This window comes from Nocardioides sp. InS609-2 (genome assembly GCF_023208195.1).
In the GTDB taxonomy this organism is placed as follows: domain Bacteria; phylum Actinomycetota; class Actinomycetes; order Propionibacteriales; family Nocardioidaceae; genus Nocardioides.
Genome location: NZ_CP060034.1, coordinates 1,453,605 through 1,510,479, shown reverse-complemented (window position 1 = coordinate 1,510,479; position 56,875 = coordinate 1,453,605). Strand labels below are relative to the sequence as shown.

55 protein-coding genes and 3 pseudogenes (2 of these 58 only partly in view) are annotated in these 56,875 nt (G+C 68.3%); 36 read left to right on the top strand and 22 right to left on the bottom strand.

Translation table 11 applies throughout. The annotated features are described in order from the left end of the window. The 5 genes in view from H4Q84_RS08005 to H4Q84_RS07985 are tightly spaced (at most 9 nt apart) and all read left to right on the top strand, a layout consistent with a single transcriptional unit that may run on beyond the window. On the top strand, positions 1-1,435 hold the 3' portion of the coding sequence (locus H4Q84_RS08005) for a GMC family oxidoreductase (protein WP_248582860.1). 248 nt of this gene lie to the left of the window's left edge; only the last 1,435 of its 1,683 coding nucleotides appear in the window; its start codon lies off the left edge, out of view; it ends in the stop codon at positions 1,433-1,435. A 9-nt stretch (positions 1,436-1,444) separates the two neighbouring features. Further along, positions 1,445-2,782 carry a molybdopterin-dependent oxidoreductase gene (locus tag H4Q84_RS08000; RefSeq protein ID WP_248582859.1) on the top strand — a complete coding sequence of 446 codons (1,338 nt, stop codon included), beginning with the start codon at positions 1,445-1,447 and terminating at the stop codon, positions 2,780-2,782. A 1-nt stretch (position 2,783) separates the two neighbouring features. Continuing rightward, positions 2,784-3,278, top strand: coding sequence for a hypothetical protein (locus H4Q84_RS07995; RefSeq protein WP_248582858.1), 495 nt, complete (start codon positions 2,784-2,786; stop codon positions 3,276-3,278). Further along, positions 3,275-3,802 (top strand): redoxin domain-containing protein, encoded by a 528-nt coding sequence (locus H4Q84_RS07990; protein ID WP_248582857.1) that lies wholly within the window; start codon positions 3,275-3,277, stop codon positions 3,800-3,802. Before H4Q84_RS07995 ends, H4Q84_RS07990 begins: the two co-directional genes overlap by 4 nt. Then, positions 3,799-4,281: a hypothetical protein gene (locus H4Q84_RS07985; RefSeq protein ID WP_248582856.1), complete on the top strand. Its 483-nt coding sequence runs from the start codon at positions 3,799-3,801 to the stop codon at positions 4,279-4,281. Before H4Q84_RS07990 ends, H4Q84_RS07985 begins: the two co-directional genes overlap by 4 nt. A gap of 166 nt (positions 4,282-4,447) precedes the next feature. Here H4Q84_RS07985 and H4Q84_RS07980 read toward each other — a convergent pair whose 3' ends face one another. Beyond that, positions 4,448-5,866 (bottom strand): IS1380 family transposase, encoded by a 1,419-nt coding sequence (locus tag H4Q84_RS07980; protein WP_248583584.1) that lies wholly within the window; start codon positions 5,864-5,866, stop codon positions 4,448-4,450. 207 nt (positions 5,867-6,073) lie between these two features. Then, the gene (locus H4Q84_RS07975) at positions 6,074-6,457 is read right to left on the bottom strand and encodes a DUF4383 domain-containing protein (protein ID WP_248582855.1); all 384 of its coding nucleotides are present in this window, start codon (positions 6,455-6,457) and stop codon (positions 6,074-6,076) included. 160 nt (positions 6,458-6,617) lie between these two features. Between H4Q84_RS07975 and H4Q84_RS07970 the strand changes: the two are divergent. After that, positions 6,618-6,767, top strand: a pseudogene (locus H4Q84_RS07970) (IS3 family transposase); the annotation flags it as partial. 108 nt (positions 6,768-6,875) lie between these two features. Here the strand turns inward: H4Q84_RS07970 and istA are convergent. Further along, a pseudogene (gene istA, locus H4Q84_RS07965) lies at positions 6,876-8,111 on the bottom strand (IS21 family transposase). 223 nt (positions 8,112-8,334) lie between these two features. Between istA and H4Q84_RS07960 the strand changes: the two are divergent. After that, a complete protein-coding gene (locus H4Q84_RS07960) occupies positions 8,335-10,059 on the top strand; it encodes a thiamine pyrophosphate-dependent enzyme (protein WP_248582854.1) in 1,725 nt (574 codons plus the stop codon). A gap of 278 nt (positions 10,060-10,337) precedes the next feature. Here H4Q84_RS07960 and H4Q84_RS07955 read toward each other — a convergent pair whose 3' ends face one another. From H4Q84_RS07955 to H4Q84_RS07935, 5 genes are all read right to left on the bottom strand, one after another. Beyond that, a complete protein-coding gene (locus H4Q84_RS07955) occupies positions 10,338-10,733 on the bottom strand; it encodes a hypothetical protein (protein ID WP_248582853.1) in 396 nt (131 codons plus the stop codon). Positions 10,734-10,879: 146 nt separating this feature from the next. Further along, the gene (locus H4Q84_RS07950) at positions 10,880-11,053 is read right to left on the bottom strand and encodes a DUF427 domain-containing protein (RefSeq protein ID WP_248582852.1); all 174 of its coding nucleotides are present in this window, start codon (positions 11,051-11,053) and stop codon (positions 10,880-10,882) included. 29 nt (positions 11,054-11,082) lie between these two features. Then, positions 11,083-11,466, bottom strand: coding sequence for a DUF4383 domain-containing protein (locus H4Q84_RS07945; RefSeq protein ID WP_248582851.1), 384 nt, complete (start codon positions 11,464-11,466; stop codon positions 11,083-11,085). Positions 11,467-11,553: 87 nt separating this feature from the next. After that, positions 11,554-12,024 carry a hypothetical protein gene (locus H4Q84_RS07940; RefSeq protein ID WP_248582850.1) on the bottom strand — a complete coding sequence of 157 codons (471 nt, stop codon included), beginning with the start codon at positions 12,022-12,024 and terminating at the stop codon, positions 11,554-11,556. Further along, positions 12,021-12,440, bottom strand: a complete 420-nt coding sequence (locus H4Q84_RS07935) for an ester cyclase (RefSeq protein ID WP_248582849.1) — start codon at positions 12,438-12,440, stop codon at positions 12,021-12,023. Before H4Q84_RS07935 ends, H4Q84_RS07940 begins: the two co-directional genes overlap by 4 nt. A 715-nt stretch (positions 12,441-13,155) precedes the next feature. Here H4Q84_RS07935 and H4Q84_RS07930 point away from each other — a divergent pair. Continuing rightward, complete coding sequence (locus H4Q84_RS07930; RefSeq protein WP_248582848.1) at positions 13,156-14,253, top strand: IS630 family transposase; 1,098 nt, start codon at positions 13,156-13,158, stop codon at positions 14,251-14,253. Positions 14,254-14,433: 180 nt separating this feature from the next. On the opposite strand, the pseudogene H4Q84_RS07925 reads toward H4Q84_RS07930, so the two are convergent. Continuing rightward, positions 14,434-14,841 (bottom strand): annotated as a pseudogene (locus H4Q84_RS07925) (hypothetical protein); the annotation flags it as partial. 215 nt (positions 14,842-15,056) lie between these two features. Between H4Q84_RS07925 and H4Q84_RS07920 the strand changes: the two are divergent. After that, the gene (locus H4Q84_RS07920; protein ID WP_248582847.1) at positions 15,057-17,207 is read left to right on the top strand and encodes an MMPL family transporter; all 2,151 of its coding nucleotides are present in this window, start codon (positions 15,057-15,059) and stop codon (positions 17,205-17,207) included. 239 nt (positions 17,208-17,446) lie between these two features. Beyond that, entirely contained in the window at positions 17,447-18,544 is a 1,098-nt protein-coding gene (locus H4Q84_RS07915) for an IS630 family transposase (RefSeq protein ID WP_248580407.1), read from the top strand. Positions 18,545-18,635: 91 nt separating this feature from the next. Here the strand turns inward: H4Q84_RS07915 and H4Q84_RS07910 are convergent, their stop codons facing one another. Together H4Q84_RS07910 and H4Q84_RS07905 are read right to left on the bottom strand one after the other, a co-directional pair. After that, the gene (locus tag H4Q84_RS07910; RefSeq protein WP_248582846.1) at positions 18,636-18,980 is read right to left on the bottom strand and encodes an integrase core domain-containing protein; all 345 of its coding nucleotides are present in this window, start codon (positions 18,978-18,980) and stop codon (positions 18,636-18,638) included. A 53-nt stretch (positions 18,981-19,033) separates the two neighbouring features. Then, positions 19,034-19,228, bottom strand: a complete 195-nt coding sequence (locus tag H4Q84_RS07905) for a hypothetical protein (RefSeq protein ID WP_248582845.1) — start codon at positions 19,226-19,228, stop codon at positions 19,034-19,036. A gap of 662 nt (positions 19,229-19,890) precedes the next feature. Between H4Q84_RS07905 and ahcY the strand changes: the two genes are divergently transcribed. The 9 genes from ahcY (at position 19,891) to secA (ending at position 32,386) form a co-directional block, all read left to right on the top strand. Continuing rightward, positions 19,891-21,321: an adenosylhomocysteinase gene (gene ahcY / locus H4Q84_RS07900; protein WP_248582844.1), complete on the top strand. Its 1,431-nt coding sequence runs from the start codon at positions 19,891-19,893 to the stop codon at positions 21,319-21,321. Positions 21,322-21,356: 35 nt separating this feature from the next. Continuing rightward, the gene (mtrA, locus tag H4Q84_RS07895; RefSeq protein WP_248582843.1) at positions 21,357-22,076 is read left to right on the top strand and encodes an MtrAB system response regulator MtrA; all 720 of its coding nucleotides are present in this window, start codon (positions 21,357-21,359) and stop codon (positions 22,074-22,076) included. A gap of 5 nt (positions 22,077-22,081) precedes the next feature. Then, positions 22,082-23,683, top strand: coding sequence for an MtrAB system histidine kinase MtrB (gene mtrB / locus H4Q84_RS07890; protein WP_248582842.1), 1,602 nt, complete (start codon positions 22,082-22,084; stop codon positions 23,681-23,683). Between the two features lie 32 nt (positions 23,684-23,715). Beyond that, positions 23,716-25,437 (top strand): LpqB family beta-propeller domain-containing protein, encoded by a 1,722-nt coding sequence (locus tag H4Q84_RS07885; protein ID WP_248582841.1) that lies wholly within the window; start codon positions 23,716-23,718, stop codon positions 25,435-25,437. A 61-nt stretch (positions 25,438-25,498) separates the two neighbouring features. After that, the gene (locus H4Q84_RS07880; RefSeq protein ID WP_248582840.1) at positions 25,499-26,260 is read left to right on the top strand and encodes a ComF family protein; all 762 of its coding nucleotides are present in this window, start codon (positions 25,499-25,501) and stop codon (positions 26,258-26,260) included. A 366-nt stretch (positions 26,261-26,626) separates the two neighbouring features. Further along, entirely contained in the window at positions 26,627-27,262 is a 636-nt protein-coding gene (gene raiA / locus H4Q84_RS07875; protein ID WP_248582839.1) for a ribosome-associated translation inhibitor RaiA, read from the top strand. Between the two features lie 53 nt (positions 27,263-27,315). After that, the gene (locus H4Q84_RS07870; protein ID WP_248582838.1) at positions 27,316-27,993 is read left to right on the top strand and encodes a response regulator transcription factor; all 678 of its coding nucleotides are present in this window, start codon (positions 27,316-27,318) and stop codon (positions 27,991-27,993) included. Between the two features lie 280 nt (positions 27,994-28,273). Next, positions 28,274-29,494 (top strand): crosslink repair DNA glycosylase YcaQ family protein, encoded by a 1,221-nt coding sequence (locus H4Q84_RS07865; RefSeq protein WP_248582837.1) that lies wholly within the window; start codon positions 28,274-28,276, stop codon positions 29,492-29,494. Between the two features lie 63 nt (positions 29,495-29,557). After that, a complete protein-coding gene (secA, locus tag H4Q84_RS07860) occupies positions 29,558-32,386 on the top strand; it encodes a preprotein translocase subunit SecA (RefSeq protein ID WP_248582836.1) in 2,829 nt (942 codons plus the stop codon). Between the two features lie 300 nt (positions 32,387-32,686). On the opposite strand, the gene H4Q84_RS07855 is transcribed toward secA, so the two are convergent. Both H4Q84_RS07855 and H4Q84_RS07850 read right to left on the bottom strand, forming a co-directional pair. Beyond that, positions 32,687-33,202 (bottom strand): Rv3235 family protein, encoded by a 516-nt coding sequence (locus tag H4Q84_RS07855; protein ID WP_248582835.1) that lies wholly within the window; start codon positions 33,200-33,202, stop codon positions 32,687-32,689. 38 nt (positions 33,203-33,240) lie between these two features. Further along, positions 33,241-33,966 (bottom strand): LysM domain-containing protein, encoded by a 726-nt coding sequence (locus H4Q84_RS07850; protein WP_248582834.1) that lies wholly within the window; start codon positions 33,964-33,966, stop codon positions 33,241-33,243. 138 nt (positions 33,967-34,104) lie between these two features. On the opposite strand from H4Q84_RS07850, the gene H4Q84_RS07845 reads away from it, so the two are divergent. Continuing rightward, complete coding sequence (locus H4Q84_RS07845; RefSeq protein ID WP_248582833.1) at positions 34,105-34,644, top strand: hypothetical protein; 540 nt, start codon at positions 34,105-34,107, stop codon at positions 34,642-34,644. Positions 34,645-34,649: 5 nt separating this feature from the next. On the opposite strand, the gene H4Q84_RS07840 is transcribed toward H4Q84_RS07845, so the two are convergent. The 5 genes from H4Q84_RS07840 to H4Q84_RS07820 are packed head-to-tail and all read right to left on the bottom strand — an operon-like array spanning position 34,650 to position 39,616. Then, positions 34,650-34,976 carry a sec-independent translocase gene (locus H4Q84_RS07840; RefSeq protein WP_248582832.1) on the bottom strand — a complete coding sequence of 109 codons (327 nt, stop codon included), beginning with the start codon at positions 34,974-34,976 and terminating at the stop codon, positions 34,650-34,652. A 3-nt stretch (positions 34,977-34,979) separates the two neighbouring features. Further along, entirely contained in the window at positions 34,980-36,143 is a 1,164-nt protein-coding gene (locus tag H4Q84_RS07835) for an Mrp/NBP35 family ATP-binding protein (RefSeq protein ID WP_248582831.1), read from the bottom strand. 49 nt (positions 36,144-36,192) lie between these two features. Then, positions 36,193-36,717: a DUF1003 domain-containing protein gene (locus H4Q84_RS07830; RefSeq protein WP_248582830.1), complete on the bottom strand. Its 525-nt coding sequence runs from the start codon at positions 36,715-36,717 to the stop codon at positions 36,193-36,195. Continuing rightward, positions 36,717-37,979, bottom strand: coding sequence for a CBS domain-containing protein (locus H4Q84_RS07825; protein ID WP_248582829.1), 1,263 nt, complete (start codon positions 37,977-37,979; stop codon positions 36,717-36,719). The genes H4Q84_RS07830 and H4Q84_RS07825 overlap by 1 nt, the downstream gene beginning before the upstream one ends. Positions 37,980-38,014: 35 nt before the next feature. After that, entirely contained in the window at positions 38,015-39,616 is a 1,602-nt protein-coding gene (locus tag H4Q84_RS07820) for a sulfatase (RefSeq protein WP_248582828.1), read from the bottom strand. A gap of 155 nt (positions 39,617-39,771) precedes the next feature. Between H4Q84_RS07820 and H4Q84_RS07815 the strand changes: the two genes are divergently transcribed. From H4Q84_RS07815 to H4Q84_RS07755, 13 genes are all read left to right on the top strand, one after another. After that, positions 39,772-40,866: a hypothetical protein gene (locus tag H4Q84_RS07815; RefSeq protein ID WP_248582827.1), complete on the top strand. Its 1,095-nt coding sequence runs from the start codon at positions 39,772-39,774 to the stop codon at positions 40,864-40,866. Next, entirely contained in the window at positions 40,863-42,392 is a 1,530-nt protein-coding gene (locus H4Q84_RS07810) for a class I SAM-dependent methyltransferase (RefSeq protein WP_248582826.1), read from the top strand. The genes H4Q84_RS07815 and H4Q84_RS07810 overlap by 4 nt, the downstream gene beginning before the upstream one ends. Before the next feature lie 5 nt (positions 42,393-42,397). After that, positions 42,398-42,631, top strand: coding sequence for a DUF6752 domain-containing protein (locus H4Q84_RS07805; protein WP_248582825.1), 234 nt, complete (start codon positions 42,398-42,400; stop codon positions 42,629-42,631). After that, entirely contained in the window at positions 42,631-43,785 is a 1,155-nt protein-coding gene (locus H4Q84_RS07800) for a hypothetical protein (RefSeq protein WP_248582824.1), read from the top strand. The genes H4Q84_RS07805 and H4Q84_RS07800 overlap by 1 nt, the downstream gene beginning before the upstream one ends. 26 nt (positions 43,786-43,811) lie before the next feature. Then, positions 43,812-45,059, top strand: coding sequence for a phospholipase D-like domain-containing protein (locus tag H4Q84_RS07795; protein WP_248582823.1), 1,248 nt, complete (start codon positions 43,812-43,814; stop codon positions 45,057-45,059). Between the two features lie 115 nt (positions 45,060-45,174). Then, on the top strand, positions 45,175-46,368 hold the full coding sequence (locus H4Q84_RS07790) for an acyl-CoA dehydrogenase family protein (protein ID WP_248582822.1): 1,194 nt from the start codon (positions 45,175-45,177) through the stop codon (positions 46,366-46,368). Positions 46,369-46,508: 140 nt separating this feature from the next. Further along, on the top strand, positions 46,509-47,705 hold the full coding sequence (locus H4Q84_RS07785) for an endonuclease/exonuclease/phosphatase family protein (RefSeq protein WP_248582821.1): 1,197 nt from the start codon (positions 46,509-46,511) through the stop codon (positions 47,703-47,705). 2 nt (positions 47,706-47,707) lie between these two features. Then, positions 47,708-47,893 carry a DUF5302 domain-containing protein gene (locus H4Q84_RS07780; RefSeq protein ID WP_248582820.1) on the top strand — a complete coding sequence of 62 codons (186 nt, stop codon included), beginning with the start codon at positions 47,708-47,710 and terminating at the stop codon, positions 47,891-47,893. 171 nt (positions 47,894-48,064) lie between these two features. After that, positions 48,065-48,598 carry a MaoC family dehydratase gene (locus H4Q84_RS07775; RefSeq protein ID WP_248582819.1) on the top strand — a complete coding sequence of 178 codons (534 nt, stop codon included), beginning with the start codon at positions 48,065-48,067 and terminating at the stop codon, positions 48,596-48,598. A gap of 145 nt (positions 48,599-48,743) precedes the next feature. Beyond that, entirely contained in the window at positions 48,744-49,307 is a 564-nt protein-coding gene (locus tag H4Q84_RS07770) for a histidine phosphatase family protein (protein ID WP_248582818.1), read from the top strand. A 52-nt stretch (positions 49,308-49,359) separates the two neighbouring features. Beyond that, positions 49,360-49,995, top strand: coding sequence for a DUF6758 family protein (locus H4Q84_RS07765; RefSeq protein WP_248582817.1), 636 nt, complete (start codon positions 49,360-49,362; stop codon positions 49,993-49,995). A gap of 50 nt (positions 49,996-50,045) precedes the next feature. Then, positions 50,046-50,921, top strand: coding sequence for a PHP domain-containing protein (locus tag H4Q84_RS07760; protein WP_248582816.1), 876 nt, complete (start codon positions 50,046-50,048; stop codon positions 50,919-50,921). Further along, a complete protein-coding gene (locus H4Q84_RS07755) occupies positions 50,918-51,535 on the top strand; it encodes a MarC family protein (RefSeq protein ID WP_248582815.1) in 618 nt (205 codons plus the stop codon). Before H4Q84_RS07760 ends, H4Q84_RS07755 begins: the two co-directional genes overlap by 4 nt. Positions 51,536-51,640: 105 nt before the next feature. Here the strand turns inward: H4Q84_RS07755 and H4Q84_RS07750 are convergent, their stop codons facing one another. Beyond that, positions 51,641-52,399, bottom strand: a complete 759-nt coding sequence (locus H4Q84_RS07750) for an SDR family oxidoreductase (RefSeq protein ID WP_248582814.1) — start codon at positions 52,397-52,399, stop codon at positions 51,641-51,643. A 59-nt stretch (positions 52,400-52,458) separates the two neighbouring features. Between H4Q84_RS07750 and H4Q84_RS07745 the strand changes: the two genes are divergently transcribed. Then, positions 52,459-53,280, top strand: coding sequence for a ParA family protein (locus H4Q84_RS07745; protein ID WP_248582813.1), 822 nt, complete (start codon positions 52,459-52,461; stop codon positions 53,278-53,280). Further along, positions 53,277-53,930 (top strand): L,D-transpeptidase, encoded by a 654-nt coding sequence (locus tag H4Q84_RS07740; RefSeq protein ID WP_248582812.1) that lies wholly within the window; start codon positions 53,277-53,279, stop codon positions 53,928-53,930. The genes H4Q84_RS07745 and H4Q84_RS07740 overlap by 4 nt, the downstream gene beginning before the upstream one ends. 99 nt (positions 53,931-54,029) lie before the next feature. Here the strand turns inward: H4Q84_RS07740 and H4Q84_RS07735 are convergent, their stop codons facing one another. After that, positions 54,030-55,496 carry a DEAD/DEAH box helicase gene (locus tag H4Q84_RS07735; RefSeq protein WP_248582811.1) on the bottom strand — a complete coding sequence of 489 codons (1,467 nt, stop codon included), beginning with the start codon at positions 55,494-55,496 and terminating at the stop codon, positions 54,030-54,032. Positions 55,497-55,642: 146 nt separating this feature from the next. Here H4Q84_RS07735 and H4Q84_RS07730 point away from each other — a divergent pair, with 146 nt between their 5' ends. Beyond that, positions 55,643-56,332, top strand: coding sequence for a ferritin-like fold-containing protein (locus tag H4Q84_RS07730; RefSeq protein ID WP_248582810.1), 690 nt, complete (start codon positions 55,643-55,645; stop codon positions 56,330-56,332). A gap of 80 nt (positions 56,333-56,412) precedes the next feature. Here the strand turns inward: H4Q84_RS07730 and H4Q84_RS07725 are convergent, their stop codons facing one another. Together H4Q84_RS07725 and H4Q84_RS07720 are read right to left on the bottom strand one after the other, a co-directional pair. Then, positions 56,413-56,691 (bottom strand): GlsB/YeaQ/YmgE family stress response membrane protein, encoded by a 279-nt coding sequence (locus tag H4Q84_RS07725; protein WP_248582809.1) that lies wholly within the window; start codon positions 56,689-56,691, stop codon positions 56,413-56,415. A 123-nt stretch (positions 56,692-56,814) separates the two neighbouring features. Then, positions 56,815-56,875, bottom strand: the end of a protein-coding gene (locus H4Q84_RS07720; RefSeq protein WP_248583626.1) for a DUF3107 domain-containing protein. The gene runs 158 nt beyond the window's last position; the window shows 61 of its 219 coding nt (coding positions 159-219); its start codon lies off the right edge, out of view; the stop codon is at positions 56,815-56,817.

The window sequence follows — 56,875 nt, the reverse complement described above, 5'->3', positions numbered from 1 at the left end:
CTGGGTATCCGACGAGGCGGCTTCGCACGGGCTGTACTGGACCGAGCCGCGGGTGATCAGCGGGCAGCACCCGGTCCCGTTGGGCTCCAACAACTCCGGGCGCGGCGTCGGCGGATCGATGGTGCACTACGCCGGCTACACGCCTCGGTTCCACCCGTCGGACTTCGCGACCCACACCCGCGACGGCGTCGGCGCGGACTGGCCGATCGACTACGCGGATCTCAAGCCCTACTACGCCGCTCTCGAGCAGGAGCTGCCGGTGGCCGGGCAGTACTGGCCGTGGGGCGACCCGCACGGCTACCCGCACCACGCCCACCCCGTCGGCGGCAACGGTGAGGTGTTCTTGCGGGGCGCCGCTGCGCTGGGCATCCGGGCCCGGGTCGGCCCGGTGGCGATCACCAACGGCCGGTTCGGCAACCGCGCCCACTGCATCTACCGCGGCTTCTGCCTGCAGGGCTGCAAGGTCAACGCCAAGGCCTCACCGTTGATCACCCATGTGCCCGACGCGCTGGCGCACGGGGCCGAGGTGCGGGCCGACTCGATGGTCAGCCGCGTCCTCATCGACAAGCACACCGGCCGGACCGTCGGCGTCACCTACCTGCGCGACGGCGTCGAGCACCGCCAGCGCGCCCGCGCCGTCGCGGTCGCAGGGTATGCGATCGAGACCCCGCGATTGCTGATGCTCTCGGCGTGCCCGTCGTTCCCCGACGGCATCGGCAACGACCACGATCTGCTGGGGCGCTACGTCATGGTGCAGGGTGCCCCGCAGACTGCAGGGCGCTTCGCGGAAGAGATCCGCATGGTCAAGGCGCCCCCGCCCGAGGTGTCCACCGAGGAGTTCTACGAGACCGACCCGAGCAACGACTACGTTCGCGGGTACGCCATCCAGAACGTCTCGCCGCTGCCGATCGCCTACGCTGAGCACGTCATGGCCCAGGGTCATTGGGGTCCGGCGCTGCGCGAGTACATGCGCGACTACGTGCACTGGGCGAGCCTGGGCGGGATGTGCGAGCTGCTGCCGCAAGCGCGTAACCGGGTCACCCTCGCCGAGGAGACCGACCGGCACGGGTTGCCGGTCGCCCACATGTCCTACTCCCGGTGCGACAACGACGACCGGATGATCGCCGCCGCACAACGCACGATGGAGGACATCCTGTGTGCTGCGGGGGCCCAGGAGGTCATCACGATCCAGCGCTTCGCGCACCTCGTGGGCGGAGCACGGATGGGGGTGGACGCCACGCACGGTGTGGTCGACGCCGACCTGCGCACCTTCTCTGTGCCTAACCTGTTCATCACCGACGGCAGCGTGCTGCCCACCCAGGGCGCGGCCAACCCGGCGCTCACCATCATGGCCCTGGCGGCCCGGTTCGCCGACCGGATGATCGCGGGTCAGCGCACTGGGCTCGATCATGCACAGAAGACCGGACGGGAGTAGGAATCGTCGATGCTACGCAGTGACGAGCCCCGCGGCGACGTCGAGGATCGCTCCTACGGCTTTCCCGCGGGGCTGTGGCGCGCTCTCGAGCGCAACCCGCCACCGGGCTTGGGTCGGAGCCCGGGCTGGCGCAGCCCGCTGCGCGGACCGTGGCTGACCTCTGTTTTCGGCGCGGTTCTGCTCGTGGCCCTGCCCGTAGTCATCATCACCGGGCTGCTCGACTACATCGCCTATGGCCCGCGGTTCGGCCAGGCGATCCCCGCCGACGTCGGGTGGCTGCGCCTGCCGCAGTTCGACTGGCCCACCCGCCCGTCGTGGCTGTTCCAGCTGACCGAGGGGCTGCACGTCGTGCTCGGGTTGGTGAGCATCCCGGTGGTGCTGGCCAAGTTGTGGTCAGTGGTGCCCAAGCTGTTCGCGTGGCCGGCGGCCCGCTCGATGGCCCAGGTGCTGGAACGGGTGTCGCTACTGTTGCTCGTCGGCGGCATCCTGTTCGAGATCGCCACCGGGGTATTAAACATTCAGTACGACTACCTGTTCGGTTTCAGCTTCTACGCGGCCCACTACTACGGCGCCTGGGTGTTCATCGCCGGGTTCGCGGTGCACGTGGCCCTCAAGCTGCCACACATGATCACTGGCCTGCGGTCCCGCTCGATTCGCGCCGAGCTACGCACCCCGCTCCCGCAGACCCGCCCGGAGCCGCCCGACACCTACGGCCTGGTCGCCACCGACCCCGCCCCGGCGACGATGAGCCGGCGCGGCGCGCTGGCCCTCGTCGGTGGCGGCGCGGTGCTCGTCGCGGTCCTGTCCGTCGGGCAGGTCATCGGCGGGGCCGCACGGGGCGCCGCCTTGCTCTTGCCCCGCGGGCGTAGCTACGGAGACGGGCCCAACGACTTCCAGGTCAACCGCACCGCCGTTGCGGCCGGGATCACTCCAGCCGCCACCGGCGCCGGCTGGGCGCTCACGCTCGGCGGGCCACGCCCGGCGAGCCTGACTCGGGCGATGCTGCTGGCCATGCCGCAACACACCGCGACCCTGCCGATCGCCTGCGTCGAGGGGTGGGCGACGACCCAGACGTGGACGGGCGTGCGGTTGGCCGACCTCGCCGCCGTCGCCGGGGTGCCGGCACCCGGGTCCGCGATGGTGGCGTCCCTTGAGGAGGCGGGCGCGTTCAATGAGGCGACGCTGGCGGCCAACCAGGTTCTCGACCCTGATTCCCTGCTTGCACTGGCGGTCAACGGCGCCGAACTGTCGGCCGATCACGGCTACCCCGCTCGGATCATCGTTCCCGCGATGCCTGGTGTGCACAACACCAAGTGGGTGCGCTCCATCGACTTCCGGAGCGCCTGACGTGGCCACCGCCCTGACACGTGTCCGCACCTTTTATGGGGCGAACCCGCTCCACCTCCTGGCTCTGCTGGGCTGTTTCGCCCTCGCCGGCTACGCCGCCCTGCGCACCCTGTCCGAGCCGACGTGGCCGGAGATCCTGCTGTGGTTCCTCGGCGCCGTCATCGGCCACGACCTCGTGCTGTTCCCGCTCTACGCACTGGCCGACCGGTCTCTCACAGCTGGGCTGCGCGCTGTGGCGCCGAGCCGGGGCGCAGGCCCGTCGCGGGTAGCTGCGGTCAACTACCTGCGGGTACCGCTCCTGGGCACCGGACTGCTGTTCCTGCTGTTCTTCCCCGGCATCATCGGGCAGGGCAGCCAGACCTACCTCGACGCCACCGGGCTGACCCAGGAGCCCTACCTCGGTCGCTGGCTGCTGATCACCGCAGCGATGTTCCTGATCAGCGCCGTCGTCTACGCAGCCCGCGTCGCCTACACCCATCGGGAGACATCGTCATGACCGGCGTTCGCGATCTGATGCCCGGTGAGCGTTTCCCGGACCTGTCCCTTCCTGACAGCGACGGCAACGTCAGGCGGCTGACGGAGCTGGCAGGGCCGGACCCACTGCTGGTGCACACCTACCGCGGATGGTTCTGCCCGAAGGAACGCGCGTACCTGCGACGGCTGGTGGATCTGCAGGGCGACGCCGAGGTGGCCTACACCCGCTTCGTGTCGCTCTCGGTGGAGTCCCCGGCGGTGAACGGGGCGTTCCGCGCGGGGCTCGATGCCCGATGGACGTTCCTGTCCGACGAGGACCGCACCGCGCTGAACGAGCTGGGCCTGCGCGAGGTCACCGACACCGTCCACGACCCCTACCTGCCCACGGTGTGGCTGCTCGCCCCGGACCTGACCGTGCATCGCTGGTGGATGGGCTACTGGTACTGGGGACGCCCCACCCTCGACGAGCTCAGGGTCGAGCTGCGCGCGCTGACCCGCGGGCTGCGCAAGGACTGGGACCCGCCGCGCCCGGACGACAAGCCGTGAACGCCTGGCTCGCCCTTCTCGGCGAGCGCCCCCGCGATGCGGATCTGGCCGCCTTCGCGGGCGGGCGGGTGCTGGCCGGGTGGCGGTCCGGCCGGGAGGCCCCGCACCCGGAGGCCCGCCGCGTCGACCCGCGGCTGCTCGACCCCGACGGCGCCGGCGCGTGGGTGTCGCTGGTCTGGCCCGACCGCGCGGTCATGCCGCTGTTCGACGACGGGGCGGTGCTGCAGGCGCGCCGCGCGGCCCAACACGGTGTCGCGCCTCGCGCGGTGTCGACGCTCGTCGTCGACTCCACCCACTTCGCCGGCTCGATCTGGGTGGTCGACCACCCTGGTGCGCTCGACGACGACCCGTTCCGCCGGCTCGGAACACCGCTGGTGCTTGAGGTGGGCGCCGGGCTGCTGGGCTCCGCCCCTCGGCCTTACGGTCCAGCGTTGGAGCGCTACTCAGGGGCGCCATGGCCGTGGGACGGGGCGTCATGAAGACCTACGACCTAGCCCCGGTCTTTCATGGAGGTAGTCGGACGGCTGCGCGTCGAGGTTGACGACGTGTGCGTTGCCTGGGCTGGTTCCGGGGTTGACCTGTAGGCCGACTGTCGCTGTCGGGTGCGGTTCTCCGGGTCCTCGGGTTGTGGGTGGGCGGGGATGTTCAGGCTGGTGGTGGGATCGCTGCGATGTTGGCGAATGTCGCGACGATCGCTGCCGCCCAGGGCCAGGTGTCGGGGATCCGGAGTTGTCGCCGGCGCCCGGTGTGGACCAGGCGTGCTGGTGCGTGCAGGAGTCGGTAGCGCAACGCTTTCGGCTCACAGCCGGCGAGCACAGCAGCCTCGCCGGTGAAGGCCAGAAGTCTGGTCCAGGCGGTGAGGTCGGCAGCGATCATGGTCGCTGTCAGCCAGGCCTGGTTGATCGCGAACTCACGTGAGGGGAATCTGCCCAGGCCGGTGTCCTTGGCGATCCGGATCCGGTCCTCGACGCGGGCGTGAGCACGGTGACGGGCTTCGAGGAACGCCAGCTGTCCGGTGGTGGTGTTGGTCGCGATCACTTGGTAGCGCCACCCGTCGGCTTCTTCGAACAGCGACAGCTGCGCACCGGGGTGGGGTCGTTCGCGGCGCACGATGAGCCGCATCCCGGGCGGCCATGCCGTCAGGTCAAGGAGGTCGGTGAGCTCGGCGACGTCACCACCTTCGCGGACCCCACCATCAGCATCGGACGCGGGTGTCCACACGTGCTTGGGGACGACCTTGATGGCTTCGCGGATCTTCTCGGTGACTGCGTAGCCGACGCTGTACTCCAAGCGACGTCCCCGCACGCGGCCTTGTTCGGTGAGCCAGGCCAGGAGCTTGTGGGAGGCACCCGCGCCATCGCTGCGGATCAGCAGGTTCTTGCGTTGTGCGGCGGGGACCTGGGCGATTGCCGCGGTGAGGACTTCGATGTGATCGGTCGCGGTGTTCGACCCCGCCTTCCCGGTCCGCAACGTGGCGGCGAGGAACTCGCCTGTGTTGTCGCACCACACCCCGATCGGGTGGTACCCGAACGTCCGCTTGAACGTCGCCGATGCCAACTCTTTCTCGGAGTGGGTGATCACGACCGTGGCATCGACATCGAGCACGACCACCTCACCGAGGTCGGTGCCGGCGACCTTCGAGGCAGGGAACCCTTCGGGTGAGGCGTTCATGAGTGCCCAGACGTGGCGCCGTGTCCTGGCTCTGGCCACGGCGATTTTCTTGACCTGCCCGGGGCTGATCTCATCCAAAGCCCGCCAGACCGTGGCCTGCGAGGCCACCGCACCGAGCACGGGTTCCTGGTGGCGCAGGACCTCGATGTCAGCGATCGCTTCACCGCCGTCGGCGATCATCACCGCGACATCGACCAGGACCCGGCCGCGGTCATGGGCAGGGGTGAACGAACGTCGTGCCAGGGCCTTCGAGAGCTGTCCAGTCAGCCCGGTCCGATCACCTACGAGACGCAGCCCGACGCTTCCCGCGTGGGCCACCACGCCGACACCGCCCCCAGTTACTGACAGACCCCTCGACCACGAACTACGCTTCACCTGCAGAGTGCCTTCCAGTTGGAGAACTTGTTCCGTCGCAAGACCAAGTTTCCCCTGCTGGGCAGGCACTTCTGTGTTTCTACGCGCCGATCAAGCCGCCGACCCGTGAATGATCCGGGCTAGCGCAAGAATCAGTTGGAGAACTCAACGGTCACGCAGACCCTTCGAAAGGCAAGAGAGAAGTGTTGCGACACGTATGAGCCACTAGCCGCACGTGCCTTTCGGCTAGTGCGCTAGGCGGCTGTCGCTTCGGCGGCCGACAAAGAAGCCGAACACGATGCCGAGCACGCCCAGGGTCAGGTGTATGAGGTTGTCCAGCACGGTCTCGTACTCATTTGGCAGCAGCCCGAACATGCCCGGGACGAAGATGCCGAGCACGCCCACTATCAGGTAGACGATGCCCAGCCCACCCACTACCGAGCGGACGGCGCTGTCCGAACCGCGGAAGCCCACCGCGCCCATCAAGCCGCCGGTGACCAGGTGCACGATGTCCTCGCCGATGTCGATGTTGAGGACTCCCAACAGCGACTGTTCCCCCAGTACCAAACCCCCGACACCGATGAGCACGATGATGACTCCGACGCCCTTGGCGTAAGTGCGCACATCCATGCCGACCCTCCCGGCCTCTGGTTTCAGTGTATCGACGCGGCCGGTCGGGTCAATCGCCCGACGAGACTCACCTAAAGGGCTCTGTTGCGTTGACGGGTCTGCCCAGAGTTGGTTGACACCTGACCTGTGAGGATTCGTCCTCGCTGGAAGGATGTCGGCCATGCCGAAGCCCTATCCCAAGGAGTTCCGCGACGATGTCGTGGCTGTTGCCCGCAAGGGCCAGGCTCCGTTGAACCAGATCGCGATGGACTTCGGAATCTCCGAGGGCTGCCTGCACAACTGGATGAAGAAGGCCGACGTCGAGGATGGCAGCCGTCACGGCGTCACCGAGAAGCAGTCGCTCGAGGTGCGCGAGTTGAAGAAGCGCAACTGGCGGTCTCTTTCGCGGCCGTCGTTGAGGTTGCGGGCTTCGTGGCCATCAGGCGACCTGCCCATCAGCTTCGACGCGAGTGTCGAGGTCGACACCGAAGGCGGTGTCGTAGTCGGCCAGGTCCCGCAGCAGCCCGTCGGACGCGACGATTGGTGGGGCCAGGATCGCTTGACGCAGCCGTCGTGCGGTAGCGACGTGGTCGGGATCGGTGATCGTCTGGGCGGTGGCCCAGCACCGCTGATGGGTTGCGACGGCGCGGCCATCGCAGGTCACGGTGACCGTGTCCAGGTCGGCGTGGACCTCGACCATCCTCCCGATCACGACCGGGTCGACGGAGTAGTCGTTGCCGGCGACCCGGACGTAGTAGTCACGTGGGAGCCGGACCCGGGCACCAAAACCGGTCGCTGGCGGCATCGGTGGCAAGGCCAGCATCGCGGCCCGGTCGATCCCGGCCAGCTCGACCGGGCGGGCACCCAAACGGCGCACGGTGCGCCCGTTCGCGACCGGGAGCCACTGCGCGAGTTGGGTGTTGAAGTCCGCCGGGCTGGTGAAGGTCCGGCCGGGGCAGGAACGAGGCTTCCAGGTAGCCGTTAGCGCGTTCGACGATGCCCTTGGACTCGGGGTCGAACGGTCTGAGCTGCACGATCCTGGTGGCCAGCGTGCCGCAGAACCCGGCCACCCTTCGGCGTAGTGGTTGCGACGTCCGATGCCTGCCTCGTTGTCCCAGATCAGTCGCTGCGGGACCGCGCCGAGCTGGCTCGACATCAGTTCCCACATCCCGGCGAGCAGGTCGCCAGTGGTTCGCGACGGCAGCATCATCGCGGTGATGAACCGGGCATACGAGGCCACGATGACGAGGACCGGCGGTGAGCCGTACTGGCCCCCACCGAGTGGGATCTTCACGGGCGGGAACCACAGGTCGCATTGCGCCTGGTCGCCCGGACGGTACTCGATGCGGTCAGCCGGGTCACGCGGCGCGTAGTCGACCCGCAGGCCCGCGACCTGCTTGCGGAACCACGACGCCGAGCCGTCCCAGCCGACCCGCTGCGAGATCACCGTGGCCGGCATCGTCGGGAAGTCCTTCAACAGTTCCCGCACCCGTGGCTCGTAGGCGTCGAAACGCGACACCACCGGTGGCCGCACGTACTGCGGTGGCCGCTGCGCGGCCACCGCCCTGGCAACTGTGTCGCGTGCGACCCCCAAATGCTTCGCGATCGCCCGGATCGACAACTGCTCCTGCGCATGCAGCCGCCGGATCTCAGCCCAGTCCTCCACTGTCATCACCCGATCCATCGTGGTCGGGTGGCCTACTTTTCGAGGAGCGCTACTGGCCTAGATTTCGAGGAGCGTCGACACCATTGCTACGGCTAATTGCCGCGACGCACTTTGTGCTGCTCTTGAGGCCGCTGATCTTGGTGATGCCGGCGATGTACCGGCTGGGCGTTTGAATGACCCGACCGTCCGGCGAGGGGCGTGGACCTCTCGACATCCGGGTACCGTGACTGCCGTGAGTACCGTTGCCGAGATCCTCGTCCGGGCCATCGCCGATCATGGCGTCACGCAGGTTTGGGGTGTGGTCGGCGATGCCTTGAACCCGGTCACCGATGCCATCCGTCGCGAGGACCGAGTGGAGTGGATGGGGGTGCGCCATGAGGAGACCGCGGCCTTCGCCGCCGGCGCCCAGGCACAGCTCACCGGTCGCCTCGGGGTCTGCATGGGGACCGTGGGACCGGGCGCCATCCACCTTCTCAACGGTCTGTACGACGCCAAGAAGTCACGCGCTCCGGTCCTCGCCATCTGCGGCCAAGTGCCCCGCGAAGACGTAGGCAGCGACTTCTTCCAAGAGGTCGCCAACGACGCCGTCTTCGCCGACGTCGCGGTCTTCAACCAGACCGTGGTCAGCATCGAGCAGCTGCCGGGCCTGATCGAGCAGGCGGGCAATTCGGCGTTGGCGGAGCGAGGAGTCGCTGTGCTGACCCTGCCCGGAGATGTCGGCGGTCTCGAGCTGCCGCGCAAAACGCCGGTGCCGCGGTTCGTCGACGAACGTCGGCATCCGGGTCCCGACGACGAGGCCCTGCGCCGGGCGGCTGCTGCCATCAACGCGGCCGGGTCCGTCGCCCTGCTGGTAGGCATCGGGGCTCGCGACGCGCGTGACGAGGTCCTCCAGCTCGCCGAACGACTGTCGGCCCCCATGGTGCTGACGCTCAAGGCGAAGGAGCGGCTCGAGTCGGACAACGAGTACGAGATCGGCCAGTCGGGCCTTATCGGCAACCCCGCGACCCGCGAGGCCTTCTCGGAGTGCGACCTGCTCCTGCTCGTCGGTACGGACTTCCCCTACCGTGAGTTCCTACCCACGGGCAAAACCGTGGTGCAGCTTGACATCCGCAGCGCCCACATCGGACGGCGTACGCCCGTGGACCACGCGCTAGTGGGTGACGCGCGGCTCGGTCTGCGCGGGCTGACACCGCTCCTGGAGGCCAAGACCGATCGCCGTCTGCTCGACAAGACTCGCTCGTCCTACGAGGCGTGGCAGGAGCAGCAAGCCGCGTTCGCCGACCCCGACTACGAGCGGAAGCCCACCGGACTGCTCCGTCGCAAGCTCGACAATCCCGACGATCGGGTCCGTCCCGAGCTGCTCGCGGCGATGATCGACCGTTACGCCGCCGACGATGCCGTCTTCACCACGGACACGGGCATGTCGACGGTATGGCTGTCCCGGTTCGTGCGGATGCGCGGGACTCGGAGGCTCCTGGGCTCCTTCAACCTCGGCTCCATGGCCAACGCGCTCCCGCAGGCTCTCGGGGCAGCAGGCCTGGACCGGTCGCGGCAAGTAGTGGCGTTCTGCGGCGACGGCGGCCTGTCGATGCTGATGGGCGACCTGCTCACCGCGGTGAGCCATGAGCTGCCGGTCAAGCTCATGGTCTTCGACAACGGTCGGCTGGGAATGGTCAAGCTCGAGATGGAGCAGGTGGGGCTGCCCGAGTTCGGCACCGTGCTGCACAACCCGGACTTCGCCGAGGTCGCCTGCGCCATCGGGATGAGCGCGCGGCGCGTCGAGCGACCCGCCGAGGTCGAGTCCGCTGTCCAATGGGCCATGGCCGAGCCCGGACCGGTGCTGGTCGACGTGGTGACCAGTGCCGACGAAGTGGCCGTTCCACCGAAGCCGACGCTGAAGCAGGGGTGGGGCTTCGCGATCGCCAAGTCCAAGGAGTTCCTGGTCAGCCCGGAGTGAGCCGGTGCGGCGCCTCAGCCGGACGTCGTAGCGGGCCGCCTTCGCCGGGTGGCCCAACCCGAACTGGACCTGACCACCAGGCCCAGGGCCTCGAACTCCTCCGACCGCCCCGTCATCGGCCAGCGACTCCAGCGACGTGGAAGAGAGCGCCGTTGCGCAGGATGTCCTGGAGATGCCGCGACCGGGGGGATCGAGGCGGTCGGCCGAGCCTGCGTCGAGATGGGATCTACACAAGCGGCGGGTTACCCGTCTTGGAGGCGCCGCATAGGTGCTCCCTCCTACGACCGGGGCAACGGGTCCAGGAAGCGGTCAAAGATCGCGCCGGTGGCGCTGGCCTGGACGAACTTGTCAAGAACGTCGATCACGATGTCCTGGGTCGACCACTTCGAGGGCTGGTACAGACCCAGTGCCGTGTTCAGGAGTACGTCGCCGCTGTACACAGTGGCGAAGACGGCCACCACTGCCGGCTTGCCGCGCAACCCGGCTCGTGCCGCGACACCGTAGGCCGCACCCCACATGGTCCCGAGTGCGAAGTGGGTGACGTAGTTGAGACGCGTCCGTTCCTGCTCGCTCGTCGGGTGGACCGCAAAGACCCTCTCGGCGAACGCCGCCGGCGCGTAACTGTCGTCTCGGCCGGTCACGGGCATTTCGACGAACTTCTGGAAAGCAGTCATCACCCCGGTCCCCGCAAGACCCGCCACCACGCCACGACCGATGCTCGCCGCCATACCTGGCGTACTGGAAGTCATATCGAAAAGGTACCCCCCGAGTGGACGCCAAACCCAGGGGGTGATGAGCTTCGCGTCGCGGCACCGACGGTTCAGTCCGGGTGGCCATCGTTGGCCACTTCCAGGTCCACCAGGTCGTCGACAAAGCACATCAGCCCGCTCACCGCTTCGGCATCTTGGAAGGGTTCCGGGTAGGTCCAGGCGACGCCCTGGACGAGGTGCCCACCCTCCCGCAGCGACCAGTAGTGCGCGATGCCCGACCGCAACGTCCCAGACCAAGCCGGCGGCGTGCTGGCTAGCGCGCTACGCGGCTCCCGGAGCGGTCGCCGAGGAAGAAGCCGACGGCGATGCCGAGCACGCCAAGCGTCAGGTGGATGAGATTGTCCAGCACGGTTTCGTACTCGTGCGGCAGCAGCCCGAACATGTCAGGCACGAAGAAGCCGAGCACGCCGACCAGCAGGTAGACGACGCCCACCCCACCGACCACCGTGCGGACGGCGCTGTCCGAACCACGGAAACCCACTGCAGCCATCAGCCCGCCTGAGAGGAGGTGCACAATGTCCTCGGCGATGTCGATGTTCAGCACGCCCAGAAGCGACTTCTCCCCCAGCACCAGACCACCGATGCCGATGAGTATGACGACGACGCCGACGACCTTGGCGTATGTACGCGCGTTCATGTCTGTCTCCCCATGCTTGATGTGGCAGGTCTTGTCGGCATGCTGGTCGAGTCAACCAGGACGGTCTTGTCGGGTCTCAGCGGAGGCTTAGTCCGGGTCGAGAGCCTGAGCAACCGCCGCCGTGGCCAAGCCGTAGGCCAGGTGCGGCACCACGTCGCTGAGCCAGTCTATGAGCGTCCAGGTACTTGGGTCGCTCACTCCGAGCGCCGCCATCGAGCTGTCCGTGGCAGCCATGGCGCCCAGTCCGGTGACCAGTCCGGCAGTGAGGACGTGCGGCTTCCAGCCAGCGGCGCGGGCAAGGCCGAGCACGGCGCCGATCCCGACACCGACGAGGATGCCGTTGAGCGGGCCGAGCCCGGCGACCCGGTTCATCCGGGTGTCCTCCTCACCGGGGATGCGCAGTCCGATCCTCGACACCAACGCTTCGATGCTGTCCTCGGGCGCACTACTGGTGCTTCGACCGCGGACTGCCATGTCCAGGTAGGTGACGGCGTTGAGCGCGGTTGTTCCTGCTGCCCCGCCGGCCGCGCCCGCCACCAAGGCGCTCGCGAGGTTCATGGCGAGACGAGGCCGAGCTGGGAGAGCATTCCAAGCTCGTCGCTGCTGCCCCACCGCTCGACGAGCTTCCCGTCCTGAAACCTGCTGGTCTGCATGCCGCGGACCTTGATCGACTTGCCGGTCGGGTCATGCCCCATCAGGAGGCCTTGATGAGTGCCGGTGACGGTGTAGGCGAACGCGAGGTCGTCATCGGCTGCCGTGAGGTGCTCGACCTCTATGTGCAGGTCGGGGAAGGCCGTGCGCATCTCGGTGTAGAAGCTTCGGTAACCATCGGGGCCGGGGCCGGGGCCCTGTGCCGGTGCAGGATCGTGGTCGACCGAGTCGGCCGCCACGAGGTTCTCGAAGGCGTCGAGATTGCCGCTGTTGACGGCGTCGCCGAACGCTTGCTGGGAGGCGATGTTGTCCTGGCTGCTCATGGCATTCCTCTCAAAGGGTGCGACTCGTGACGTTGATCGACCGACCGGTGTCAACAGACCCGGCGCGAGTCCATCTGTCGAGGGTTGCACACACCCTCGAACTCAAGGGTCGCCAAGTAGAAGGACAGGACGAACTGGCGGCGGTGCTGAGCGCGACGGCTGGTCCATGCTCAAGTTCAGGGCCTCCTCCGCGCACTCAATGAGTGCGACAACCGCCGCGTCGAAGGCCCCGCTGGGCGCGGCAAGCGAACCGTCCGATGCCATCTCGACTCCCAAACGGCGATCGTAAGATTCGGCAGCGCCGAGCGTTTGAAGGGTCGCGATGTACCAATCTGCGGCCCACACCTTGTACCGGACCGAAGCTCTCGCCCCATCCCCGCCAGTGAGGTCCACATACTCGGGGCCGTTCGGGAACCGCACCCGCGAGCGCTTGATTCGCCCATGCCTTCGTCGAGGCCGTATTAGGTTCACCACGAGGCCATCCCAGAGGAGACTGGCACCCAGTTCGCCTGCAGGCAATCAGAGGAAGGTGAGCTCCGGGCCGCCTGGTGCGAGACTCAATCAGTCCGAGGAGCAAGGGCCATGCGATCGCCCTCGTCGCGCAGCAAGTCCGAGATTTCAATTTTCCCTGCTGGGGCACCTCCCGCGAGACCGTCGACAGACTAGTGCCGCGTGTCGTAAATAGTTGAACGCTTAGAGTCTGAAATCATGAGGCATGGCGAATCGTCCTGCCCCGGCGTTGGTGCTACGTGCTGGTGATCTAGAGGAACTGGAGCTCTGGCTGCGGTCGCGGTCGGTGAGCGCGGGTCTGGCGAAGCGCGCCCGGATGGTGTTGCTCGCGGCCGACGGTGTGGGCAACCGGGAGATCGCGCGGCTGGTCGCGGCGAGCCCCACGACGGTCATTGCGTGGCGTGAGCGGTACGAGGCGCGCGGCATGGCCGGACTGAGTGACCGTGAACGTCCGGGCCGACCGCGGACGCTGGATCACCGCGCGATCGTGGCCGAGACCTTGAAGCCGCCGCCGAAGAAGCTGGGAGTCACGCACTGGTCCTCGCGACTGCTTGCCGAGCGTCTGAAGATCAGCAACACCTCGGTCGCCCGCGCGTGGCGGGCCTATGGGGTCAAGCCGTGGAAGGCCGAATCGTTCCGGTTCTCCACCGACCCCGAGCTGGCCGGGAAGGATACCGACATCTGCGGTCTCTACCTCGCGCCACCACAGAACGCGATCGTGCTGTGCGTGGATGAGAAGTCCCAGATCCAGGCGCTGGACCGCACCGTCCCGATCCTGCCGATGCAGGAGGGGCGGATCGAGCGCCGCTCTCATGACTATTACCGCCACGGCACCTCGACCTTGTTTGCCGCGCTCGACATCGCGACCGGGCAAGTCACCGCCGCCCTCAAGCCGCGGCACCGACATCAGGAGTTCCTGGCGTTCCTCAAGCAGATCGAACGGGCCTACCGACACGTCCTCGACAGTGACGGCGAGCCCGTCGAGTTGCACCTGGTGATGGACAACTACGCCGCACACAAACACAAGAACGTGCGCCAGTGGCTGTCCGAGCACCCCCGGTTCGTCGTGCACTTCACCCCGACCCACGCCTCGTGGATGAACCTGGTCGAGGTCTGGTTCGGCATCGTCGAGCGACAAGCCATCCGCCGCGGAGTGTTCAAGTCTGTCAAGGACCTCAACACCAAGATCCGCACCTTCATCGACGGCTGGAACGACCGCTCCCACCCCTTCGTGTGGACAAAGACCGCCGAGGAAATCCTCACGAAGGCCAACCGTCCAACAACTTCAAATCCGCGCCACTAGAAGTGCGTCAAAGTGGACGCAAAGGGCTACTCGAGTAGTCGTGCTGGTGGCGTTCCGTCCAGCGGGAGAGCGCGAGTCGCCCGGTAATCTGAGACCCTCAACGCCGTCCAAATCTCGATTGAGTTGCACTCTCCCTTTTGAACTTTGGCGGGTGCGACCTACCCCCAACGGTCCTGTCGGCTATGAGCGGGGAGTGCACATCACCGCTGTTGGTTCGCGGTGGTAGAGATGCACCGAAAGCCCCTCGGTGAGCCCTATGCCGGCCTCGACCATGTCGCGCGGGGTGCCGGTGGCGATGACCCTGCCGCCTGCGTCGCCCCCGCCGGGGCCTATGTCGACGACCCAGTCGGCCGTGGCGATGGTGTCCAGGTCGTGCTCGACAAGCACGACGGTGTTGCCCGCGTCCACTAGACGGTGCAGCTGACGCAGCAGGAAGTAGGTGTCCGAGGGGTGCAGACAGGCGGTCGGTTCGTCGAGGAGGTACAAGGTGTGGCCGCGGCTCGCGCGCTGCAGCTCGGTGGCCAGCTTGATGCGTTGCGCCTCGCCAACGCTCAGCTCGGTCGCTGGCTGGCCCAGCCGCAGGTAGCCAGTTCGACCTCGCGCAGCATCTACGGGCCGCGCGCCCGTAACGCAACTCACTGCCAAGTGACTCGGTTCATGCGGCAGCGTGGGGCTCATGCCTGCGGGTTGGTCCCTGACGTTCACCTGATCCTTGGTTTGTTGCTATTCACCAACGTTCCGGTTCGGCTAGCGTGAGATCTCTGGCACCACCATCGCCGAGATCCAGCGTGCAGGAGTTCATAGTGGAACGGTTTGCTCGGCTCGTCATGCGCCATCGCCGCATTGTCAGCGCCGTGTGGGTGGTGCTCTTCCTCGGCGGACTGTTCTCGGCCGGCCAGCTCAGTGACAGGCTGTCGCTCGACTTCTCGTTACCGGGTCAGCCCGGCGACGATGCCGAGCAGCAGCTCATCGAGACATACGGCGTCAGTACCTTCGACACTTATGTCGCGGTCGTCACCGTGCCGGCAGGGGAGACTGTCGAGGAGAACCAGGACGCCGTTGCTCAGGTCTTCGACGCCGCGGTGGCCGGTGTGCGGGACGTGGAACTGCGCGTCATCACCTTCGAAAGCACGGGCGACGAGGGTTTCATCACCGACGACGGGCGGACGACTTTCGCCCTCCTGCAGGCCCCGATTCCAGTCACGTTCGGCCCGTACATCGAGGAACCACTCGAGCCTGCCCTCACCAATGCAGCCGAGGCCCGAGGGTTCGAGAGCGGTCTGACGTCGTACGGGCTGCTGGCGGCAGGCGGCGACACGGAGGGGCCGAGCGTCCTGGTCGAGACGCTATTTGGCGCGGCCGGAGCGCTCCTGGTGTTGATCTTCGTTTTCGCGTCATTCTTGGCACTACTCCCGATGCTTATCGCGGCGGTGTCCATCCTGACGACATTCATGCTTGTGCTCGGACTGACGACTTTCAGTGACGTCAGCGTCATCGTCCAGTTCCTGATCGCCTTAATCGGACTCGGGGTCGCGATCGACTATTCGCTGCTGTTGGTGTCGCGTTGGCGTGAGGAGCGCGCTCACGGGCGCGGCAATGAGGAAGCCGTCATTGTCGCGATGAAAACTGCGGGGCACGCCGTGCTTGCCTCGGGTGTCACCGTGGCCATCAGTCTGGTGGCCCTCCTCGTCGTTCCCGTCCCATTCCTTCGAAGTATGGGAACCGCCGGCATGCTGATTCCGCTCGTGTCCGTGTCAGTTGTCCTTACCCTGCTGCCGGCTCTGCTGTCGAGCGTCGGTCCCCGCGTCGACTACCCTCGCATCCGCCACGAAGGCAAGGCGTCGCGCGGGTGGTCGGCATGGGCACGGATCATCGTCAAGCACCGCTTGGTCGCCGCCACATCAGCACTGGTGATGCTCGCAATCCTCATCATCCCGGTGTTCGATCTCAAGATCGGCCAGTCAGGCCTCGAGTCGCAAGCGCGAAGCGGACCCAGGTACGAGGCGTTGCAGGTTCTGCGCGACGGCGGGATTGGAGGCGGAATCCTCACGCCTGTCGAGATACTGGTACCGACAAGCGAAGCGGACGCGGCGGCTAAGGCGGCGCGGGAAGTCGACGGGGTCCAGGCAGCCGTCATCGGCAGCACTCAAGGTGACGAGGCCGTCGTCGACGTACTGCCCACCGACGTCACGGTCGACAGCTCCGGCACGGCTCTCGTCGATGACATCAGAACGGCCGTCGAGGGAGCCGTTGACGGCGATGTAGGCGTCACCGGCCTCGGGGCGACCGTCGAGGACTACTTCAGCGCGGTGTACGACAAGTTTCCGTACGTGCTAGCCCTGATCTCCTTGATCACGTTCGTGCTCCTGGTTCGCACGTTCCGTTCTGTACTGCTGCCCCTCAAGGCGGTGATCCTCAATTTGCTATCGCTAGCGGCGGTGTTCGGTTCGGTAGTGTTCTTCTGGCAGATGGGCAACGGGTCTGACGCGATCTTCAGCGTCTCCGGCACCGGCGCCATCACCTTCTGGCTGCCTGTGCTGATCTTCGCATTCCTGTTCGGCCTCTCGATGGACTACGAGGTGTTCATCTTGGCAAGGATGCGAGAGGAGTATGACCGCACCGGTGACACCGGGATGGCCGTGATCACCGGGATCGGTCGGACAGGACGACTCGTCACCTCGGCTGCGTTGATCCTCTTCTTTGCCTTCTCCGCACTTGCGTCCTCCCCTGGGACCGACATCAAGGTGCTTGGGACAGCCCTCGGAGTCGGCATCCTTATTGACGCCACCATCGTTCGGGCGTTGCTCGTACCGGCACTCGTCACCACTTTCGGTCGATGGAACTGGTGGCTTCCCGCTTGGCTGGCACGCGTCCTGTGGGTGGAGCCTTCGCCGCTTGCCCCACGTGGACGGAGAACCCCATCCGCCGACACCGCACCGGCGAACGTCAACTGACCGTCGAGCCCCCGACCGGTAGCACTGCGACCGTGCCGCAAAGCACCTTCTGTAGGAGGGCAAGGATGGCTTGCATGACAGTCGGCTTAGCGGGGGGGGATCCTGGGGATCGGAACATCCGACTTACGGCATGAGTTTGATCGGGGAAGTGTGATCCGATACAGACTCAGTCCCCCGCAGCGTCCTAGTGGTCCGCGTGGGAAATAGTCATCGGGTTGATGAAGTGAAATCATGGGCGCATGGCGAATCGACCTGCTCCGGCCCTGGTGCTGCGTGATGGTGACCGGGACAAGCTCGAGCGACTGACTCGCTCCTCGACGGTCTCGGCTGGTGCGGCTCAACGGGCTCGGATCGTGTTGCTGGCAGCCGACGGGGTGCCGAACGACCAGATCTGCGAGCTCGTCGGGTGCGGCCGTCAGAAGGTGCTGCAGTGGCGGGGCCGCTACCAGGGCAAGGGCATGGCCGGGCTCCTCGACCGGCAGCGTCCGGGCCGTCCGCGCACGATCGACCATCGCAAAATCGTGGCCGAGACACTGAAGCCCCCGCCGAAGAAGCTCGGCGTGACGCACTGGTCCACGCGGCTGTTGGCGGCTCGGTTGAAGGTCAGCGCCTACACCGTCGCGGAGGCTTGGCGTTCCTACGGGGTCAAGCCGTGGCGCTCGGAGTCGTTCCGGTTCTCCACCGATCCCGAACTCGAGGCCAAGGTCATCGACATCGTCGGGCTGTACCTGAACCCGCCAGAGAACGCGATCGTGCTGTGCGTGGACGAGAAGTCCCAGATCCAGGCACTGGACCGCACCATGCCGGTCCTTCCGATGCAACCCGGGCTCGTCGAACGCCGCTCTCACGACTACGTCCGCCACGGCACCACCACCTTGTTCGCCGCGCTGGAGATCGCCACCGGGAAGGTCACCGCCGCTCTCAAGCCGCGGCACCGCAACCAAGAGTTCCTCGCGTTCCTCAAGCAGGTCGAACGCGCCTACCGCGACGTCGTCGACGAGACCGGCCAGCCCGTCGATCTGCACCTGGTGATGGACAACTACGCCGCCCACAAACACACCAACGTGAAGAACTGGCTCATCGAGAACCCGCGCTTCAAGATCCACTTCACCCCGACCCACGCCTCCTGGATGAACCTCGTCGAGGTCTGGTTCTCCCTCATCGAACGCCAAGCCATCCGCCGCGGCGTGTTCACCTCGGTCAAGGACCTCAACACCAAGATCCGCACCTACATCGACTGCTGGAACGAACGCTCCCACCCCTTCGTCTGGACCAGGACCGCCGACGAGATCCTCACCAAAGCCAACCGGATGAAGACTTCAAATCCGGACCACTAGCGGACCCCGCGCCGCGAGAGAAATCCTCTCCCTATCGACAGCTGACGGCGAAGCCGCGCTGTTCGTCAGGCTCAACCCTGGCCTCGGCGGGTTAACGCTTGACGGTCATCCGCGGCGAACTGACGGGACCCCATGAACTGGTCCACCCGCTATGAGAGTGCTGGTTGGTTGTTGGCGGTCCAGGTAGCTCATACTCGGCGGGGGTGAGGTCTCCCAGCGAGGAGTGTGGCCGGTAGATGTTGTACTCGATGCGCCAGGCCTCGACGATGCCCTGGGCTTCGAGCAGGGTAGCGAACTCCTCGACGTTGAAGAGCTCGTCGCGGGCCCGGCTGTTGAAGGACTCCGCGAAGGGGTTCTCCCACGGCGAGCCGGGCTCGATGTAGGTGGTGCGGGTGCCGCCCAGTCGGCAGTAGTCACGCAGCGCCCAAGCGATCATCTCGGGCTTGGCCGGTGGACTCACAAGCGGTGCCGGTTGGATGCGGCAGAGGTCTACGAGGTCGTGGCTGACTGACGTCCGCAGGGGAGCAGGCGCGCCAGTTCACGCTCGGCCTCGTCAACCCAGGCGAGCATTGCCTCGGCGGTGCGCAGCCCGTATAGCGCGGTGATCTTGCCCATGGTCGCGGTCGCCTCGTCCCGGGGCGTGGTGTTCTTCTCGGACAGGCCCGCAATCAAGTCGGGTGACAACTGCCGCGCACCTAGCGAACTCTGGCCGGCGAAACGTTGCGAGCCTGAGTGCGTGCACGACTTGCCCCGGCCCGGGCAGACGTGGGACGAGGCGACACATTAAGTCCGTCGCCCCGGGTCTGTGGGTGGGCGAGGTTGGGCTATGGCTGACTCTCTCTCCGCGACCGGGCGATCTATTCCTACGCTGACGTAGACCGCCTCGTCGGCCTGCACTCGGGCACTGGCCCGTCATCCGGTTTTGCGCTGGACGGCGTCGCGTCCGCGAGGCCCAGATGGCCAGTCCACGTGCACCGGCGTGGCCCGTCCGGTGAAGCCCGATCCGGGCACCTGCCTCGGACGGTGCCGGTGACGCCGTGCGCCGGCTTCGTTGCCATCGGCGTCCGCCACGGACTGCTCAACAACACGATGATCGCCGCCGAGGCGCCCCCAGGGAGCACTGGACCAGCCAAGGGGGACGGTCACGCCGGTGAGGGCTTGCCGTCGATGTCGACGCTGGTGGCGGTGCTCGGGGGGCCCCTCGTGGTCGTGGCCCAGCCCCGTTGCGCGGTGGTTCCCGGAGCCGCCCGAGGGGCTCGAGGATTCTTCGATCCGGGTTCTCGCGTCTTAATCTCGTGTGCATTCACCGGCACCCACAGCCGTCATTTTCACAGGGGAGAGCACTCATGGACTTCAAGGTCGCCGACCTGAATCTGGCCGACTTCGGCCGGACCGAGATCACCCTCGCCGAGCACGAGATGCCCGGCCTGATGGCCATGCGCGAGCGCTACGGCAACACCAAGCCGCTCACCGGTGCGCGCATCGCCGGATCGCTGCACATGACGATTCAGACCGCCGTACTCATCGAGACGCTGGTCGCGCTCGGCGCCGAGGTGCGTTGGGCCTCGTGCAACATCTTCTCCACCCAGGACCACGCGGCCGCTGCGGTCGCCGTCGGCCGCGAGGGCACCGTCGACAGCCCGGCCGGCGTGCCGGTCTTCGCCTGGAAGGGTGAGTCGCTGGAGGAGTACTGGTGGTGCACCCAGCAGATCCTGATGTGGCCCGAGGGCAAGTTCGCCAACATGATCCTCGACGATGGCGGCGACGCCACGATGCTGGTGCACCTCGGCGTCGACGCCGAGAAGACCGGTGTGGCCCCCGACCCGGCCACCGCGCACAGCACCGAGCAGAAGGTCGTCTTCGACGTCATCAACGCCTCGCTGGCCGAGAGTAAGGACCGCTGGACCTCCATCGCGGGCGAGCTCAAGGGCGTCACCGAGGAGACCACCACGGGCGTTCTCCGCCTCTACGACATGATGAAGGAAGGCTCGCTCCTCTTCCCGGCCATCAACGTCAACGACTCGGTCACCAAGTCGAAGTTCGACAACAAGTACGGCTGCCGCCACTCCCTCATCGACGGCATCAACCGCGCCACCGACGTCCTCATCGGCGGCAAGGTCGCCGTCGTCTGTGGCTACGGCGACGTGGGCAAGGGCTGCGCCGAGTCGCTGCGCGGCCAGGGCGCCCGGGTCATCGTCACCGAGATCGACCCGATCTGCGCGCTGCAGGCGGCCATGGACGGCTACCAGGTCTCCACGCTCGACGATGTCATCGAGACCGCCGACATCATCATCACGGCCACCGGCAACAAGGACGTCGTCACCGTCGACCAGATGTCACGGATGCGCCACAACGCGATCCTCGGCAACATCGGCCACTTCGACAACGAGATCGACATGGCCGGCCTCGAGAAGCCAGGCGTCGCCGAGCGCAAGAACGTCAAGCCGCAGGTCGACGTGTGGACCTTCCCCGCTGGGAACGCGATCATCGTGCTCTCCGAGGGTCGCCTGATGAACCTCGGCAACGCGACCGGCCACCCGTCGTTCGTGATGTCGAACTCCTTCACCAACCAGGTCCTCGCGCAGATCGAGATCTTCACCAAGCCCGAGGACTACCCGGTCGGCGTCTACGTGCTGCCCAAGCACCTCGACGAAGAGGTCGCGCGCCTCCACCTCGACGCGCTCGGCGTGAAGCTCACGACGCTGACCGCCGACCAGGCCGGCTACCTCGGCCTTGCCGTGGAAGGCCCCTACAAGTCGGAGCAGTACCGCTACTGACGGTTTCGGGTGGCGTCGACTGGCACAATGACCCTATGAGTCAACAGCCGGTCGACGCCCCCAACCGGGGGCGGGTCCTCGTCGTGGACGACGACGCCTCTCTCGCAGAGATGCTCACGATCGTGCTGCGCCAGGAGGGTTTCGACAGCCGCATGGTCGGCCGGGGTGACCTGGCGATGGCGGCTTTTCACGACTACCGCCCCGATCTCGTGCTGCTCGACCTGATGCTGCCCGGCAAGGACGGCATCGACGTCTGCAAGGAGATCCGCGCCGAGTCCGGCGTACCCATCGTCATGCTCACCGCCAAGGGCGACACGATCGACGTCGTGGTGGGGCTCGAGTCCGGTGCCGACGACTACGTCGTCAAGCCGTTCAAGCCCAAGGAGCTCATCGCGCGCATCCGCGCCCGCGTACGCCGCTTCGACACCCCCGACTCCGAGTCACTTCACATCGGCGACCTCGACATCGACGTCGCCGGCCACCGGGTCACCCGGGGCGACGATCCGATCAACCTCACGCCCCTCGAGTTCGACCTGCTGGTCTGCCTGGCCCGCAAGCCGTGGCAGGTGTTCACCCGCGAGATCCTGCTCGAGCAGGTCTGGGGCTACCGCCACGCGGCCGACACCCGGCTAGTCAACGTGCACGTCCAGCGCCTGCGGTCGAAGGTCGAGCACGACCCCGAGAACCCCGAGATCGTCCTCACCGTGCGCGGCGTGGGTTACAAGGCCGGCATCTCTTCTCGCGACACCAGCTGACCGACATGGCCCTCCGTGCCGAGCTGCCCACCGCCGTACGTCGCGGGCTCACCGTCTGGCGTCGCTCGATCCAGGTCCGGGTCGTGGCGAGCACGGTGCTGCTGTCGGCCGCGGTCGTGAGCATCGTGGGCTGGTTTCTCCTCCAGCAGACCAGGGACGGCCTGCTCCAGCACCGGGTCGACGCCGTGGTGGCCGAGGCCCGCACCGAGACCTCGGAGGCCCGCACCCGCTTGTCGTTCGCGACCGGCCGGGACGTCGACGTCCCCGGCCAGCAGCAGGAGCTCGTCGAGCCGATCATCGACCGCGGCGCGACCCGGGGTTTCGCGGTGATCCTGTCGCCGCCGGTCGGCAGCGGCGGCACCCTCGCCACGGGTGGCGTGAAGTTCACCCAGAACCTCGACAAGGCGACGGTCCCGGTGGCGCTCGAGGACACCATGTCCGAGCTCTCGCCGACCGCGTGGACCTACACCCGCATCCGCGCAGTCGGCCCCATCGCCGGCCTGGAGGCAGGGCCGGGCATCGTCGTCGGGTCGCAGCTCACCCTGCCGGCCGACGGCGAGACCTACACGCTCTACTACGTCTTCCCTCTCGACGAGGAGACCGAGACCCTGGCCCTCGTCTCGCGGGCGCTTCTGACCGCTGGCATCCTCCTGCTGCTGCTCGTCGCGGGCCTGACCTGGCTCGTCACGCGCCAGGTGGTGACGCCGATCCGAATGGCCCGCCGGGTGGCCGAGCGGCTGGCGGCCGGCCAGCTCCAGGAGCGGCTGCGGGTAACGGGCGAGGACGACCTCGCGCGCCTCGCCACGTCGTTCAACCAGATGGCCTCCAACCTGCAGCGGCAGATCCGCCAGCTCGAGGAGCTGAGCCGGCTGCAACGCCGGTTCGTGTCCGACGTGTCGCACGAGCTGCGAACCCCCCTCACCACGGTGCGAATGGCCGGCGACGTGCTCCACGACGCCAAGCACGGCTTCGACCCAGTGACGTCGCGGGCCGCCGAGCTGCTCCAGACCGAGCTCGACCGCTTCGAGACCCTGCTCGCCGACCTGCTCGAGATCAGCCGGTTCGACGCCGGCGCGGCCGTGCTCGAGACCGACGACGTCAACCTCGTCGACGTGGCCCACCGGGTCGCCGACATGACCAAGGCGCTCGCAGCGCAGCGCAACACCCGGGTGCTGGTGCGGGACCCGGGTCACCCCTGCCTCGCCGAGGCCGACGTACGCCGCGTCGAGCGCGTCGTGCGCAACCTGGTCACCAACGCCATCGACCACGCCGAGAGTGGCGACATCGTCGTGCACGTGGCGGGTGACGACGACTCCGCAGCGATCGCCGTACGCGACTACGGCGTCGGGCTGGCCCCCGGTGAGTCGGCCATGGTCTTCAACCGGTTCTGGCGTGCCGACCCGGCGCGGGCACGGACCAGTGGCGGCACCGGGCTCGGCCTCTCGATCAGCCTCGAGGACACCCACCTGCACGGTGGCTGGCTGCAGGCGTGGGGGAGGCCCGGTGACGGCGCGCAGTTCCGCCTGACCCTGCCCCGCCAGCTCGGCCAGAAGCTCCGGCACAGCCCGCTCCCGCTGGTGCCCGTCGACGCGGAGGTCTCGGCATGAGAAGGGTCGGGCTCATAGGGACAGCTCTGCTGATGTCGCTGCTGGTGCTTACCGGTTGCGTGCGGATGCCGACCGACGGGCCGGTCGTGAGGTCAGGGGGCAGCGCGTCCGACGACATCGCCACCGACACTTTCTACGACCCGAAGCCGCCGCAGACAGGCGAAGCCGCCAACGAGATCGTGGTCGACTTCCTCGAGGCCATGAAGGCCACCCCGATCAGCACCAGCGTCGCCCGCGAGTACCTCACCCAGGCCGCTCAGAAGACCTGGGAGCCCGGCCTGGCGACGATCACCTATGCCGAGATCGGCGAGCCGGCGGGCGAGCTGAACATCTCGGTGCCGATCACCGGCGTCAACGAGTACGACGCCCGTGGCTCGTGGGTGCGGCAGGTGGGCAACGGGGCAGCCGACGGCGTGCCCGACGACACCCTCGACTTCCGGCTGACCATCGAGGACGACGAGTGGCGCATCAGCGAGCTGCCCGACGCCCTCGTCGTACCCACGTCGTGGTTCGACGACCGCTTCAGCCGGGTGTCGCTCTACTTCTTCGACCCGACGGCCAAGATCCTGGTGCCTGAGCCGGTCTTCGTGCCCGAGGGCGACCAGTTCGCGACCTCGCTGCTCAGCGGCCTGCTGGCCGGGCCGGGGCCGGGGCGCTCCCGGGTGACCCGTTCGTTCATCCCTGAGGGTCTGCGGCCGGGGTTGTCCGTGCCGATCAGCTCCGCCGGCGTTGCCGAGGTGACCCTGCTCGGCGAGACCAGCGACACGAGCGAGCTGGTGACCGAGCAGATGCTCGCCCAGCTGGTGTGGACATTGCGGCAGGAGCCACGGATCCAGTCGATCCGGCTCAATGTCGGGGGTGAGGTGTTGTCGTTGCCGGGGGGCAAGACCGAGGTGAGCATCAGCTCCGCCGACAGCTACGACCCCAACGGAGCCCAGACGACCAACGACCTGTTCGCCCTGCGTGACGGGCTGCTCGTCACCGGTGGCATCGAGGAGATCCAGACGACCGGCGGTCGGTTCGGCACCGAGCGCCTCGGTCTGCGCGACGTCTCCGTCGACCTCACCGGGGCGATCGCCACCGGTGTCTCCGGGCAGGGCACGTCGGTGCTCACCACGCCTGTCGACGCCTCCGACGCGAGCGCGACCGAGATCGTCAGCGAGGCGGTGGACCTCCTGCGGCCGGCCTGGGACTTCAGCAGCCGTCTGTGGCTCGTCGACATGGCCGACGGCGACGCGCGGGTCTCGATCCTCGTCGACGGCCAGCCGCGCGAGCTCACGGTGCCGGGGGTGAGCGGCAAGCGGGTGATGAGGTTCCTGGTGTCGCGCGACGGCACCCGCTTCGTCGCGCTCGTGCGCGGCCGGGCCGACAAGGTCGTGGTCGCGCGCGTGCTGCACGACTCGCAGGGCCGGGTGCTGCGGGTGGGGGAGTCACGCGTGCTCGACCTCGGCGAGGGCCAGTCGCAACGCATCCGTGACATCGGTTGGCGCTCGCTCACGTCCGTGGCGATCCTCAACCACGTCACCGGCGACCTCTCGCAGATCCGCACCGTCTCGGTCGACGGCGCGCCGGGCGACGCCGCTGCGCCGGAGTACTCGCGCATGCGAGGCGGGGCCCAGCACCTGGTCAGCTCGCCGGTCGAGGGCGATGGCGTCTACGTGGTCTCCGCCGAGGAGTACTCCGACCTGACCGATCCCAATCGCGCCGTCAACCAGCTGGACCCCAAGATCACTTCGATGTGCTACGCCGGCTGACAGTTGTCCACAGGTCGCCGCGACCGGCCTTGCAACGGCAGCGGCTTCGCGCTGTCCTGCCATGGTGACGATCATCGACGACCTGTTCGACCTCGCGACCGGCAGCAGCTGCGTGGGGTGCAGCCGGGCGGGTCGGTTGCTTTGCGAGCCCTGTCGCGCAGGTCTGCAGGGTGCGGCCTTCGTCGCGTGGCCGACCCCGACGCCGGCCGGCCTCGCGACGCCATGGGTTGCCGCGTCGTACGACGGGATGGTTCGAGACCTGGTCGTCGGCCACAAGGAGCACCGCCAGTTCGCGTTGGCCGCGCCGCTGGGCGAGCTCCTCGCTACGGCGGTCGCGGCGGCGGCTGGTGGCGGGCCCGGACCGCTCGTGCTGGTGCCCGTGCCGTCACGGCCGGGCACGGCCAGGCGCCGTGGCTACGCGCCGACCGAGACGCTGGTGCGGGTGGCGGGGCGGTTGCTGCGGGCGTCGGGAGCCGACGTCGTCGTGGCCGATCTGCTGGTCTCGCGGCGCGGTGTCAAGGACCAGTCGGGGCTCGGCGCGGATGACCGATCGGCCAATCTCTTCGAGACGATGCGCTGCCCGTCGCGGCGGCTGCGAGCCCTCGCCGTACGACGTCGCGCGGCGCGGCTGGTCGTGTGCGACGACGTCCTCACGACCGGCTCCACGGCACGCGAGGCGCAGCGTGCGCTCGAGGCGGTCGGGCTCAGGGTGAGTGGCATCGCCGCCGTCGCGGCTACCCCGCGGAGGAATCCGCCGAGCGCGCACCGGCGTCACAGCCAATCTTCAGCGGCTTCGCTTTCCTCCGACGTCCACAGGGGCTAGCGTCGAGCCATGGAGTCCGTCCGGGTCCGTGGTTGCGTCACCTGGACACCTCGTGTGCCCCGGTGCCAAGCCGATGCCAGTCGCAGGCGAAACGGTCCACGTAAGGCTGGCGGAGCTCACGCTCCGGGCAGCCGATCACGGTGCGGCTTAGTCGTAAGTCCTGCCTCGGCGTCGTCGTCATATACGACGACGTTCGGGAGAAGGCCAGTAGTGGCAGAGAAGCTGCGAACGCTTCAGCAGGCGATTGTGGGGACGAAGACCAGGTCGGCCGGGCGGACTCCATCCCATCCCGGATCACGCGTCACAGACCGGCGCCGGGGCATGGGCGTACACACGGTGTAACCAACGCACATATCGGAGGTTCACATGGAGGTTGTGGTCACGGGACGACACTGCGAGGTGTCCGACAGGTTCCGAAGTCACGTCTCAGAGAAGCTCGCCCGGCTCGAGAAGCACGATCATCGAATCATCCGGGTCGCCGTTGAGATCGAGCAGGAGAAGAACCCTCGACAACACGACCGCGCCACGCGCGTGGAGCTCACCGCCTTCTCCAAGGGACCGGTGATCCGGGCCGAGGCAGCCGCCGAGGACAAGATGGGCGCGCTGGACCTCGCGTTGGACAAGATGGCCTCGCAGATGCGCCGGGCCGCTGACCGCCGCCGCATCCACCGCGGCAGGCACACCCCCGTCTCGGTCGGACAGGCACTGGCCGATGCTGCGCCGGACTCCGAGCCGTCGACCACGACGAGCGACGGCGACACGGTGATCCAACGCCTGGTCGGTCCGATCACGGTGACCGGCGACGGACCCCTGGTGGTGCGCGAGAAATCGCACCCGGCGTCACCCATGACTCTCGACCAGGCGCTCTACGAGATGGAGCTGGTCGGCCACGACTTCTACCTGTTCGTCGACAAGGAGAGCGAGCGACCTGCGGTCGTCTACCGCCGTCGTGGCTACGACTACGGAGTCATCTCCCTCGAGGTCAACGAGGCCGCCGACTAGGACGTGGCCCTGCTGGTCGGCACGGGGGCGCCAACGCATGTCATGATGCCCCCGTGACCGAGCAGCCCGTTTCTATCGAGCCGATCCGTGTCCTCGTCGTCGATGACCAGGAGCTGTTCCGGCGTGGCCTTGTGATGCTGCTCAGCACCGAGACCGACATCGAGGTCATCGGGGAGGCCAGTGACGGCGTTGCCGGCACCGACATGGCGACCAGCCTGGCGCCCGACGTCGTGCTCCTCGACGTACGCATGCCCAAACGCACCGGCATCGAGGCCTGCCGCTCCATCAAGGAGGCCGTGCCGTCGGCCAAGATCATCATGCTGACGGTCTCCGACGAGGAGGCCGACCTCTACGAAGCCGTCAAGAACGGCGCCGCCGGCTACCTGCTCAAGGACTCCTCGATCGAGGACGTCGCTCAGGCCATCCGCGTCGTGGCCGACGGCCAGTCGCTCATCTCGCCGTCGATGGCGGTCAAGCTGATCGACGAGTTCAAGCAGATGTCCAAGCCCAACCGCGGCCAGGTGCCCGGCCTGCGGCTGACCGAGCGTGAGCTCGAGGTGCTGCGGCTGGTCGCGAAGGGTCTCAACAACCGCGACATCGCCAAGCAGCTGTTCATCTCCGAGAACACCGTCAAGAACCACGTGCGCAACATCCTCGAGAAGCTCCAGCTGCACTCGCGGATGGAAGCCGTCATGTACGCCGTCAAGGAGAAGTTGTTGGACCTGCCCTAGTGGGGATGCCCGAGGTACGAGGGAATCCGCTCGTGGGAAGGTCGGTTGAGCAGCCGCGCTGGTGAGGAACGAGCTCGCGGCCGGATGTCGAAACCCGGTGAGACGAGAAGCAGCCGCGACCTGCCCTAGTGGGGATGCCCGAGGTACGAGGGAATCCGCCCGTGGGAAGGTCGGTTGAGCAGCCGTGCGAGTGAGGGACGAGCTCGCGACCGGATGTCGAAACCCGGTGAGACGAGAAGCAGCCGCGACCACTGTCGGCGCCACGTGATTGCATGCACCCGTGCCCGACACACTGAGCCTGCCCCAGGCGCGCCGGATCGCCCTCGCGGCCCAGGGGTTCGCCGACAGCCAGCACGCCAGCCCGACGATGCGCACCCTGATGCGTACGGTCGAGCGCACCGGCGTGCTCCAGGTCGATTCCGTCAACGTGCTGCAGCGCGCGCACTACATGCCGCTTTATTCCCGGATGGGCGCCTATGACGTCGACCTGCTGCGGCGCGCGTCCAGCGCGAAGCCGCGACGGCTCGTGGAGTACTGGGCACACGTCCAGGCGCTGATGCCCGTCGAGCTGTGGCCGCTCATGCAGCACCGGATGGAGTCCTACCGCGCCAGGCGCGGCAAGTACTGGCCGATCGTCGACACCCGCCCGGGGCTCGAGCACGAGGTGCTCGCCGTCGTGCTCGAGGAGGGCCCGGTCACCGCGCGGCAGCTCGAGGAGGAGTTCAGCAGCGGTCCGCGCACCAAGCAGCACTGGGGCTGGAACTGGTCGGAGGCCCGTAAGGTGCTCGACTTCCTCTACATGGCCGGCGACGTGGCGATCTCCGGCCGCAACAGCCAGTTCGAGGTGCTCTACGACGTGCCGGAGCGGGTCATCCCTGCCGACGTGCTCGCCCGGCCGACCCCGCCCCGGGAGGAGGCCGACCTCGAACTCGTACGACGCGCCGCCGTCTCGCACGGGGTGGCAACCGCCTCGTGCCTACGCGACTACTACCGGATGCACAACGACCACGTGAAGCCCGCGATCGCGGCCCTCGTCGAAACCGGCGAGCTGCTCCCCGTCACGGTCCAGGGGTGGTCGCGGCCGGCCTACCTCCACCGTGACGCCCGGTTGCCGCGCAAGGTCGCGGCCCGTGCCCTGCTGAGCCCGTTCGACCCGGTGGTGTGGGAACGCGATCGGGCCGAGGCGCTGTTCGATTTCTTCTACCGCATCGAGATCTACGTGCCAGCGGCCAAGAGGGTGCACGGCTACTACGTGCTGCCGTTCCTGCTCGGCGACCAGATCGTGGCCCGGGTCGACCTCAAGGCCGATCGGGCGACCGGGCGGCTGCTTGTGAAGGCGGCTTTCGGCGAGCCGCACGCTCCCGGCACCACCGCCGAGGAGCTCGCGGTCGAGCTGGGCCGCCTTGCCGGCTGGCTGGGCCTGTCGGAGATCGTGGTCGAGCCCCGCGGTGACCTCGCGTCTCCGCTCTCCGGTGCGCTCCTTGCTGGGGTCCGTGGGTAGCATGACCGGTGCTGTCGCCTGCCCGGTGTGCAGCCGCCCCAGACGTTTCAGGAGACCAGTTCCGTGCCTGCCATCATCGACAAGCTCCTCCGCATCGGCGAAGGCAAGATCCTCCGACAGCTCGAGACGATCTCGAAGGCTGTCAGCGCCATCGAGGACGACTTCGTCAAGATGACCGACGAGGAGCTGCGCGGCATGACCGTGGAGTTCAAGGAGCGGCTGGCCAAGGGCGAGGAGCTCGACGACCTGATGCCCGAGGCGTTCGCCACGGTGCGTGAGGCCGCCAAGCGCGTGATCGGCCAGCGGCACTACGACGTACAGATCATGGGCGGGGCGGCGCTCCACCTCGGCAACATCGCCGAGATGAAGACCGGTGAGGGCAAGACCCTGGTCTCGACACTCCCGGCCTACCTCAACGCGCTCACCGGCGACGGCGTCCACGTCGTCACCGTCAACGACTACCTGGCGAAGTACCACGCCGAGTGGATGGGTCGCATCCACCACTTCCTGGGGCTCACAACCGGCGTCATCCTGCCGTCGATGCGCCCCGACGAGCGTCGCGTGGCCTACGCCGCAGACATCACCTACGGCACCAACAACGAGCTCGGCTTCGACTACCTTCGCGACAACATGGCCGACGCCATCGAGGACTGCGTCCAGCGCGGCCACAACTTCGCGATCGTCGACGAGGTCGACTCGATCCTCATCGACGAGGCGCGCACCCCGTTGATCATCAGCGGCCCCACCCAGGACGAAGTCCACTGGTACGCCGAGTTCGCGAAGCTCGCGAAGACCATGCACGTCGACGTCGACTACGAGGTCGACGAGAAGAAGCGCACCATCTCGGTGCTCGAGCCCGGCATCACCAGGGTCGAGGACCACCTCGGCATCGACAACCTCTACGACTCGGTCAACACCCCGCTCATCTCGTTCCTGAACAACTCCATCAAGGCCAAGGAGCTGTTCCGCAACGACAAGGAGTACGTCGTCATGGAGGGCGAGGTGCTCATCGTCGACGAGCACACCGGCCGGATGCTTGCTGGCCGCCGCTACAACGACGGCCTCCACCAGGCCATCGAGGCCAAGGAGGGCGTCACCGTCCGCGAGGAGTACCAGACCCTCGCCACCGTGACCCTCCAGAACTACTTCCGTCTCTACGACAAGCTCTCCGGCATGACCGGTACGGCCATGACCGAGGCGAGCGAGTTCGACAAGATCTACAGCCTCGGCGTCGTACCCATCCCGACCAACAAGCCGATGCTGCGCGAGGACAACGCCGACCTGGTGTTCCGCACCGAGGACGCGAAGTACGACGCCGTCGTTGCCGACATCGCCGAGCGTCACGATGTGGGCCAGCCTGTGCTGGTCGGCACCGTGTCGGTCGAGAAGTCCGAGCACCTCTCCGCCCTGCTCAAGAAGCGCGGCGTCCCGCACACGGTCCTCAACGCGAAGGTGCACGCCGACGAGGCCAAGATCGTCGCGATGGCCGGCCACAAAGGCGCCGTCACCGTGGCCACCAACATGGCCGGTCGAGGCACCGACATCATGCTCGGCGGCTCGGTGGAGTTCCTCGCCGACCAGGAGCTGCGCAAGCAGGGCCTGGAGCCGACCGGTGAGACGTCTGACGCCTACGAAGAGGCGTGGCCGCTCACGCTCGAGCGGGTCAAGAGCCAGGTCGCCAACGAGCACGACGAGGTCAAGGCCGTCGGTGGCCTCTACGTCGTCGGCACCGAGCGTCACGAGTCACGTCGCATCGACAACCAGCTGCGTGGTCGCTCCGGCCGTCAGGGTGACCCGGGCGAGTCCCGCTTCTACCTGTCGCTGCAGGACGAGCTGATGCGTCTGTTCAAGTCCGACTGGGTCGACCGCATCCTCCAGGTGCTCAAGGTCCCCGACGACATCCCGATCGAGAACAAGCGCGTCACGGGTGCCATCGCCAGCGCCCAGGGTCAGGTCGAGTCGCAGAACTTCGAGTCCCGCAAGAACGTCCTCAAGTACGACGACGTGATGAGTCGCCAGCGCGAGGTCATCTACGGCGAGCGTCGTCGGGTGCTCGAGGGCGCCGACCTCGAGGAGCAGATCCGCACCTTCATCGGCGACGTCGTCGCCGGTTACGTCATGGGTGCGACCACCGATTTCGCCGAGCAGTGGGATCTCGAGGCGCTGTGGACCGCGCTCGGCCAGCTCTACCCGATCGGGCTGTCGCTCGACACGATCGAGAAGGAGGCCGGTGGCCGCGCCGGGCTCTCACGTGAGGTCCTCGTCGAGGACATCACCAAGGACGCCCAGGCTGCCTACGACCGTCGTGAGGCCGAGGTCGGCGACGAGGTCATGCGCGAGCTCGAGCGCCGCGTCGTACTCTCCGTGCTCGACCGCAAGTGGCGCGAGCACCTCTACGAGATGGACTACCTCCGCGAGGGCATCTACCTGCGTGCCTACTCCCAGCGCGACCCGCTGGTGGAGTACCAGCGCGAGGGCTTCGACATGTTCGCCGCCATGATGGACGGCATCAAGGAGGAGTCGGTCGGCTTCCTGTTCAACCTGCAGGTCGAGGTCGGCGACGACGACGAGGCCGAAGAGCCCCATGTCCACGACCATGAGCACGAGGTCGATGCGCCCGCCTCTGGTGGCATCGACATGGCCGCCGCCGCGGCCCACGCGCCCAACATCCGGGCCAAGGGTCTGGAGCGGGGGAAGTCGCCGCAGCGGCTGTCCTACTCCGCGCCCAGCGAGGATGGCGAGGCCGAGGTCATCGGTGCGCCCGCCGTCGACGACGAGTTCGCCGGGGTCGGCCGCAACTCCGACTGCCCCTGTGGCTCGGGCAAGAAGTTCAAGAGGTGCCACGGTGCGCCGGGTGGGCCCACGGGCCTGACCGCGCGCGTCAACGGCTGACGCGGGCTGGCTAGCTGTTCCACCCACCGCGGTTGTCCGCGCGGTTCGTCGCCCCTAGCAGGCGATAGTCCAGTCACTTCTTGTCGGTTATCGGGCTCCTGGCGACAAGATCCGACTGGACTATCCGGCTTCCGGGGCGGGCGGAGGTGGCCTCGAGCAGCTTCCGTGGTCACATGGTTGAGGTCGGCGGTCGACTCACCGGGTCTCGACTCGGTTACGCGACCTTCCGGAGCCACGGTCGCGGCGCTTGCTCGACCTGCGTGAACCCACGCGGGGCGTTCGTTCCTCACGCCACGCTGTTCACGCAAATTCGAGAGCGACGCAGATCCAGCGCTCGCGCTGGAGCTCGAACCGGGCGGCCACGGCCCGGCAGCGGGCGCCGTACCGGACAAGCATGCAGGCCTCGACGGCGTCGTGGCTGACGAAGCTGGTGCGAGCCGACATCAGCTGCGGCCGGATGACCTCGACCGTGCGGCCCTGGCCGGGCGTGTGCCCACCGGCGCGGGCGATGAGCAGTGCGCGGCGCCTCAGGTCGGCGTACACCTCGGGCTGCGTGTGCCGGGCGACCTGGGAGGACGGCCGGTCGCCGGCGACGATCTCGACGGCGGCTCGCAGGTAGCGACCGATGAAGGAGTCGACGCGGCTGCGCTCGCTGTCGTCGACCTCGACGACGTCCTGGCTGGGCATGCTCGGGACCAGGGCCGGCGCCGGCGGGTCGAAGCGCGGCGCCAGGTCGAGCGCCAGCGAGCCCTGCACGCTGGCCACGCCGACGGGGGCGCGGAGGGAAGTGACCGATGCTTTCCGCTTGTTGGTCATGGTCGACACCTTTCCGAGGAGGTCCGAAGTGGTCTGGGTCAGGCAGGTGGCAGCGTCAGGCGCAGCCCGGGCCGGATGATGTCGGGGTCTGCGCCGATGGCGGCCCGGTTGGCGGCGTAGATCTCCCGCCACCGGCCGTCGACTTGATCGTCGTCGGCACCGGGCGGAAGGGCCGCGGCGGCGATCGACCACAGCGAGTCACCGGCGAGTACGACGACGGAGTCGGCCTGCGCCCGCGCCTGATGCGCGACCGGCTGCGTGGGAGTGGTCGGGCGCACCGATGTGTCGGGCTGCGCCGGGGGCTCGGGGGAGTCGCGGATGCTGGCCCGGTCGGGCAGCGGCAGGCCGCCGAGTAGCCGCTCCTGCGCGGAGGTGGGAGCATCGGCGCGATCCGCGTGAGCAGGGGCTGCCCCCGCCGGCGCGGTCACTGCGCCGCTCAGCAGCGCCACCCCGCAGGCCGCCAGCACGATCCGCCGCACCGGACCCCGCGCGACGGTCGGCCTCTCGAGCCCGGATGCTGCCTCGACCACGGTGATGGTGGTGACCAGCCAGATCCAGGCGCCGGCGGCGGCCGCCACGACGGCCGTGCCCCGCACGAGCAGTCCGTCGAAGGCCAGCCCGCCCCACTCGCCACCCAGCGCCGCCGCGAGTTCGTCGCGGAACGCCAGGATCCCGATCGTGACGGCGGCTGTGACGGACAGCCACACCGCCAGGCACCGCAGCCACCGGTAGGTGCCGGTCCTTGATTCGATCCCCCGAGACATCGTCAAACCCTTCGTTTGCGTCCGTTTGCATCATTCAAAGGGTTTTTACTTTGGCAGTCAACCGGTTGTGCACAGCCGACGGGCTACTCGCGCGATCCACGTCGCGGTGCGGCACACTGGCCTCATGACGGGGGCGCCATGAGCTGGGAAGAGCAGTTGTTCGCGCTGTTCGACGACCTGGAGGGTCAGGCCGAGGCGTTGTACGACGCCGAGCGCGAGGCCGAGGTGGCCGACCGCAGCCGGGCTGAGTACCAGCACGTCACGCTGGCCAGCAGGCTGATGGCCTCGCTCGACACCGAGGTCGGCCTGGAGGTCGTCGGACTCGGCGCGATCCGCGGGGAGCTGCATCGGGTCAACGCCGAGTGGTGCCTGCTCGCTGCCCGAGCCCAGGAGTGGATCGTGCCGCTCTCAGCCGTCTCCGCAGTGCGCGACGCGTCGCCGCGGTCGGTGCCTGAGGTCGCCTGGTCGCCGCTGACCCGGCTCGGGCTGGGCTCGGCGCTGCGCCGGCTCGCCGAAGCCGGCGAAGGCTGTCTGGTGCACCTGGCCGACGGCTCTCGTCACGAGGCGCGCTTCACCCGCGTCGGTGCCGACTTCGTGGAGGCCACCGGCGACCACGGGGCGACGATGCTGATCAGCTTCGCGCGGTTAGCGGCAGTGCAGAGCCGGACGATCCGTTAGCCGACTCAGGTCGCTTCGACGTCGTACGGCGGGAGCTGGCCTTCGCCGAGCCGGGGCTTCTTCTTCCGGCCATCGGCCGCGTCGCCCTCCTCCATCGCCTCGATGATGTGCTTACGCACGATGCTGCGCGGGTCGAGGTCGCGCAGCTCGAGGTCGGCGAACTCAGGCCCGAGCTCGGTGCGCAGCTCGTCGCGCGCGCTGTTGGCCATGTTGCGGGCCTTGCGCAGGAGCTGGCCGGCCTGCTGGGCGAGGCCGGGGAGCTTGTCGGGGCCGAAGACGAGAACGGCGATGAACGCGATCAGCGCCATCTCTGGCAACCCGACTCCGAACATGGTTCAGAACCTACTCGACGGGGTGAGACCGAGCTGCATACCCGCGAGACCTCGCCCGCGCCCGGACAGGGTGGCCGCGATGTCGGCGAGGACAACGGCGGCCGGCGCGGTCGGGTCGGAGTCGACGATGGGCTTGCCGGAGTCGCCGCCCTTTCGCAGGGAGATGTCGATCGGGATCGTGCCCAAGACGGGTACGTCGTATCCGAAGCGCTGCGACAGCGTGGCCGCGACCCGGTCACCGCCACCGGCGCCGAAGATCTCGAGTCGGTGCTCGGTGCCCTCCGCGGTGCAGTGCGGGCAGGGCAGGTAGCTCATGTTCTCGACGACGCCGATGACGCGCTGGTGCATCATCGAGGCCATCGTGCCGGCCCGCTCGGCCACCTCGGCGGCAGCCTCCTGGGGCGTGGTGACGACCAGGACCTCGGCGTTGGGCAGGTGCTGGCCCAGCGAGATCGCGACGTCGCCGGTGCCGGGCGGCAGATCGAGGAGGAGTACGTCGAGGTCGCCCCAGTAGACGTCGGCGAGCATCTGCACGAGCGCCCGGTCGAGCATCGGGCCACGCCAGGCGACCACCTGGTCGCGGCGCGGCTTAAGCATGCCGATCGAGATGACCGAGACACCCGAGGGCGTCGGCACGGGCATGATCAGGTCGTCGACCTGGGTGGGACGGGAGTCGGCGACACCGAGCATGGCCGGCACCGAGTGGCCGTAGATGTCGGCGTCGACGACACCGACCTTGAGCCCCTGCTTGGCCAGCGACAGCGCGAGGTTGACGGTGACCGACGACTTGCCGACCCCGCCCTTGCCGCTGGCGATCGCGTAGACCTTGGTGAGCGAGCCGGGCTGGGCGAACGGGATCTCGCGCTGGGCCTGGCCGCCTCGTAGCGTCTCGCCGAGCTCGCCGCGCTGCTCGGCCGACATGACGCCGAGCGTGAGCTCGACCCGGGCCACGCCGGGGACGCTCTCGACGGCGCCGGTCACGTCGCGGGTGATGGTGTCCTTCATCGGGCAGCCGGCCACCGTCAGCAGGACGGTGAGCGACACGACTCCGTCGTCGGCGATGTCGACGGAGTCGACCATGCCGAGGTCGGTGATGGGGCGCTTGATCTCGGGGTCGTTGACCCTCGCGAGAGCGGCCTGGACCTGCTCGAGAGTGGGGGTGCTCATGATCCCCCAGCCTAGTTGCTGCCCTGAAGCCGACGACCGGGGGAGCGGGTCAGGAGTCTGTGACGTCTGCCTCGGCGTCGGGCTCCGCGCGGGCCCGCTCGTCGAGGTCGTTCAGCAGGGAGCGGAGTTCCGAGCGCATGAAGTCGCGGGTGGCCATCTCGCCGACCGACATCCGCAACGAGGCGACCTCGCGAGCGAGGTACTCCATGTCGGCGTGCGCGCGGGCGTTGGCCTGGCGGTCGCGCTCGTTGATGATCTTGTCGCGGGTCTCCTGCCGGTTCTGCGCGAGCAGGATCAGCGGCGCGGCGTACGACGCCTGCAGGCTGAGCATCAGGGTCAGGAAGATGAACGGGTAGTCGTCCCACCGCATCTCCGGGGGCGCGAACAGGTTCCAGCCCACCCAGACGACCACGAAGAGCGTCATGTAGATCAGGAAGCTCGCGGTGCCCATGAAGCGCGCGAACTGCTCGGCGAAGATCCCGAACGTGTCGGAGTCGTACGACGGCCGGCGGACCAGCGTGCGCCGGCTGTCGCGCGGAGTGTCGAGCCGGCGCGGGGTGCGGGACTCGCTCATCACTCACCACCGATCGGGCCGGGCCGGACGGCATTGTCGCGCCAGTTCTCGGGCAGCATGTGGTCGAGCAGGTCGTCGACGGTGACCGCGCCCAGGAGCCGGCCTTCCTCGTCGACCACCGGCGCCGCGACCAGGTTGTACGTCGCCAGGTGTGCCGCCACCTGGTCGATCGTCGCCTCGGGGCGCAACGGGTCCATTGACTCGTCGAGCGCGGCAGCGACCAGCGTCGACGGCGGCTCGCGCAGCAGCCGCTGGATGTGGGCCGCGCCCAGCAATCGACCGGTGGGCGTCTCGAGGGGCTGACGGCAGATGTAGACGAGGGCGGCGAGCGACGGTGTGAGCTCGGGGTTGCGCACGTGGGCCAGTGCGTCGGCCACGGTGGCCTGCGGGTCGAGGATCACCGGCTCGGGCGTCATCATCGCGCCGGCGGTGTGCTCGGCGTACGACATCAGGCGCCGTACGTCTGCGGCGTCGTCGGGCTCCATCAGTGCCAGCAGGGTGGCTGCCATGTCGGGCGGCAGGTCGGCGATCAGGTCGGCGGCGTCGTCGGGCGACATCTCCTCGAGCACGTCGGCGGCGCGCTCGGAGTCGAGGTACTCCAGGATCTCGACCTGGTCCTCCTCGGGCAGCTCCTCGAGCACGTCGGCCAGCCGCTCGTCGTCGAGGGCCGCGATGACGGCCTTGCGGCGCTCGGGGGGCAGGCCGTGGATCATGTGCGCCGCGTCGGCCGGGCGCATCTCGTTCATGGAGGCCAGCAGCTGCGTGGCGCCCTGCGTCTCCTCGCGCCGCGTCAGGCCCTCGACGTCACGCCACTCGGCCACGTGCGTCTGACCGCGGCGGCGGAAGCCCTTGGCCGGCTCGGACACGGCGACCCGGCTGACGACCCAGTCGCGGTTGCGGGCCTGCTCCATTGCGACGTCGTAGACCGTGCCCTTGATGCCCGATGGCTGGATCGTGACTGAGCGGTCGAGCATCTGCGCCATGACCAGCGTCTCGGTCGGGCGCTGCTCGAAGCGACGCATGTTGAGCAGCCCGGTCGTCGACACCTGCCCGGCGTCGACGTGGGTCACCCGGGTCATCGGCACGAAGATCCGGCGCCGCCCGAAGACCTCGGCCACCAGCCCCAGCACGCGCGGCTGGTTTGCCTCCGACCGGAGGGCCACCACGATGTCGCGCACCTTCGCGACCTGGTCACCCTGGGGGTCGAAGACCGGCAGCCCGACGAGGCGGGCGACGTAGACGCGGGTGGGGGTGGTGCTCACCGTCCAAACCTACCGGCCGGTCGGGCCGTTCCCCGTCAGCGCTGCGCCGAGGAGTAGAACTCTCGCGCACACGTGTCGCCGGCGCAGGTGTGCTGCTCCTTGGCCAGCCGCCGCAGCTCACCGAGCTGGGTCGCGAACCGCGGGTCGTCGGCGACACTGCTGAGCTCGTAGGGGTCGAGGTCTCGGTTGTAGAGCTCCTCGCGGCGGCCGGGGGTCCGCACGTAGGTCCAGGGCCCGGCCCAGATGCCGTAGTAGAGCGGCGTCAGGCCACCCGTCACCCGATAGCCCTCGATGGGTACGACGCGGGTGTCGGCCTCGGTCGTGAGGTACGGCGCCACGTCGACGCCGTCCTGCGGGCGGGTCGGGGTGGCCCCGGCCAGCGTGGCGAACGTGGTGGCCAGGTCGGGGTTGGTGACCGGGGTGGAGACGGTCTCGCCGCGTGGCAGTCCTGGCCCGCGCATCACCATCGGGATGCCGAGGATGTCGGTGAAGTACCAGAGCTTGCCGGCGATGTTGTGCTGGCCGGACGCGTAGCCGTTGTCGCCGGTGAACACGATCCAGGTGTTGTCGAGCTGGCCGGTCTCGCGCAGTGCCTCGATCGTCTCGGCGACGGCGTCGTCGACCGACTGCAGCGATTCGAGCCGCTGCTGGTAGGACTCGCGCAGCAGCTCACGGTCGCGCTCGTTCCACCGTTGGTAGGTCACCTTGGCGACGGTCTTGTCGGACGTCTCGTCCTCGAACATGTCGGGAGTGGTGGGTAGGTCCTGGTCGCTGAACGCGTTGTCGTACTCCGGCGCCGGCACGGTGGTCTTGAGACTCTTGCCGTTGTCCGGGTCGATCTTCAGCGGGTCGTCGTCCTGCTGCGGCTGGCCGGTGTGCGGTGCGACGTAGTTGACCCACATGTACCAGGGCTTCGCCGCGCGCGCCGGGTCGTTGATCTCGTCGACGGAGAGGTCGCGCAGCAGGTCGGTGGAGTATTGCTCGTGCTCGGTGACCTCGCCGTTGTGATTGATCTGCGGCCTCTCGAAGTTGTACGTCGACGGGTCGACGGTCGCCTGCCAGTCGGTCCAGCCCGGGGGCACGTACGTGGGGTCGTCCTCGCCATAGCCGTTGAGGTACTTGCCCACGAACAAGGTGTCGTAGCCAGCGGTCTGCAGCCACACGGGCAGCGTGTCGTTGTCGGCGAACGCGTCGAACCCGCCGCCCTCACCCTCGATCGTCACCGCGCCGTGGTTGTGGGAGTACTGCCCGGTGAGCAGCGACGCGCGAGCCGGGACGCAGATGGGGGTCGGCGCCAGCGCGTTCTCGACCGTGATGCCCTGGTCGGCGACGTACTGCTTGAGCTGCGGCATGTGGTCCAGGTCGCCGATCGCGGCGTCGTCGGCGGTGATCAGGAGGATGTTGGGGCGGGTGGCCGGCGCGGGGAGCGGCTTCGGCGCCAGCGCGGACGGCGGCAGGACGGTGTCGTTCGGACCGGGATCGGGCACGGGTGCTGCGGAGGTGGGCGTCTGCCGCTTCGGCTTGACCCGGCGCTGCGGGTCGTCGGAGCTGCAGGCGGCGGCGCTGGTGGCCATCAGCGCGAGGGTCGTCGCGGCCACCAGCCAGCGACGACCGGGGCGTTGCGGGCCGTGCCGCATGCAAACACCTCGTGGTCGAGTGGGGACGTGGACGCCACCGATCCTAGACTCGGGCCGGTGGCGCACCGGATGCTAGGTTCGCCCCTGTTGACGAGCCCTTGGAGAGCGGATCGAGGCAGCAAGTGACCCGTCGCGTGATTCTTCACGTGGGTGCGATGAAGACCGGCACGAGCTTCATCCAGTCAGTGCTGGCCACCCACCGCGAGGTGCTTGCCGATGCCGGTGTCGGCTACCCCGCCGGCAGTCCGCAGGCCGTGCTCGACCTGCTGAAGCTGCCGCGCCTGCCGCAGCAGAACCGCGAGCGCTGGCAGGCCCTCGCCGCCAGCACCGACGGCGACCTGCTCGTCTCGATGGAGTTCCTCAGCTTCGCCGCCGACCGCCATGTCGCCGCCGCGCTCGAGCCGTTCGCCGCTGACCGGATCGAGGTCGTCGTGTCGGTGCGTGACCAGCTGGGCGCGATCCCGGCCCAGTGGCAGACCTACTGCCGCAACCTCGGCACCGAGGGCTGGCCTGACTACCTGCGCTCCATCGAGCCCACCTTCCTGGGCCGGGCGCGCAAGACCCGCGCCTTCAAGACGTTCAACCGCGCCCAGCAGATCCCCACGTTCGTACGACGCTGGGAGGAGGCCGCCGGCGTCGAGAGCGTGCACGTCGTGACCGTGCCGCCGTCGGGCTCGCCGCCGGAGGTGCTGTGGAAGCGCTTCGTCGCAGCCGCAGGCCTGCCCGAGGTCGACGTCGACCTGTCGGTCGTGGAGTCCAATCCCTCGCTGGGCTACGGCTCGTGCGACTTCCTGCGTCGTGCCAACAGCCACCTCTCGGTCGTGCGCCCCAAGCTCTACCGCCGCGGCATGCGTCAGTTGGCCCGCGAGGCGCTGGTCGGGCGCAGGGGCAAGGAGTCCAAGCCGGTCCTCGACCGCGGTGGCGTGAAGCTCGGCCTCGGGATCAACAAGGAGGTCCGGTCGTTCCTCGAGGAGCGGGCCTACCCGGTGTTCGGCGACCTCGCCGACATCCGCCTCGATGCCGACCTGGCCGACCTGGCCGACAAGGCGCCGGGTGTCGACGAGTCCGAGACGCGGGCTGCCGCACTCGCCGCTCGCACGTGGCTGTCCGCTCAGCTGGGCGAGGACCACGGTCCGCCGCCCGAGTCGCTCGACGACCTCGTCCTCGATGCCTGCCAGCTCATGGGGCAGGTCAACAACTGGAAGGCCCTGACGTCACCCGACGACACGGCCGGGGTCGGAGTTCGGTGACCGCCACGACGATGCAGGACGTCCACGTCGACGACGAGGGGATCCGCTTCAGCTCGCGCGACGACGTGGTCGTCGACGTGACGTTCGACGGCACCCGCGTGTGGTCGTTCTGGCTCCAGCGCGACACCGAGGGACGCGGGGGAGACCGCACGATCGCCTGGCCGCAGCCGCTGCGCCGGTTCCTCGACGGTGCGACCCGCCTCGCGCTGGTCGACCACGTCGCCGATGCCGAGCTGTACGCCGCCGAGGTCAGCTTCGGCGCGGGCAGCGGCCGGGTCGCCGTACAGGATCGCAAGGGTCGGCCGCTCGGCCTCGACAAGTCCAACCGCCTCTCGCGGCTGTTCGTCAGCCGCGACGCCGACCAGGTGGCGCCGTTGATGGACGCCATCGCCACCGTCCTGACGGCGCTCGAGGACTGCGGCATCGAGGGCTTCCTGGCCTACGGCACGCTGCTCGGCGCCTACCGCGACGGCAGGCTGATCGGTCACGACTCCGATGCCGACCTGGGTTACGTCAGCCGGCACAGCCACCCCGTCGACGTGATGCTCGAGTCGTTCGCGCTGCAGCGCACGCTGGTCGAGATGGGCTTCGTCGTCACCCGCTACAGCGGCATCGCTGTCAAGGTGCACGTGCCCGAGGCCGACGGCAGCATCCGCGGCCTCGACGTCTTCGGCGGCTTCATGCGCGCCGGCAAGCTGTACCTGATGGGCGAGGTCGGCGCGCCGTTCGAGGAGGACTGGATCTTCCCGCGCACCACCGTCGCGCTCGAGGGCCGCACCTTCGCCGCCCCCGCACAGCCCGACCACCTGCTCGCCGCGATGTACGGCGACAGCTGGCGCGTGCCGGACCCTGCCTATGTCTTCACCACGCCCGAGTCCACGCGGCTGCGCCTCAACGGGTGGTTCCGCGGCATCCGGGTCGGCCAGGGCCGCGGCATGGGTGGCAAGGACCTCACTCCCGAGCAGCCGAGCGGCTTCGCGAAGTGGGTGCACGCCGACGCCGGCGCTGACATCGCGACGATCGTCGACCTCGGCTGCGGCTACGGCACGGACGCGGTCTGGCTGGGCCGTCAGGGCCGGTCGACGTGGGGGATGGACGCCCACTACAAGTCCTACGTCCGGATGCGGAAGGTGGCCGAGGCCGAGGAGCTGCCGGTGCGCTTCCGCTGGGTCAATCTCACCGAGAACCGCTCCGTGCTCGACGCCGCGGCCGACATGGCCCAGCTGGCCGGTCCGCGTGTGGTGACCGCCCGCCATGTGCTCGACGCCGTGGACGGCGGGGGTCGTGACAACCTGCTCCGGCTCGCTCGGGTGCTCACGCGGGGTGGTGGTGCGCTCTACTGCCAGGTGCAGGTGGGCGCCGAACGCAGCCCCCAGAGCAACGGGCCCGTCACGCCCCTCGACCTGACCGACCTGCTGGACCTCGTCTCTGCTCACGGTGGCACCGTGGTGCACCGCGAGATGCTCAACGAGAGCGACGCCGCTGGCGCCGACAACATCGCCAGACTGGTGGTCACCTGGAAGTGAGAGCCATGAAGACAGACAACAAGTTGTTCCTTGCCCACCGGTTCGCGTCGCGGCGCACCCTGCGGGGCCGCGTGGCGGCGCTCGAGGAGGCCGTGCAGGAGAACCGCCAGCTCAACCTGCGCATCGCCGAGCTGACCGATGCCATGATGGAGCTCGTCGTACCCCTGTCCGAGCGGGACGAGTCCAAGGTCCAGGCCGTCGTCGACCGTTACCGCGAAAGCCTGGGCGGGCCGCGCTGATGGTCCGCCGGGTCTTCATCCACCTGGGCCTGCCCAAGACGGGCACGACCTATCTCCAGACGGCGCTGTGGTCCAACAAGGACCGCTTGCGCCGCGCCGGGGTGCTGGTGCCCGGACCTCGCCACCGTCGTCACCTGCTCGCGTCACTCGACATCCGCCAGGATCCGCGGCTCGCGCGCCGGGCCGGCAACATCAAGGCGCCGTGGCAGGACCTGGTCGACGAGACCCGCGACTTCGGCGGCGATGCCGTGATCAGCCACGAGTTCTTTGGCGCCGCTGCACCCGAGCACGTCCAGCGGATGGTCGACTCGTTTCCGGGTGCCGAGCTGCATGCCATCGTCACCGCCCGGCCGCTCACCGAACTGGTCGCCTCGCGCTGGCAGGAGTGGATCAAGAACGGCGGCACGATGGCCATCGACGACTGGCCGGTGCGCTACGCCTACGACCCCACCAACGAGTGGGGCTGGGGCTCCTTCGACCTGCACGACATCCTCAAGCGGTGGTCGCAGGTGCTGCCCCGCGAACAGGTCCACATCCTTCCTGTCGACCCGGCCAGCGAGACCCCCGACGACCTGTGGCGGCGCTTCTGCGACGTGCTCGGTGTGGACGCAGCCGGCTTTCCAGCGCCCGCCGATGTGGCCAACCCGTCGCTGGGGGTCGTCGAGGTCGAGCTGTTGCGCCGGGTCACCCCGCACCTCACCGACTTCCTGACCGCCGGCGACCGGGGCCGGTGGGTCCGCGGCTACCTCGCCGAGGGCGGCGTACTCCCCGAGTCGGGGGAGCGGTTCCGTGCCGGCGAGGAGGCCTTTGAGAAGCAGCACCGCAAACGGGCCGACAAGGCTGTCGAGCTGATCGCCGAGGGCGGTTTTGACGTCCGCGGCGACGCCGGGCTGCTGGCACCGCAGCCGCTGCCCGACTTGCGGCACCCGAGCGAGGTCACCGACGCCGAGCTCGTCGAGTCGGCGGCGCAGACCATTGCGGCCATGCTCGAGGACGTCCGCAGCATCTCCCGCGAGCGCGACGAGCTGCGTCGCCAGCTCGCGGAGGAGGAAGGGCTGGACGCATCCACCGTCGCTTCCGCCGATGAGGAGGAGTCCGCGTCCTGGGTTAGGCTCTCTCGGTCGTTGAACCGACTTCGGAGGCATGGGGAATGAAGTTCCGGGGGATAACCCTTCTGATCGTGGCGCTGATCTTCAGCGCGTTGGCTGCACCGGCCGTCGCAGGGCGCGACTACACGCCCGCTGAGGGCGGCCACTTCAACCACCCTCGCGAAGCAGATCGCAAGGAAAAGCGCATCGAGAGCGTCATCCTCAAGACGATCAACCACGCCAAGCGTGGGTCGAGGATCCGGATCTCGCTCTTCTCGTGGGACCGCCAGCGGGTGGCGCTGGCCCTTGTCCGCGCCAAGAAGCGCGGCGTGCGGGTGCAGGTGCTGCTCAACAACCACCAGTTCACCGGCGCCCAGTACATCCTCAAGCAGGCGCTGGGCGGCAACCGCTGGAAGCAGAGCTTCTCCTACGAGTGCCACTTCGGCTGCCGACACTTCAATCGCGGCGAGAACCTCCACACCAAGATGTTCCTCTTCTCCGGCCTCAAGAGCGGCGCCACCGACGTCGTGTTCACCGGCTCGTTCAACCTGACCGAGAACTCCGTGGTCAACCAGTGGAACGACATGCTCGTCCGCAACAACGACCCGGCGTTCTTCGCCGGTATGGACGAGCTGTGGCGGATGATGCGCAAGGACAAGCGCACCAAGAGTCCCTACTGGGTCAAGCAGGCCGGCGAGTTCCAGATCCAGGCGATGCCGTTCCCGTACCCCACGGCCAAGACCGACCCCGAGATGGCGATCCTCAACCAGATCGACTGCAAGACCCCGCCGGCGCCCGGCTACGGCCGCAACGGCAAGACCCTCGTGCGCGTCTCGATGCACTCGTGGGCCGACGGCCGCGGTGTCTACCTCGCCGACAAGATGCGCCAGCTGCACGCCGAGGGCTGCGACGTCGAGGTCATGTACGGCATGGCCGGAGCGTCGGTCCGTGAGTCGTTCACCAAGGCGACCCCGCGCGGCTACATGCCGGTGCACGTCGACGGCTACGACACCGACTACGACGGCGAGATCGACCTCTACAGCCACCAGAAGTACCTCGTCGTCTCTGGCACCTACGAGGGCAACCCGGCCAACGGCGGCGTCTGGACCGGCTCGAGCAACTGGAACTTCGGCGGCCTGCGCGGCGACGAGGTCATCATCCGGCTGCCGGTGCGCTACGTCCCTGCCTGGATCGAGAACTTCGAGTACATCTGGGACCACGGCTCGCACCAGGCCCTCTACATCCCCTACCGGGTCCCGAACGCCTACGGTCGGATGGTCACCCAGACCCCCGTCGAGGAGCCCCAGCTGAAGAAGGGTGATGCCTGGGAGGACGACTGATCCTCCCGGCACCACCGGCCCCGGGTCGTCTCGGCATGCAGGTGCGGTGCGGGCGACGTCGTACCCGCCCGTAACATGGCGCGTCGTCGTGCTCGCTCCACAGATAGGACATGTCATGGGTCGCCTCTGCCAGACCGAGGGCCTCTCCGAGGACCAGATCGAGATCCTCAAGGCCGTCCGTACGTTCGTGGACACCCAGATCATTCCGGTGGCCACCGAGCTCGAGCATGCCGACGAGTACCCGACCGAGATCGTCGAGGGCCTCAAGGAGCTCGGGATCTTCGGGCTGATGATCCCCGAGGAGTACGACGGCCTCGGTGAGTCGCTGCTGACCTACGCGCTGTGCGTCGAGGAGATCGCGCGCGGCTGGATGAGTGTTTCGGGTGTCATCAACACCCACTTCATCGTGGCCTACATGCTGATGCAGCACGGCACCGAGGAGCAGAAGAAGAAGTACCTGCCGAAGATGGCCACCGGCGAGGTCCGCGGGTCGTTCTCGATGTCTGAGCCCGGTCTCGGCTCCGACGTGGCCGCCATCAAGTCCAAGGCCAGCAAGACCGACGACGGCTACGAGATCACCGGCCAGAAGATGTGGCTGACCAACGGCGGCAGCTCGAACCTGGTCGCGGTGCTGGTGAAGACCGAGGAGGGTGCCGACTCGGTCTACAAGAACATGACGACGTTCCTGGTGGACAAGGAGCCCGGCTTCGGCGAGACGGCCCAGGGCGTCACGATCCCCGGGAAGATCGACAAGATGGGCTACAAGGGCGTCGACACGACCGAGGCCATCTTCGAGGGACACAAGATCTCTGCCGACCAGATCCTCGGGGGCGAGGCCGGCAAGGGCTTCTACCAGATGATGGACGGCGTCGAAGTCGGCCGTGTCAACGTCGCGGCCCGGGCCTGTGGCATCGCCAACCGGGCCTTCGAGCTCGGCATCGCCTACGCCCAGCAGCGCGAGACCTTCGGCAAGCCGATCGCGCAGCACCAGGCGATCCTGTTCCGCCTCGCGGAGATGGCGACCAAGGTCGAGACCGCGCACTCGATGATGGTTCGCGCGGCCCGGTTGAAGGACAAGGGCGAGCGCAACGACGTCGAGGCCGGGATGGCCAAGTACCTCGCTGCGGAGTACTGCAAGGAGGTCGTCGAGGACTCCTTCCGGATCCATGGCGGCTACGGCTACTCCAAGGAGTACGAGATCGAGCGGCTCTACCGCGAGGCCGCGTTCATGCTCATCGGCGAGGGCACCGCGGACATCCAGAAGATGATCATCGGACGCCGCCTGCTCGAGGACTACAAACTGCGCTGACCGGCCGCCCCGACGTGCTCGTGGCGCTCCGGGCAGACGCGAATGTGCGGCCGTGACGGGGGCCAGCAGTTAGACTCTGGGCACCGCCCGGCGATCGTTGGCTGTGGCGCGACCTGAACCCAGCCCTGAGGAGGGACTTCGTGCGGCCATCTCGGTACGCCCACTCCGACGTACTGCGCGCTGGCGCCGTGGCGGTGGTCGTCGCTCTGGTGCTCGCGGCGATGACCCTCGACCTCGACCGTTCGCCACGCCAGGAAGCGGCACCCGACGAGGCCGCACCTGTCGATGTCGTCGAGCAGGTGGCGGCGCGCCCGAAGAAGACTCAGGGCAAGTCCGCCAAGGTCCAGGTCGCCGAGCGTGAGAAGGCCGTCAAGAAGCTCGCGCGGGTCGCCCAGACGAAGGCTGACTACCGCGAGGACCTGCTCGTCAAGCTCGGCCGCGTGCCGGTCGGTGCGACCGCACCCACGAGCGTGCGCATCAGCTCGTTCAACCTCCTCGGCGCCGGCCACACCGCGCCCGGCGGTGACCGCAAGGGCTTCGCCTCCGGCCCCACCCGCATGCAGTGGTCGATGAGCCTGTTGCAGCTGCACGACGTCGACGTCGTGGGCTTCCAGGAATTCCAGCCGTCGCAGTACACCGCGTTCATGTCCTCGTTCGGTTCCCAGTACGGCGTATACCCGGGCCCGCAGCTCGGCCCGGCCTCGATGGCCAACTCGATCGCCTACCGCCTCGACAAGTGGGAGCTCGTCAGCGCCACGGGCATCGACATCCCCTACTTCGGTGGCAACCCGGTGAAGATGCCGCTCATCCTGCTCAAGAACAAGCAGACCGGGCGCCAGATGTACTTCTCCAACTTCCATAACCCCGCCGACGCGCAGGGTCCCGCCCAACAGTGGCGCAACCAGGCGACCCAGATCCAGGTCAACATGGTCAACAACCTGCGGGCGACCACCGGTCTCCCGGTGTTCATCACCGGTGACATGAACGACCGCGAAGAGTACTTCTGCCCGATCACCACCCAGGCGTCCATGAGGGCGGCCAACGGCGGTGGCTCCGGCCCCGGCGCATGTTCGATGCCGCCCAAGCCTTGGCAGGTCGACTGGATCTTCGGGTCACCCGAGGTCACGTTCGCCAACTATGTCGCCGACCGCAGCCCGCTCGTGGTCCGCAGCACCGACCACCCGATGGTGGTGGCCGACGCGACCGTCGCCGCCGCGATCGGCACCGGTGAGTGCTACCCGGTCCGCAAGGGCACCGGCTGGGTTCCGTGCCCCGGAGACGGCACACTGGGCCGTACTGACGGCGGCACCACCACCACCGACGAGGGAGGCCAGTGAAGATGACTGAGACCAACGGCAACGACGACCTCAAGGCCAAGATGCGCGAGGCCCTGGACCGCAAGAACACCAAGGAGAAGGGCGTCCACCAGGACGGTCCGGTGCGCGAGAAGGCGCACGGCTCCGAGGTCGAGGGTGGCTCGTCCCCGAAGATGCACCGTCGCAAGGCCGGTGGCGGGGGCTCCTGAGCCTCACCTAGTTCGTTGGTCGAGTAGCGAGCGCCAGCCGCTCTGATGGTGGTCTCGATACGCCTGGCTCGTTCCTCGCGAGGCACTCGACCACCGAGGGCACCACGGGGCGTGAGGTATGGCACGCCTCGACGGGTGTCGTCGTACGGCCGGGTCCGACAGGATGGGGCCATGCAATTCGGACGCAGCTATGAGGAGTTCGAGGTCGGTGCGACCTACAAGCACTGGCCCGGCAAGACGGTCACCGAGTTCGACGACCACATGTTCTGCCTCCTCACCATGAACCACCACCCGCTCCACCTCGACGTCAACTACGCGAGCGAGACGACGCAGTTCGGCAAGAACGTCGTGGTCGGCAACTACGTCTACTCGATCCTGCTCGGCATGAGCGTGCCGGACGTCTCGGGCAAGGCGATCGCCAACCTCGAGGTCGAGTCGCTGCGACACGTGGCGCCGACGTTCCACGGGGACACGTTGTACGGCGAGACGACGGTGCTGGACAAGTGGGAGTCGAAGTCCAAGGACGACCGGGGCGTCGCACACGTCGAGACGATCGGCTACAACCAGGACGGCAAGGTCGTGTGCATCTTCCGCCGCAAGGTGATGGTGCCCAAGGACAGCTACCTGACCGAGCGCGGCGGCGAGCAGCCCGGCCGGCCGACCCCGCAGCCCGACAAGTTCTGGCCCGGCACCCAAGACGCCTGAGGCTCGACCGCGAACGGGTCGCCGGGCCGGCACTCCGGTGCGTCGGAGGTCGCGGTGAGCGTGGTCCAGACGGTCTTCAGGACTTCCATATCAAGAACGACAGCATCGAAGAACGACGGGTCAAGTCCTCTGCCATCATTCCCCCATGACGAATGAGCTCTGGGTCTGCCGCCACGGCGAGACCGAGTGGAGTCGCGACGGCAAGCACACGTCGACCACCGACCTGCCGCTGACCGATGAGGGCGAGCAGGTTGCGGCCACGCTCGCGCAGCGGCTGGCCGGTACGTCGTTCGAGCTCGTGCTGACCAGCCCGCGGCTGCGCGCGCGTCATACGGCCGAGCTTGCCGGCTTCGGCGACGCCGCCGAGGTCGACGAAGACCTGGTCGAGTGGGACTACGGCGACTACGAGGGCATCACCACCGACGAGATCCGCAAGACGGTGCCGGGCTGGACTGTGTTCAACCATCCGACGCCGGGCGGCGAGACCGCCGAGCAGGTCGGGGAACGCCTGCACCGCGTGGTCGACCGGGCGCGGGCGGCCACCGGGCGGGTACTGGTGTTCGGCCATGGCCACTCCCTGCGCGTGCTGGCCGCTCTCTGGCTACAGCAGGACGTCGTCGACGGACGCCACCTCCGCCTCGACACTGCCACGATCTCGACGCTCGGCTTCGAGCGCGAGACCCCTGTGCTGCTCCGCTGGAACACCTGACCGGCCCTTGACGGCCCTTGACGGCGCTGGGCGGGCGCTCCACGGTTGACCCATGTCCCTCGTCGCGGGATGTCCACGCTGCCCGGCCGCCGTCACGGAGTACGACGGCGCCTGGGCCTGCGTCGACCACGGCCCCACGGTGCCGCTGTGGCGGCCCCAGGAGGCGTCGTACGACAGCTTCGCGAGTCACCTGAGCGCAGCGGGTGCCTTCCCGACCTACTTACCCTGGCCGCTCGGCCCCGGGTGGCACGTCAGCGACTTCGGGGTGGTGGGGGAGTCGGCGGACCGCACCCACGCGACGGTGACCTGCAGCTCGGGCACGAGCGATCTCGACGGGCCGGTCGACGTCTTCGTCATCGCCGAGGAGCCCGGCACCGGGCTCGGCTCGCGGATCGCCGGCACGGGAGGCCGCGACCCCGGCGGGTCGGTGCACGACGGGTCACCGATGGCGAGGGTCCTGATCGGCCACAAGACCGTGCCGCTGTGGGCGGTGTCGACGAGCGGGGCAGACAAGGAGTTCAACCGGTTCGTGGTCGTTGGGGAGGCCGAGGGCCGCTGGCTGTGGCTGGTGCTGCGGCCTGCGTCGGCGGTGCTGCTGCTGCGCGACGAGTGGATCCTGCGGGATGTGTCGGCCCTCGGTCCGCCGCTGGTGGAGACGAGTTTCGGGGGGCCGCCGCCGGCCTGGTGAGGGCTCTTCTGGATGCCGAGCGCGCGAGGCCCAGGCACTACTCTCGGGGCGTGCGCATCGACCTCCACACCCACTCGCTCGCGAGTGACGGCACGCAGACTCCCGCGGAGCTGGTCGAGGCGGCGGCGCGCGCCGGCCTCGACGTCCTTGGGCTCACCGACCACGACACTGCCGATGGCTGGACCGAGGCCGCCCGGGCGGCCGAGACGGCCGGCATCTCGCTCGTGCGCGGCATGGAGATCAGCACCCGGCACGAGGGTCGCGGCGTACACCTGCTGGCCTACCTGCCCGACCCGGCCTACCCGCCGCTGGTCGAGAGGCTGGCCCTCATCCTCGACGGCCGCAACGCCCGCGTGCCCGCCATCGTCGAGCGGCTGCAGGACCAGGGCGTCGACGTCACCGAGGCCGACGTACGCCGCGTGGCCGGTGCCTCCGCGGCAGCCGGCCGCCCGCACGTCGCCGACGCACTGGTCGAACGCGGAGTCGTGGCCGATCGCCGCGAGGCGTTCGACCGTTTCCTGAGCCCCGGCCGGGCGGGCCACGTGCACCGCTACGCTGCCGAGCTGGTCACCATGATCGCGACCGTGCGCGACGCCGGCGGCGTGACCGTGATGGCCCACCCGTGGGGACGCGCCGCGCCGGGCACCCTCGACGAGGCCGCGTTCGCCGGGCTGGCGGAGCTGGGCTTGTCCGGCATCGAGGCCGACCACCGCGACCACACCGCCGAGCAGCGCGCCGAGCTGCGCGAGATCGCCACCAACCTCGGCATGGTCGTCACCGGTTCCAGCGACCACCACGGGCTCGGCAAGGTCGACCACGACCTCGGGTGCTTCACGACCGCGCCCGACCAGTACGCCCGGCTTCTCGAGCTGGCTGCCGCAGCAGCCGTGCGCTCGGGTCGTACGACGCCCGAGGTGGTGGCGTGAGCAGCGTGCTCGACGTCGTACTCCTCACCGAGGTGTCCGTGACGCTCTTCGTGATCATGGACCCCGTCGGCACGGTCCCGATCTTCCTGTCGCTCACCTCGGGCCGCTCGCCCGCGACCGCCCGCAAGGCCGCGTGGCAGGCGGTGACGGTGTCGTTCGTGGTGATCACGGCGTTCGCGTTCTTCGGCCAGCAGATCCTGTCCTACCTGCACATCTCTCTGCCAGCGCTGCAGTGCGCCGGTGGCCTGCTGCTCCTGCTCGTCGCCCTCGAGCTGCTCACGGGAAACGAGAAGGAGCCCACCGCCGCGGCGGGCACCAACGTCGCGCTGGTCCCTCTCGGCACCCCGCTGTTGGCCGGGCCGGGCGCGATCGTGGCCACCATGCTGTTCTCGCAGCAGGTGCACGGGCTGGCGACGTTCATGGCGGTGGCCCTCGGCGTGATCCTGACGCACATCAGCCTGTGGCTGGCGATGCGTTTCTCGCTGCCGATCCTGCGGCTGATCCGGGAGAGCGGCGTGCTGCTGGTGACCCGGATCGCAGGCCTGCTGCTCTCGGCGATCGCCGTACAGCTGGTCGCGGACGCGGTGCGGGCGTTCATCGCGGGCGAGGGCTGAGCCAACTTTCGGCCGGACTGTGGCGTCGTTGCTCACGCTCTGTGTGCGTTGCAACGACGACAAGGCGACGTGATACCCGGTCAGCCGGGTAACGCGACAGCGACCTCAGCGCCGCCCGAGCGACTGCGCGGCCTGCAAGGCCCGGTGCGGCACGAGCCGGGTCAGCGCAGCGACGAGCTTGTACTGCGCGCCCGGCACCGAGAGCGTGCGGCCCAAGTCGTAGTCGGCGAGCGCCCGGGTCACCACGAAGTCGGCGTCGAGCCACATGAAGTCGGGCGCCGAGCCGCGGGCGACGTCCATCCGCTCGTGGAACTCCGTGCGGGTGAACCCCGGGCAGAGCGTCATCACGCGCAGGTCGTCGGTGGCGTACTCCGCCGCCGCCCACTCGCCGAAGCTGTTGACCCACGACTTCGCCGCGCCGTAGGTGCCACGGGGGAGGTACGCCGCAACGCTCGACACGTTGATCAGGCCTCCGTGGCCACGGGCGGACATAGCGCCGAGTGCAGCGTGACTGAGCCGCATCACCGCGATGATGAGCACGTCGAGCATGGCCTGCTCGGTGGCCACGTCGTTGTCGAGGAACCGCTCCTTGAGCCCGAAGCCGGCGTTGTTGACCAGCAGGTCGACCGGCTGGTCCATGTCGGCAAGTCGGGCCTCGATCCTGGCCAGCTGGTCGCGGTCGCCCAGGTCGGCCGGGAGCACCTCGACGTCCACGTCGTACGTCGTACGCAGCTCGTCGGCGACCCCCGCGAGCCGGGCCTCGTCGCGGGCGACGAGCACCAGGTCGTGGCCGCGGCGGGCCAGGTGGTGGGCGAAACGGAGGCCGAGGCCGGCGGTGGGGCCGGTGATCATCGCAGTCGACATGCTGCCAGCCAACTGTGTCGTCGCCATTGCGGCAAGCCGGTCCGGCATGATGGGCACCGATGACCACGACACTTGCGATCGCCAACCAGAAGGGCGGCGTCGCCAAGACGACCTCCGTCGCTTCGATCGGCGCCGCGCTGGCCGAGCTCGGGCACTCCGTGCTGCTCGTCGACCTCGATCCGCAGGCCTGCCTGACGTTCTCGCTGGGCATCGACCCAGAGGACCTCGACGTCTCCGTGCACCACGTGCTGACGAAGGCTCTCGACCCGGCCGAGGTCATCATCGAGACCGACGACGGCGTCGACCTGCTGCCGGCCACCATCGAGCTGGCGCGCGCCGAGATGGACCTGCTCACCCGCACCGGCCGCGAGCACGTCATCAAGGGCGCGCTCGACCAGCTGGACGACGGCTACGACTGGATCCTGCTCGACTGCCCGCCGTCCCTAGGCGTGCTGACCGTAGCGGCGCTGACTGCTGCCGACGGCGTGCTCATCCCGTTGCAGTGCGAGACCCTGTCGCACCGCGGCGTCGGCCAGCTGCTCGACACCGTGCACGACGTACGCCGCTTCACCAACCGCGGCCTCGAGGTGTGGGGCGTCCTGCCCACGTTGTACGACGGCCGCACCAACCACGCGCGCACCGTGCTCGAGACGATCTCCGACACCTACGACCTCGACGTCATCGAGCCGCCGATCCCCAAGACGATCAAGTTCGCCGAGGCGCCGGCCGCGGGTCGTTCGATCCTGTCGACCAGCCGCAGCAGCAAGGGTGCGACCGCCTATCGGGAGGTTGCGGCCAATCTGGTCACCCGTTCGCAGCGACCGAAGAAGAAGGCCGTGTCGAAGAAGAAGGCAGCCTCCCGCAAGGGCGCGGCGCAGTGACACGACACCGCCTGGAGCACGTCCGGCCGAGGTACGGCCGGATGTTTCTCGCGGTTGCGTCGATGTCCGTGACGTCGGTGGCCGTGCTGGGCGGAGTGGGCGTGCTGCCGACAGCGCAGGCCGACGAACGTCGTACTCCTGAAGCGACGTTGTCGACCGCCGAGCTCGAGCCCACCCCGACGGCGACGCCGACACCCACAGCGACCCCGTCGGTCGAAACCACGCCGACGGCGCCGGTGGTCGACGAGGCACTGCCCGCCGACTCGGGTGAGGGCCGCCGGGTCGTCTTCAGCGAGGGTCTCCAGCGAGTGTGGATCGTCGGTCCGGCCGACCGGGTCCGCAGCACCTACCTGGTCTCCGGGAGCCTGGTCGACAACCTCCACCCGGGCAGCTACGAGGTCTACTCGCGGTCGCGCTGGGCCGTCGGAGTCGACGACTCCGGGGTGATGGAGTACTTCGTGCGTTTCACCCAGGGTGAGAACGCCGCGATCGGCTTCCACTCGATCCCCACGAAGAACGGCACACCGCTCCAGTCGAGTGCCGACCTGGGTACGCCGCAGTCCCATGGATGCATCCGACAGGCCGAGCAGGACGCCGTACGCATGTGGGACTTCGCGCAGGTCGGGACGAAGGTCGTCGTCACCGCCTGACGTGGCTGGTGATGACGGGCCGGCGCTTGCGCGGGCGGCGGCTTGCCGCCGCCCCGACCTGCTACGCGCGCGGGCCCCCAGTCACGACTCGACGGATCCTCAGTTGGCTGCGGGAGCCTCGGTCTTGGTGCCCGAGCCGCCACCACCGCGACGACGGCGACGACGGTTGCGGGGGGCGTCGGTGCCTTCGCCCTCGGCAGGCTTCTCGCTGGCAGCCGGGCCCGCGGGAGCCTGCTCACCCTCGACGGGACGGCCGCTGCGCGTGCGGCTACGGCTACGGTCGCGGTTGCGCGGGGCCCGCTCGGTGCGTTCGCGGTCGGGACGGTCGGCACGGGGTGCGCGTTCGACGGGCTCCGGGTCCTTGATGCGACCCTTCGTGCCGGGCGCGATGCCCTGGTCGTGGTAGAGGTGCTCGGAGGTGGAGTAGGTCTCCTGCGGCTCGTCGAACGGCAGGTCGAGGGTCTTGTTGATGACCTTCCAGCGCGTCAGGTCGGCCCAGTCGACGAACGTGATCGCGGTGCCGGTGGCGCCCGCGCGACCGGTGCGGCCGATGCGGTGCACGTAGGTCTTGTCGTCCTCAGGGCAGGTGTAGTTGACGACGTGCGAGACGCCGCGCACGTCGATGCCGCGGGCGGCGACGTCGGTGCAGACGAGTACGTCGAGCTTGTCCTCGCGGAAGCGTGTCAGTGCCTTCTCGCGCGCGACCTGGGCCATGTCGCCGTGCAGGGCGCTGGAGCGGAAGCCGCGCTCGCCGAGGTCGTCGGCAACGCGCTGGGCCTGACGCTTGGTGCGGGTGAACACGATGATCTTGCTGGCGTCCTCGGCCTGCAGGACGCGGCCGATGATCTCGGGCTTGTCGAGGTCGTGGGCGAGGTAGATGAACTGCGCGGTGGCCGGCACCATCGTGGTGTCGTACGACGACTCGGCGCGGATGTTCATCGGGTGGCGCATGTGCGTGCGGGCCAGCGCCACGATCGCGGCGGGCATGGTGGCCGAGAACAGCATCGTCTGGCGAGTCTCGGGGGTCTTCTTCAGCAGCCTCTCGACGTCGGGCAGGAAGCCCAGGTCGAGCATCTCGTCGGCCTCGTCGAGCACGAGCGCGTGCACGTGGGAGAGGTCGAGGGCGCCACGGTTCATCAGGTCGATCAGGCGGCCGGGCGTGCCGACGACGATGTCGACGCCTTCCTGGAGCGCGTCGAGCTGGGCGTCGTAGCCGACGCCGCCGTAGACGGTGAGCACGCGCATGCCGCGGTCGACGGTGGCGAGGGTCATGTCGGAGGAGACCTGGAGGGCCAGCTCGCGGGTGGGGGCCACGATGAGCGCCTGCGGCTTGCCCTGCGGGATCTCGGAGTAGTCGGGGTCCTTCGGCGCGATCGAGCGCTGGATCACGGGGATGCCAAAGGCCAGCGTCTTGCCGGTGCCCGTGCGGGCCTGGCCGATCAGGTCGGTGCCGAGCAGGGCGACCGAGAGGGTCATCTCCTGGATGGCGAACGGAGTGGTGATGCCGCCGCGCTCGAGCGCGTCGCAGATCTCGGGATGGACCCCGAGCTCACGGAAGGTGGTCACGGTATGTCGCTTTCGTCTGGATTCCACAGCAGATGCGGCGGACCAGTCGAGAAGTCTCAAGACGATGGTGAATCCACCGCGCACATGCTCGGCGGGGGCTCCCGCCGGAAGTCAATCGGACCTCAGTCTATCGGTAGGGTCAGCGCATGACGGAATCCCTGCCCGTGGCCCTGCAGGACGACGACTACCGCGAGGCCGTGGTCGACCTGCTCGGTGCGATCGCCTACGGCGAGCTCTCGGCGTTCGAACGGCTTGCCGAGGACGCCAAGCTGGCGCCCTCGCTGGAGGACAAGGTCGAGATCAGCGCGATGGCCGCCGCGGAGTTCGGTCACCTCAACGCACTGCGGGCCCGGCTCACCGACCTCGGTGCCGACCCGTACGCCGCGATGCGGCCGTTCCGGCGCGCGATCGACGACTTCCACAAGCACACGGCGCCGGCTGACTGGTACGAGGGACTCATCAAGGCATACGTCGGAGACGGCCTCGCCGCAGACTTCTACCGCGAGATCGCGGCGTACCTCGATCCCGACACCCGCGACCTGGTCATCGACTCGCTCGCCGACACCGGTCACTCGGCGTTCGTGGTCGACCGGGTGCGCAGCGCCATTGCGGCCAACCCGCGCCTCGGCGGCCGGCTCGCCCTGTGGGGCCGGCGGTTGATGGGGGAGGCGCTGACGCAGGGGCAGCGGGTGGCCGCCGAGCGCGACGCACTCAGCGCGCTGCTGGCCGGCGGTGTCGACCGGCCCGGCCTCGACCTGGCTGCGATCGGCCGGATGTTCAGCAGGCTCACCGAGCGGCATGCGGAGCGAATGGCCGAGCTCGGGCTCGACTCCTGATCCAGCAGCGCGGGACGCAGACGTGGACGAGGGTCCCGCACCGGTCGGTGCGGGACCCTCGTCTCGTCGTACGGGTGGTGTCAGATCCTGCTGCGGGTCCGACCGGTCACCATCGAGGCGATGATGACGAGCACCATGGCGGTCAGGACGGTGACGATGCCCTGCACCCAGTCCAGGCCCTCGCTGCCGTTGCCGTTGAAGGCGCGGTAGATGACGTCACCGAGCAGCATGCCGCCGATGCCACAGATCAGCACCAGCCACAACGGGATGTTGTCCTTGTCGCCCGGCGCGAGGAACTTCCCGAGCAGACCGACGATGGCTCCGACAATCAGGTAGAACAAGATGGTCGTGATGTCCACAGCTACCAACCCTTCCGTGCCACGTAGTGACTCAGCGGTGTCGATCTGGTCGACGTAGGACCATCATCGTCGTTCGCGCGCGTCGCGACAATCACCGCTGGCGGTGGACCTGCGCCGTGTCGGTCAGCGGAAACCGACGGTGCCGGGGGAGCCGGTGCCGATCTCGACGTACGCGATGTTGTTC

Coding starts and splice junctions, on each gene's coding strand:
- H4Q84_RS08000 (WP_248582859.1), top strand. CDS start 1,445: ATGCTACGCAGTGACGAGCCCCGCGGCGACGTCGAGGATCGCTCCTAC.
- H4Q84_RS07990 (WP_248582857.1), top strand. CDS start 3,275: ATGACCGGCGTTCGCGATCTGATGCCCGGTGAGCGTTTCCCGGACCTG.
- H4Q84_RS07975 (WP_248582855.1), bottom strand. CDS start 6,457: ATGGATGTGCGCACTTACGCCAAGGGCGTCGGAGTCATCATCGTGCTC.
- H4Q84_RS07955 (WP_248582853.1), bottom strand. CDS start 10,733: ATGACTGCTTTCCAGAAGTTCGTCGAAATGCCCGTGACCGGCCGAGAC.
- H4Q84_RS07945 (WP_248582851.1), bottom strand. CDS start 11,466: ATGAACGCGCGTACATACGCCAAGGTCGTCGGCGTCGTCGTCATACTC.
- H4Q84_RS07940 (WP_248582850.1), bottom strand. CDS start 12,024: ATGAACCTCGCGAGCGCCTTGGTGGCGGGCGCGGCCGGCGGGGCAGCA.
- H4Q84_RS07935 (WP_248582849.1), bottom strand. CDS start 12,440: ATGAGCAGCCAGGACAACATCGCCTCCCAGCAAGCGTTCGGCGACGCC.
- H4Q84_RS07930 (WP_248582848.1), top strand. CDS start 13,156: ATGGCGAATCGTCCTGCCCCGGCGTTGGTGCTACGTGCTGGTGATCTA.
- H4Q84_RS07915 (WP_248580407.1), top strand. CDS start 17,447: ATGGCGAATCGACCTGCTCCGGCCCTGGTGCTGCGTGATGGTGACCGG.
- H4Q84_RS07910 (WP_248582846.1), bottom strand. CDS start 18,980: ATGATCGCTTGGGCGCTGCGTGACTACTGCCGACTGGGCGGCACCCGC.
- ahcY (WP_248582844.1), top strand. CDS start 19,891: ATGGACTTCAAGGTCGCCGACCTGAATCTGGCCGACTTCGGCCGGACC.
- mtrA (WP_248582843.1), top strand. CDS start 21,357: ATGAGTCAACAGCCGGTCGACGCCCCCAACCGGGGGCGGGTCCTCGTC.
- mtrB (WP_248582842.1), top strand. CDS start 22,082: ATGGCCCTCCGTGCCGAGCTGCCCACCGCCGTACGTCGCGGGCTCACC.
- H4Q84_RS07885 (WP_248582841.1), top strand. CDS start 23,716: ATGTCGCTGCTGGTGCTTACCGGTTGCGTGCGGATGCCGACCGACGGG.
- H4Q84_RS07880 (WP_248582840.1), top strand. CDS start 25,499: ATGGTGACGATCATCGACGACCTGTTCGACCTCGCGACCGGCAGCAGC.
- raiA (WP_248582839.1), top strand. CDS start 26,627: ATGGAGGTTGTGGTCACGGGACGACACTGCGAGGTGTCCGACAGGTTC.
- H4Q84_RS07855 (WP_248582835.1), bottom strand. CDS start 33,202: ATGACCAACAAGCGGAAAGCATCGGTCACTTCCCTCCGCGCCCCCGTC.
- H4Q84_RS07850 (WP_248582834.1), bottom strand. CDS start 33,966: ATGTCTCGGGGGATCGAATCAAGGACCGGCACCTACCGGTGGCTGCGG.
- H4Q84_RS07845 (WP_248582833.1), top strand. CDS start 34,105: ATGAGCTGGGAAGAGCAGTTGTTCGCGCTGTTCGACGACCTGGAGGGT.
- H4Q84_RS07840 (WP_248582832.1), bottom strand. CDS start 34,976: ATGTTCGGAGTCGGGTTGCCAGAGATGGCGCTGATCGCGTTCATCGCC.
- H4Q84_RS07835 (WP_248582831.1), bottom strand. CDS start 36,143: ATGAGCACCCCCACTCTCGAGCAGGTCCAGGCCGCTCTCGCGAGGGTC.
- H4Q84_RS07830 (WP_248582830.1), bottom strand. CDS start 36,717: ATGAGCGAGTCCCGCACCCCGCGCCGGCTCGACACTCCGCGCGACAGC.
- H4Q84_RS07820 (WP_248582828.1), bottom strand. CDS start 39,616: ATGCGGCACGGCCCGCAACGCCCCGGTCGTCGCTGGCTGGTGGCCGCG.
- H4Q84_RS07815 (WP_248582827.1), top strand. CDS start 39,772: ATGAAGACCGGCACGAGCTTCATCCAGTCAGTGCTGGCCACCCACCGC.
- H4Q84_RS07805 (WP_248582825.1), top strand. CDS start 42,398: ATGAAGACAGACAACAAGTTGTTCCTTGCCCACCGGTTCGCGTCGCGG.
- H4Q84_RS07800 (WP_248582824.1), top strand. CDS start 42,631: ATGGTCCGCCGGGTCTTCATCCACCTGGGCCTGCCCAAGACGGGCACG.
- H4Q84_RS07790 (WP_248582822.1), top strand. CDS start 45,175: ATGGGTCGCCTCTGCCAGACCGAGGGCCTCTCCGAGGACCAGATCGAG.
- H4Q84_RS07780 (WP_248582820.1), top strand. CDS start 47,708: ATGACTGAGACCAACGGCAACGACGACCTCAAGGCCAAGATGCGCGAG.
- H4Q84_RS07775 (WP_248582819.1), top strand. CDS start 48,065: ATGCAATTCGGACGCAGCTATGAGGAGTTCGAGGTCGGTGCGACCTAC.
- H4Q84_RS07770 (WP_248582818.1), top strand. CDS start 48,744: ATGACGAATGAGCTCTGGGTCTGCCGCCACGGCGAGACCGAGTGGAGT.
- H4Q84_RS07765 (WP_248582817.1), top strand. CDS start 49,360: ATGTCCCTCGTCGCGGGATGTCCACGCTGCCCGGCCGCCGTCACGGAG.
- H4Q84_RS07750 (WP_248582814.1), bottom strand. CDS start 52,399: ATGTCGACTGCGATGATCACCGGCCCCACCGCCGGCCTCGGCCTCCGT.
- H4Q84_RS07745 (WP_248582813.1), top strand. CDS start 52,459: ATGACCACGACACTTGCGATCGCCAACCAGAAGGGCGGCGTCGCCAAG.
- H4Q84_RS07730 (WP_248582810.1), top strand. CDS start 55,643: ATGACGGAATCCCTGCCCGTGGCCCTGCAGGACGACGACTACCGCGAG.